Consider the following 57,671-nt stretch of genomic DNA (forward strand, 5'->3'; position numbering starts at 1 on the left):
AGGTGGGGCCCTTCTTGTTTGCTTGCGGTGCTCCGGGGCTCAGGCGATCCGCATGGCTCCGGCGGCAGGGGACACCGTGAAGATGTCCGGGGCTGCAAAGCCGGCTCCGGCAAAGGCCTGCACGACGGCGTTCCGCACCTTTTGCTCCTCGCCGGCGGGCGTCAGTGCAATGGCTGCGCCGCCGAACCCGCCACCGGTCATCCGTGCCCCGATGGCGCCGGCAGCCCGGGACGTGTCCACCGCGACGTCCAGCTCCGGGCAGGAAATTTCGAAATCGTCGCGCATGGACGCATGGCTGGCGTCCAGCAGATGCCCGATGGCGGACGGGCCCCTGTCCGCAAGGAGTTCGACGGTCTGCAGCACCCGGTCATTCTCGGTAACCACGTGGCGCACCCGCCGGAATGTCACACTGTCCAGAAGTCCACTGGCCTCCTCCAGGTCGCCCACCTGAACGTCGCGCAGGGCCTTCACGCCCAGCACCTCTGCCCCCAACTCACAGGACGCGCGCCGGGAGGCGTAGCCACCGTCTGCATGTGAGTGCGAGACCTTGGTGTCGATCACCAGCAGGACCAAACCTGCCGGTTCTGTCTCGAAGGGGACAAGGCGGGCGTTCTGGTCGCGGCAGTCCAGGAAGACCGCGTGCCCGTGGGCGCCCCTCAAGGACGCAGACTGGTCCATGATGCCGGTGGGCGCTCCCACAAAGTCGTTCTCCGCCTCTTGGGTTGCCAGGACCATTTCCTGTGCCTGGAGCCCCGCCCCGGTCAGTTCGTTCAGTGCGGTGATGACGGCGCACTCGATGGCATGCGACGACGACAGGCCGGCTCCCAGCGGAACGCTCGAATCGAGCAGCAGGTCGATGCCGGGAACGTCGATGCCGCGCTCGCGCAGTGCCCACATCACGCCTAGCGGGTATTTGGTCCAGCCCTTGGCGGAGCCCGGTTGCAGGTCATCCAGGCTGGCGCTGACAATGCCTGGGTCGCCGTAGGTGGACAGCAGCCGGACCGTGTCATCGGGGCGGACTGCCACTGCCACCCGCGCTGTCCTGTCGATGGCAAACGGCAGGACAAAACCCTCGTTGTAGTCCGTATGCTCACCGATGAGGTTCACCCGGCCGGGTGCCTGCCAGATGCCGTCAGGCCTGCCCCCGTACTCGCGGGTGAAGCGGGCGGCAAGGTCGCTGGTCCCGGCCTGTACAGGCGTGGCCAGGGGCTTGGGCGTGTGGCTCATGGTGACACTCCTTCAGGTGCGGCGGCCAGGACGGCCTGGGACGTGGCCGATGCCGGCACGGACACGGCCCGCAGGCGCTCAGCAACACTTTCCGGGGTGGTGTCATTGATGAAGGCCCCCATGGCTGCCTCCGATCCGGCAAGGTATTTCAGCTTATCGGCCGCGCGCCGGGGGGAGGTCAGCTGCAGGTGGAGGTAGCCGGCGGACCGCTGGGCGGGCTCCAGCGGAGCCTGGTGCCAGGAGGAGATGTACGGCGTGGGGGTGGGGTAGAGCGCATCCACCCGCTTGAGCAGGTCAAGGTAGACATGTGCCAGTTCGTCCTTTTCCTCGCCGCTCAGCGCGGCCAGGTCCGGGACGTGGCGGTGCGGGACCAGGTGGATTTCCAACGGCCACCGGGCGGCGAAGGGAACATAGGCGCTGAAGTTCTCCCCTTCGAGGACCATCCGGTTGCCGTCCTCCCGCTCCTTCCGAAGCAGCGAACCGGTCAAGGTTTCCCTGCCAGCGTTCGCATCGTAGAACTTCCGCGCCGCCGCGCCCAGGACCGCAGCCCGCGGGGTGACATAGGGGTAGGCGTAAATCTGCCCATGGGGGTGGTGCAGGGTGACGCCGATATCGGCCCCGCGGTTTTCGAACGGAAACACCTGCTTGATCCCGGGCAGCGCGCCCAGGGCGGCAGTCCGCTGGGCCCACGCTTCGATCACGGTGCGGGCCCGCGTGGTGCTCAGCCCGCTGAAGGATCCCGTGTGTTCGGGGGTGAAGGACACCACCTCGCAGCGGCCGTAAGCCGGGCCCTTGGTGCCCCATGCAGGATTCTCCGGTACGGGCCCGAGGGCCGGGCCCAGGGACGGGAAGCGGTTCTCGAACACCACCACGTCATAGTCGGCAGCCGGAATCTCTGAGGGATTGCCGGCTGTGGTGGGGCATATGGGGCACTGGTCCGCCGGCGGCAGGTGGGTGCGCGTCTGGCGGTGTGCAGCCACGGCCACCCACTCGTCCGTCAAAGCATCGAAACGCAGTTCTCCCGGCTCACCCCTCGGCGGCAGGCCACGCTGGTCCGCGGTCAGGTGCGCTTCCCGGGAAACTGTAGTGCCGGCGTCGTCGAAGTAGATCAGCTCCCGGCCGTCGGAGAGTCTGGTGCTGGTGATCCCTGTCATGGTTAAGAGGATCTCATGACCGCTCAAAAAAGAATAGTTAACAACAAAACATAACAAGTGGTGCTGGAACGGCGTCCTCCGCCGGGGTACCGTAAGCGCATGACTTTGCCTTCCCGCCACGACACCCCCGCCCCTTCCGGTACCCGCGCCTATGCCACCGGCCGGCAGTACGAACTGCGGCGCGGCGATGCGCTTGCGGTGGTTACCGAGCTGGCCGCGGGCCTGCGCTCCTTCAGCAGGGGAGGGGTGCTCCTCACGGAGACGTACGGCGACGACCAGATTCCGCCCGGGGGAGCAGGCATTACCCTGGCGCCGTGGGCAAACAGGATTGAGGACGGCGTCTGGTTCCTTGACGGGAAGAAACAGCAGCTGGACATCACGGAGGTCTCCCGGAACAACGCCAGCCATGGCCTGCTTCGCAACTCCTCTTATTCGCTGGTGGACGAGTCGGAGTATTCGGTGACCCTGGAGGCAACGATCTTCCCGCAGCACGGCTACCCCTTCCTGCTGCGCCACCGGGTCCAGTACCTCCTGACCGAAGAGCTCGGGCTGGTGGTCCGGCAAACGCTGGCCAGTGATGCAAAGTCGCCTGCGCCCTTCGTGTTGGGCGCCCACCCGTACCTGCGGCTTGGCGACACCCCGGTTGAGGACCTCGTGCTCACGGTCAAGGCTGACACCCAGCTGGTAGCCGACGAGCGCCAGATCCCTCGAAGCTCCACGCCTGTGGAGGGGCCCACAGATTTCCGGGCCGGCGCATCCTTCGCCTCGCTCAGCGTTGATGTGGCCCTAACTGGCCTGGCCTTCGAGGAAGGAATGGCGCGGCATGTCCTGGCGGCGTCCGACGGCAGGAAGGTAACCCTGTGGCAGGACCAATCCTGCCAGTACGTGCACGTCTACGTCAGCACGATCTACCCCGGCCGCACCAGGGCGGTGGCGCTGGAACCCATGACCGGCCCCGCGAACGCCTTCAATTCCGGTGACGGCCTCCGCTGGCTGGCGCCCGGCGAAACCTTCACCATCGAGTGGGGCATCGACTACAGCGCCGGAGCGGAGGGCTAGCGGTTTCCCATTAGCGCAGGGCTGCGGAAGTATTAGGCTATGAAGCCAACCGGGGATGCCGTCCCGCCCAACAGCCCTGCCCGCCTGCAGCAGCAGCCTCCTCCAGGACCCACCCTGCGGGTGCTTGCAGACCGCGAACTGGACAGGGATATTCCCTACGGCATCCGCATCGCGGCCTCCTGGGCCTGGCGCCTGGGGCTCATCCTCCTGGTGGCTGGAGCGCTGGTGTGGCTGCTCAGCCGCATCAGCTTCCTGATCATCCCCGTCATGGTGGCAGCACTCCTTGCCGGCCTCCTCAGTCCCGTGGTCGGCTGGCTCCAGCGATACCGGGTGCCGGCCGGACTTGCGGTGGCAGTCACGGTCCTGGGCTTCATCGGGCTCATCGCCGGCGCCCTGGCACTGGTGGGCCGGCAGCTGTTCACCGGATTCAGTGAACTCTGGTCGGAGGCCCTAACCGGGGTTAAGCAGATCCAGGACTGGCTCGCCGAGGGCCCGCTCCACCTGACGGCGGACCAGATGGACCAATACCTGCAGGATGTCACGGCGGCCCTGCAGGACAACACCAGCAGCATCGTCAGCGGCGCACTGTCCTTCGGCAGCACCGCCGGCCATTTTGCTGCCGGCCTGATCCTGGCGCTGTTCATCTTGATCTTTTTCCTGCTCGAAGGAGACCGGATCTGGGCGTTCCTGGTGCGGCTGCTCCCCAGGAAAGCGCGCGCCGCCACCTTTGGCGCCGGGCGCAAGGGCTGGGCCTCCATGGTCAACTACGCACGCGTCCAGATGTTCGTGGCGTTCGTGGACGCGGTGGGCATCGGAGCCGGTGCAGCAATCATCGGTGTTCCTCTTGCCCTTCCCCTGGCCGTGCTGGTTTTTATTGGCTCCTTCATTCCGATCGTGGGCGCCCTGGTGACCGGCGCCATCGCCGTGCTGCTGGCGCTCGTGGCCAACGGCCCGGTCAACGCCCTGATCATGCTGGGCATCGTCCTGCTGGTCCAGCAGCTGGAAAGCCATATCCTGCAGCCGCTCGTCATGGGCAAGGCCGTGGCGCTGCACCCGGTGGCTGTCATTCTCTCCGTCGCCGCCGGTTCCTACCTCGCCGGCATCCCCGGTGCACTGTTCTCGGTACCCATCCTCGCCGTCGTAAACTCCTCCGTTCGCTACATCGCGGCCAGAACGTGGGAACATGAACAAGTGCCGGAAACGCCTTTGGCGGCCGGTGTTCCTGCGGACAACACCATCAAGGACGTTGGCCCTTTGGCGCTGCGCCGCGGCAGGGACGCCGCACCCGGCACCACAGCAGAACATCCCGATGCCCCCAACTCCCGGGAGACAGGCAGCGGGGACGAACCAAGAGGAGAATAGTCCGTGAACATCCTTGAAACCCTTCCCGTCACACTGGACGATGTCCTGGAGGCGCAGAAGCTGCTGGACGGGATTATTGCGCGCACTCCTGTTGAATCGTCCCGGGCACTGGGGGCCATGGTGGGCGGGGACGTCTACTTCAAGTGCGAGAACCTTCAGCGGGCAGGGTCATTCAAGGTCCGCGGTGCCTACGTCCGGATGGCCCGGCTGTCCCCGGAGGAGAAAAAGCGCGGCGTCGTGGCGGCGTCGGCCGGCAACCATGCGCAGGGCGTCGCCGTGGCCGCGAAGAGCCTGGGCATCAAGGCCCGCATCTACATGCCGCTGGGCGTGGCGCTGCCCAAGCTGGCAGCCACCCGCAGCCATGGCGCCGAAGTTATCCTGCACGGCCACAACGTGGACGAAGCGCTCGCCGAAGCCCAGCGGTACAGCAACGAAACGGGCACCGTTTTCGTCCACCCGTTCGACAACGTTGACGTCGTTGCCGGCCAGGGCACCCTGGGCCTGGAGATCCTGGAACAGGTCCCCAACGTGGACACGATTTTGATGGGCGTCGGCGGGGGAGGGCTCCTGGCGGGCGTCGCCGTCGCCATCAAGGCCCGCGCAAGGGAGCTGGGGCGGGACATCCGGATTATCGGTGTCCAGGCGGAGAACGCCGCCGCCTACCCGCCGTCCCTCGCGGCAGACGCCCTGGTGCCATTGAAAAAGGTGTCCACCATGGCAGACGGCATTGCCGTCGGACGGCCCGGGCAACTGCCTTTCAGCATCATCCGCGAACTCGTGGATGACGTGGTCACCGTCAGCGAGGATTCACTGGCCCGTGCACTGATCTTCCTGCTGGAACGGGCCAAGATGGTGGTGGAACCAGCCGGTGCCGTGGGCGTGGCTGCACTGATGGACGGCAAGATCGAGAACCCGGGAACCACAGCTGTTGTACTCTCCGGCGGAAACATCGACCCCATGCTGATGCTCAAGGTCATCCAGCGCGGGCTCTCGGCGGCGGGACGCTACATGACGGTCCGGATGATGCTCGACGACCGGCCGGGTTCGCTGGCCACCATCGCCAGGATTATCGCGGAAAACGACGCCAACGTCACCGGCCTTGACCACACACGCGTGGGCGGCTCCATCAGCATGGGGGACGTCTCCATCACCGTGAACCTGGAAACCAAGGGCCACCAGCACGGTGAACAGGTGCTCAGCGCACTCCGCGCCGAAGGCTTCCAGCCGATCGTGGTGCACTAGGACCGCCATGGACCGGATGACGGGAGACGGCGGCATCAGGCAGCGCCAGACCACCGCCGCGAGGGCCAAAGGAGGACTGCTGGTCCTTGGCCTGTTCGTGGTCCTGCTGTTCATCATCGAGCTGGTCAACATGGGGATGCTCCGCTCGCTCAACAGGACGTTCGGGCTCCGGCCGCGGAGCGCCGACGGGCTGCTGGACATCTTTACCTTTCCCCTCCTGCACGCGAACCTGAACCATCTCCTGTCCAACAGCCTGCCACTCATCATCTTCGGCTTCCTGGTGTTCCTGTCAGGCCTCCGCGTCTTCCTGACCGCCCTGGCGTTCAGTTGGCTGGGTTCCGGGCTCGTGGTATGGCTGATCGGCGACGGGGGCATCACCGTAGGGTCCTCCGGCCTGGTGTTCGGGCTGTTCTCGTTCCTCCTGGTGCGCGGGTTCATCAACCGCAGCTGGCGCCAGATCCTCCTGGCGGTGGTCCTGTTCATGGGTTACGGCAGCATCCTGCTGGGAATCCTGCCCATCGTTGCAGGCTACGTCTCGTGGCAGGCCCATCTGGGCGGGGCTGCGGGGGGAGTGCTGGCGGCGCTGCTGCTGCGGCCCCGGGAAGGGCAGCCAAGGCGGGTTTCGTAGAGCTGGAAAGGCAAAAAGGAGCGCCGGCCATCCCAACTGGGACGGCCGGCGCTCCTTGCGTTGGTGGAGGCTATCCGGTGTAAGGCTTGGCGGAGAGGATTTCCACCTTGATGTCCTTGCCGTTCGGCGCCACGTAGCTCAGGGTCTCGCCTTCCTTGTGGCCAAGGATGGCGGCGCCAAGCGGGGACTTTTCGCTGAAGACGTCAAGATCGGAATCGCCGGCGATCTCGCGCGAGCCGAGCAGGAACGTCTCCTCGTCGCCGGCGATCCGGGCCACAACAATCATGCCGGGCTCGACGATGCCGTCGTCTGCCGGGGCCTCGCCCACGTGGGCGTCGCGGAGCAGGACCGTCAGCTGGCGGATGCGGGCCTCAATCTTGCCCTGCTCCTCCTTGGCGGCGTGGTAGCCGCCGTTCTCCTTGAGGTCACCCTCCTGCCGGGCTGCATCAATCTTCTGGACAATCTCCGCCCGGCCGGGGCCGGAAAGGTGGTCCAGCTCTGCCTTCAGGCGGTCAAAAGCTTCCCGGGTAAGCCAGGCTGCAGCTGCGCTGTTGGTGGTAGACACGGACTTCTCCTCTAATGGTCCTACATGCAAAAGACCCCGCCACAGTGGCCACTTGTGGAACAGCAACCAGCTCAGCGGGGTGAAGGTATTGGTTCATTGTAGTCAATCCTGTGGACTTAACCCAACATGGAAGCGGCGCGCGTCACACTTACTGCCCGGCTTCGTCGGCCTTCCAGCAGTTATCCACCACGCCGGACACTGACAGTGACTCGGTCCGAAGGGCCACGCGCTGCGAAACCGTCCTGCCGCCGTCGGCCGTTCCTTCCGACGCCTCCGGCGGAATGTCCACCACCTTCCAGCCCACCACCGCGTACTTGGAGTCGAGCGCCTTCACGGCGCACTTGACTGCGGTGCCCGGCTCGCGGGTCACCTGGAAGTCCACCTCCGCCAGTGTGGCGTCCGGGGTGCTGTATCCCACGTCCTTAAACGAAATATCCGAAAGGGAGTTGGACGTGGAAACCCAGGCCAGGAAACCGATCCCGCCGGCCAGTGCTGCCCCTGCGATGATGCGCTTGGTCCGGGGCGGCAGCACGCGCTTTTTAGCACCATAACGATTGGCTAGGCTAGTGTCTGCGGGCGCGGATCGGGCCGGCTGGTCCGGGGAAGTCACCAGACCAGTTTAGTGCCCTTTCCGCCGGTGCCGGTCCTGCCGTGCAGGCGCCCCGCTGCGCCCGTCCACACAACCGCCACACCCAGATGAATGAGGAGCCGTCCCTTCATGACAGCGTCCAGCAACTCCCCGGAACCGCTGCGGCTGCTCGCAGTCCACGCACACCCGGACGATGAATCGAGCAAGGGCGCTGCAACCATGGCCAAGTACGCTGCCGCAGGGGTGGATGTCCTCGTGGCCACGTGCACGGATGGTTCCCGCGGTGACATCCAGAACCCCGCGGTGGAAGGCGAACCGCATCCCAAGCGGGATATGGCAGGGGCGCGGCGCCTCGAAATGGAACGCGCCGCCAAGATCCTGGGCATCAGGCAGCGCTGGCTCGGCTTTGTTGACTCCGGCCTTCCGGAAGGGGACCCGCTGCCGCCGCTGCCTGCCGGCGCCTTCGCCACGCTGCCCCTGCACCGTGCCGCCGCGCCCCTGGTGAGGCTGGTGCGCCGTTTCAAACCGCACGTAATCCTCAGCTATGACGAGAACGGCGGGTACCCCCATCCGGACCACATCATGGCGCACCGGGTGGCGGTGGAAGCCTTTGATGCCGCCGGGGATCCGGAGCGGTACCCCGGGACGGGGGAGCCCTGGGAGCCGAGCAAGCTGTACTACGACCGCGCCTTCAGCCCCGAACGTTTCCGGGCGCTGCATTTCGCGCTCGAGGAAGCGGGCCTGCAGTCCCCGTACGCCGAGCGGCTCGCCGCCTGGCTGGAGTCCGACGCTGAGGGCCACACCCCACCGCCGGCTCGCCATCCCACCACTACCCAAGTGGACTGCGGTGACTTCTTCGAGGTGCGCGACGACGCCCTCCGTGCGCACCGGACGCAGGTGGATCCGCTGGGCTTCTTCTTTGCGGTCTCGGCGGAGATGCAGCGGCGTGCCTGGCCGTGGGAGGACTACTCCCTCATCCGGTCCCGGGTTCCCTCGGAGCTTCCGGAGAAGGACCTGTTCGCAGGGCTAAGATAGTCGGGCGGGCAATTTCTATGCCGCGTAGAAGTTAGCCCCGGCCACTGTAGCCGCGCCGCCTGCCGCCACCCGTTCCACAGAAGGTATAACCGTGCATCATCTGCTCCTCAGCCTGGCAACCACCCCTACGCCGCTGCCTACTCCCACCCTCCGGGAGGGCATCTCCGAGGACCAGGTGACGCCGGGCCTCCTGGGCTTCATCATGACCGCCTTCTTTGTGGTGGCAACCGCGCTCCTCATTGTGGACATGGTGCGGCGCATCCGGCGGGTCCGCTACCGGGCGCAGGTGGAGGAAGAGCGGCTGGCTGCCGCTGCCGCAGCGGACGTGGAGGCGGCGGACGTCCAGGACGGCCTCAGCGCTCCGGGGGCTGGCGGGGCCGACGGCGACGGCAACGGGATCGCCCCCGGCCCGTCCCGGCCCCGGGACTGATTCTCCAGGATCTCTTAGCGGGGCGTCTTAGCTCAGCACCGCTATGGCGATGGCTGCGAAGTGCGCTGCGAAGGCAAAAACGGTCAAGGCGTGGAACAGTTCGTGGAAGCCAAAGTGGTGGTAGCTGAAGTTCGGTTTCTTCAGCGCGTAGAACACTGCTCCCGTGATGTAGAGGACGCCGCCCGCGCAGATCAGCAGCGCCGCCGGGACACTGGCCTGGAAGAACTGCGGGAGGTAAAACACCGAGCCGCATCCCAGCGCGATATAGAGGGGAACGTACAGCCAGCGCGGCGCGTCCGTCCACAGCAGCCGGAACAGGACGCCCAGGATGGCGCAGGACCAGATGACCCACAGCAGCAGGACCGCCTGCGGCCGGGCCAGGAGGGTCCAGGCCAGCGGGATGTAGGTGCCCGCTATGACCAGCATGATGTTGGTGTGGTCCAGCCGCTTCAGGACCAGTTTCACGCCGGGGGACCAGTTGCCGCGGTGGTAGACGGCGCTGATGCCGAACAGCAGCACGCCGGTGGCCGCATACACGGCAGAGGTGATCTTCCGGTCCGCGGTGGGGGCGATTACCACCAGCACGATTCCCGCAGCCAGGGCAAGGGGCGCCGTGACGGCGTGGATCCATCCCCGCCACTTCGGCTTGATCATCAGGAGCTCTGCCAGGCGGACGGCGGCTTCGTCCACGGGGCTGGCCGGGCTATCTTCCGGCAGGTTTACGTCCCTCGGCTGCGGGGCGCGCCGGGCCTCGGAGGAGTCGCTGTTCATCCTCCAAGAATAACTTACTGTCCGGTAAGTTACTGGTGAGTAGTACGACGGCGGCGGCTGGCCAGGTGCCCGCGGACCCTCCCGTCCTGCCCGTACCGCCGCGGGCGGTAGCCTAGGATGTGCAAGTACGTACAGCGAGGAAGTCAGGGGAGTGGACGCGTGGAGTTGCCCGGGTTCCTTTACGGCTTCTACGAGCGCCGGCTCCTGAAAGACCTGCCCCGTGACCGGATTCCCCGCCACATCGGAGTCATGGTGGACGGCAACCGGCGCTGGGCCAAACAGTTCAACGCCCCCACCAGCCAGGGCCACCAGGCAGGCGCAGACAAGATCCACGAGTTCCTCGGCTGGTGCCAGGAGCTCGGCGTCAAGGTAGTCACCCTCTACATGCTGTCCACGGACAACATGAACCGGTCCAGCGAGGAACTGGATCTCTTGATGGGCATCATCGCCAACACGATGGACCGGCTGGACGAGGACGCCAACATCTCCGTCCATGCCATGGGCGCACCCGAACTGCTGCCCGACTACCTGGCCGAACGGCTCAACAAGCTCACGGCAAGGACGCCGGTCCGGGAGAAGATCCACGTGAACGTCGCGGTGGGCTACGGCGGACGGCGCGAGATCGTGGACGCCGTCCGCGAACTGCTCCACGACGCCGTCGCCAAAGGCGCCGACATCTCGCAGCTCGCGGACGAGCTCTGCGTGGATGACATCTCGCGCTTTCTCTACACCCGCGGCCAGCCCGACCCCGACCTTGTCATCCGGACCTCCGGCGAACAGAGGCTGTCCGGCTTCCTCATGTGGCAAAGCGCCTACAGCGAGTTCTACTTTTGTGAAGCCCTCTGGCCCGCCTTCCGCAAGGTCGACTTCCTGCGCGCCCTCCGCGACTACGCCGGCAGGCAGCGGCGCTTCGGCGCCTGATATCCCCGGTTCATCACGAGTTCACGCCCGCGCAACAGGAATCGCCGCGTAATGGTTGCGGAAATGGCCGGGGGTGGATTTACGTTATAACCATCAGCAGGCAAACCGCCGGCTGATCGGGGAGGCCAGTACATGGAGCGATACATCGCACCGGTTGTATGGGAGGCCGGACCCGGCCTCGTGGCCGAGCCGCCTCACCAATAACAATTCCGGGCTTGCCCGGGGCTGGAGTCGATGTGGCTACTTCTGAACAACTGCCCGAGGTCCTTTCCGACCAGGGAGGGAAAGCTACCTCTCGCGCCACGCGAGCCACCATGAAAACCGGCGCAGCAACGGATGCTGCGGCCGGTTTTGCCGTCTCCGCAAGGGAATCGCTCATCCATACGTTCGTGATCGACACGTCCGTCCTGTTGTCCGATCCACGCGCGCTGCTCCGCTTCGCCGAGCACGAGGTCATCGTCCCGGTGGTGGTCATTACCGAACTGGAGAAGAAGCGCCACGATCCTGAACTCGGCTATTTCGCCCGCAAGGCGCTCCGGCTGCTTGACGACCTCCGGGTCAAGCACGGCGGGCTCAACCAGCCGATTCCCATCGGAGACGACGGCGGCACGCTCATGGTAGAGCTGAACCACATCTCCGCAGAGGTGCTGCCGCTGGGATTCCGCAGCGGCGACAACGACAGCCGTATCCTGGCCGTGGCAATGAACCTAACCAACGAAGGCCGGGACGTCACCGTGGTGTCGAAGGACCTGCCCATGCGCGTCAAGGCGTCCGCAATGGGGCTCAACGCGGATGAGTACCGCAACGAGCTGGTCAAGGATTCCGGCTGGACGGGCGTTGCCGAGGTTGAAGCCAACGAACAGGAAATCTCGACCCTGTACGGCCACGAGCCGGTCTTCATCCCTGCCGCCGCGGAGATGCCGGTGAACACCGGACTCGTCCTGCTCTCCACCCGCGGATCCGCACTGGGCCGGGTGGGCCCGGACAAGCAGGTCCGCCTGGTGAAGGGCGACCGGGACGTCTTCGGCCTGCACGGGCGTTCCGCAGAGCAGCGCCTGGCCATCGACATGCTGATGGATCCCGCCGTCGGCATCGTGTCGATTGGCGGCCGGGCCGGCACCGGAAAGTCCGCGCTCGCCCTCTGCGCGGGCCTGGAAGCGGTCTTGGAGCGCCGCGAGCACCGCAAGGTGATCGTCTTCCGTCCGCTCTACGCCGTGGGCGGCCAGGAACTCGGCTACCTGCCGGGTTCGGAGTCCGAGAAGATGAACCCCTGGGCGCAGGCGGTGTTCGACACCCTCGGCGCCCTGGTCAGCCAGGAGGTGGTGGAGGAAGTCATGGACCGCGGCATGCTCGAGGTCATGCCCCTCACCCACATCCGCGGACGCTCCCTGCACGACGCCTTCGTAATTGTCGATGAAGCCCAGTCCCTCGAAAAGAACGTATTGCTCACCGTCATGAGCCGCATAGGCCAGAACTCCAAGATCGTCCTGACCCATGACGTCGCCCAGCGCGACAACCTCCGCGTCGGACGCCACGACGGGATCGCCGCCGTCGTCGAAACCCTGAAAGGTCACCCGCTCTTCGGCCACGTCACCCTGACCCGCTCGGAAAGGTCCCCGATCGCGGCACTGGTGACGGAGCTCCTCGAAGGCTAGGTCACCTGTGGGAGGGGCCGTGGTCCGGTTCGCCGGGCCACGGCCCTTCTCCGTCGCTTAGACACCTCCCGCCGCACCGCTCCGGTCGCTGGGCGACCTGCACGGCGCTTTGGTCGGCGATGCGCTCCTACGAGAAGGACCGCCGCCCGGCTTGTGGTCAGGTCACCTTCAGGAACCTTGCTACAGGCTCGTGGCCTTCGACTTTCAGTTCCCAGTCGGGGCGTTTGAAGGTGTCCTGGGTGAGGCGGACGTGCTGGACCGTTTCGGCTTTGCCGCCCCAGGCCTGGCGGGTGATTCCGTTGAGCTCGTACCCCAGGGAGCGTGAGACGCCCAGGGAGGCGGTGTTCCAGATGGCCGCTTCCGAGGTGGCAATCTCTGCGCTGAGCCAGTCGAAGGCGTAAAGCGCGACGGCGGCCCGCATCTCCTTGCCGAGCCCCTGGCCTTGCGCGGACTGCTTGAGCCAGGAACCGGTGCTGACCATCCGCAACGTGCTGAAGTCCTTTGCTCCCAGGTCCTGGCAGCCGATGAATTCGTCCTCGTGCCAGATGCCCAGCAAAAGGGTCCACGACTCTGGTGTGCATTCGGCCCGGCAGCGCCAGTGCCACTGCGCCATCCTACGGCCGAGATCATTTTCGGGAGATTCCGCCCAGGCGGTGCTGAACGGATTCCTGCCAGGCTCGTGGATGCCGCTGCGGGCGGCTGCCACTGCTGCCGGGATGTCCTGGTCAAGGACAGGGCGGAGCTCCAATCGCGGAGTTCTCAGGGTCAGGCCGAAGATCGGCCAAACGTCACTTAGGGTCGTCATCAGCGAAGCGTAGCCGATGAAACCGGCAAGGCGCTGTCACATCAGGCCGGGATGTCCCAGCTGATGTGCCTGCGCACGTCCGTCAGGTTCATGGACTCGGCCAGGAACAGGTCATCAAGCATGTACTCATCCACGCCGAGGATCCGGAGCCAGTGGCCATAGTGGTCCGTGCCCGGTTCCAGGGACTGGCTTGCGACGCATACGCCCGTTCCCAGGTCCAGGCGGACAAGGCTACGGCCGGCCAGGCATATCGGCGCCGCGGGATCAGCTGGATGGTAGGCGGCTGTGGGTGTCACCACTGCCTCGACTGCAGGCCTGGCCTCGTGGGTCACCGCCCGGACGGCCTCTACGAGGACTGCGTTGCTGCCCGGGAACTCAAGGGGAACCGGCGAGTTGCCGGCCAGTTCGACGGGGTCCAGTGCCGCAGAAAAGCGGCCGTTGCCGAACCCCGGCTCACCGTAGGCTGCTTCGGGCCGGCGTTTCACGTAGCCCGATTCGTCGTAAACGGGAGTAACGAGTTGTGGCGGCAGCAGCCAGGATTTGCGGGTGGAACTGACGTAGAGGCCGTCCCGTGAGTCGTTAATCCCCGTGGTGCTGTGCAGGACGAGTCCGTCCCGGCTCTCCAGCCGGAGCGCACCCGGGCGGCGCAGCCAGGCACGGACCATGGAAGCAGCCGGCGAAGGAGCGTCAACGAAAGGCTCATCCCAGTATTCGAAGCGCAGCGACTGCCACTTCCAGGGCGAAGAGCGGCACAGGTTGCGGAACGTGGCCACAGGATCCGCGGGCGGACCGCTGTTCGGATCCGGACGGTGCCGGGAATCCCATGTCGCCATATCCACAGTTTACGCGGGCAGGATAGGGCGGACCGGGTAATTCAAGTAGCATCCGAGAGTGATCGGACGACTCGGCGACCTGTGGCAGCACATCCCCGTGGCCTTCTGGCTGGTGCTCGCAGCGTGCCTGTACTTCGCGGTGATGGCGGTTCGGCTGACGGTCATTGATGTCCGGCACCATTTGCTGCCCAACCGGATCGTTTTCCCGTCCTATGCCGTGGCCGGGGTGCTGCTGCTGGCTGCGGCGCTCGCCGGTTCAGCCGCGCCTGATGAGGAAGCTTTGAGGGCGGGGCTGCTGGGGGTTCCCGCCCTGCGGGTGGTGGCCGGCGCCGTCGTCCTGTGGCTTTTCTACTTCGTGCTCCGCTTTGCCTACCCGCCGGGAATGGGGTTTGGCGACGTAAAGCTGGCGGGGGTGCTTGGCATGTACCTCGGGTATCTTGGCTGGAGCCACCTCTTCGCCGGAACGTTCCTGGCGTTCCTGCTGGGCGGCCTATGGTCTATCGCCCTCCTGGCAGCCCGCAGGGGGACGCTGAAGTCGTCGATTCCCTTCGGCCCGTTCATGCTCGCGGGAACTGCCGCCGCCATGCTGCTGCCGGCCTGACGCTGCGGCCGGAGCGGCACACACCGAGCCCTTAATGACGGGATAAAGCAAGGACGCCGCAACCCCCAAGACTGCGGCGTCCCTGCGCCTAAGGACGGGCCTGCGCGGCCGCGAGCAGCTCTGCTGGCGGCGGAAATGTTCTGCATCAGCAGGTCCCGGTAGCTGCGTGTGTTGCTGTCGGAAAAGTAGGCAATGCTGCTTTTGCGGGCGATGGTGCTGAGCAGCACCACGGCCATCTGCACAACGGGATGGTCAGGTTCCACGCCTTCGCGGCGCGCAACGTCACGGGTGAACTGGGCTTTCCGCTGCTCCGTGACCCCGATGATCCGGAGGATGAGCTGGGGTTCCTTTTTGACAACGGCGATCAGCTGGCGGGTTTCCTCTTCCGAGGCGGTCATGCCTTCGGCGAGGCGCAGGAAGAGCCTGACCAGATCCCGGAACAGGGCGGGGGAGATGTCACCGGCGGGGGAGTCCGCTCCGCCGGCAGCCAATTCATCTATCACGTCCGCGGGAACGTCGTCGTCCGCGTGCCCGATGATGGCGTGCAAATAGTCCGCGGGCCTCTTGGGCTGAAAGTACGACGACGGCCGGTACCTTTCGTGCGAAAGGGTACCGGCCGTCGTCGTACTTTGTGGAAGGGCTGCTACGCCTTGTGGGCGGGCGACGTCATGGTGGTGACGTCCAGGGCCTTGTCCAGGTCTGCCTCGGAGACCTTGCCTTCGCCGTCGCCGACGAAGCCGAGCTTCTCGGTTGCCTGGCGGATGGTCAGGCCCTCCTGCACGGCCGTCTTGGCGATCTTGGCTGCGTTCTCGTAGCCGATGTACTTGTTAAGCGGTGTGACGATGGACGGCGAGGCCTCGGCCAGGAAACGGGCGCGCTCCACGTTGGCGGTGATGCCGTCGATCATCTTGTCCGCCATGACGCGGCTGGTGTTGGCCAGCAGGCGGATGGACTCAAGCAGGTTGGCGGCCATGACCGGGATTCCGACGTTGAGCTCGAAGGCCCCGTTGGTGCCGGACCACGCGATGGCGGTGTCATTGCCGATGACCTGCGCGGCCACCATGATGGAGGCTTCGCAGATGACCGGGTTGACCTTGCCGGGCATGATCGAGGAGCCGGGCTGCAAATCCGGGATGGCGATTTCGCCCAGGCCGGTGTTGGGGCCCGAACCCATCCAGCGCAGATCGTTGTTGATCTTCATGAAGGAGATGGCGATGTTGCGCAGCTGGCTGGAGGCCTCGATCAGGCCGTCGCGGTTGGCCTGGGCCTCGAAGTGGTCGCGGGCCTCGGTGAGGGGCAGTCCGGTGTCGGTGGCCAGCAGTTCGATGACGCGCTCGGGGAAGCCGGCGGGGGTGTTGATGCCGGTGCCCACGGCGGTGCCGCCCAGCGGCACTTCGGCGACGCGGGGGAGTGCGGCGTTGATGCGCTCGATGCCGTAGCGCACCTGTGCCGCGTAGCCGCCGAACTCCTGGCCCAGGGTCACCGGGGTGGCGTCCATGAGGTGGGTGCGGCCGGACTTGACGACGTCCTTGAACTCACCGGCCTTGCGCTCCAGTGACTCGGCCAGGTAACCGAGGGCCGGGATGAGGTCGTTGATCAGCGCGGAGGTGGCGGCGACGTGCACGGACGTGGGGAAGACGTCGTTTGAGGACTGCGAGGCGTTGACGTGGTCGTTGGGGTGGACCACCTTGTCGCTGCCGGCGGCCTTCAGGGCGCGGGTTGCCAGTTCGGCGAGGACCTCGTTGGTGTTCATGTTCGAGGAGGTGCCGGAGCCGGTCTGGAAAACGTCGATGGGGAAGTCGCCGTCGTACTTGCCGGAGGCCACCTCGTCGGCTGCGTCTGCAATCGCCTTGGCCAGCTCGCCGTCGAGCACGCCCAGTTCAGCGTTGGCCTGGGCTGCGGCCTTCTTGACCCGGGCGAGTGCCTCGATGTGGGTGCGTTCCAGGGTCTTGCCGGAGATGGGGAAGTTCTCCACTGCCCGCTGCGTCTGTGCGCGGTACAGTGCGTTCACGGGGACGCGGACTTCGCCCATCGTGTCATGTTCAATGCGGAACTCTTCAGTGGAAGTCATGGGGCTAGCTTAGGGCGCCCGGGCGTCCCATCGAAAACCGTGAAGAGGGCGTTGCGGGGCCCTTGGCGGGCCCCGCAGGCATGGGTGCTAGAGCTCGCCGATTCCCGAAACAAGGTTGGCGCGGCCTTCGGCGAGGCTGTAGGACAGGCCGATGACGGCGGTGCGGCCGCCCTCGATTGCGTCCGAAATCACACGCGAGCTGTCGACGAGCCGCTGCGAGGTCTGCTTGACGTGCTCCACCACCATGTCGTTGACCTCGGTCTCGTCGTTCCGCAGGGACGTGAGGACGGACGGCGTGATGCGCTCAACGAGGTCCCGGATGAAGCCTGCCGGCATCTGCCCCGTCTCGACGGCGGCCTTGGTGGCGGCCACGGCCCCGCAGCTGTCGTGCCCGAGGATCACGATGAGGGGTACGCCCAGAACGCCGACGCTGTACTCCAGGGAACCCAGGACGGCATCATCGATGACCTGGCCGGCGGTACGCACCACAAAGACGTCGCCTAGCCCGACGTCGAAGATGATTTCGGCCGCAAGGCGGGAGTCGGAACAGCCGAAGATCACGGCGAAGGGATGCTGGTTTTCCACCAGCGAGGAACGGCGCGACGCGTCCTGGTTGGGATGCGACGTTTCGCCGCTGACGAAGCGTTCGTTTCCTTCGCGCAGCCGGCGCCAGGCAAGTGCAGGAGTCAGGTAAGTAGCCACGCGACTACGTTACGGTGCCGCCGTGGCAGATGGGGAAACTGTGACGGCGGGGTTGCTTTCCATAAAGGTAACGACGGCTGCAGCCAGTGTGGCGAATTCGTCCAGCTGGGCGGCGCCGGACAGGATGACGGTGGTTTCCCGATAGTCGAGAACCAGCGACTTTTCGCCTTTACCGGTGTCCCGGATTTCCCACTCCTGGCCCCCGGCGTTCCGTGAACCGGTGATTGGCGCGTTGTCTGTCTGCTGCAGCAGCCACGTCGGATTGGCCTTATCGGTTTGCACCAGGGCGATGAACGAGTTCTTGGGCGTGAGGAAGCCCACCTCCCATGTGGGCACGCCGCTGGCGGTTCCTGCTTCCCATCGCGCGTAGTTGGGACGGAAGGCGCCGCCGGTGTCCGGGGCGGCAGGTGTGAATCCCGCGACGCCGGCTGCGTTGCGCGCCGTGCCTGCCACATCGATGTCCGGACGGTACCCGTCGCTCTTGGGAAGCGGGTTCATCAGGACAATGGGCAGGAAGGCAGCGATGCTGAGCACCAGCGCGATGATCATGCCGATCACCGAGGCGTTGGCGCGCTTGGCCGCAGCGGCCGGAATGACAGGCTTTACGGGCGTTGCGCCACCTTGCCCGCCCGTGGCCTGCGTACCGCCGGATCCGGCGGGTTCGGAGCTGGGGGACGTTTTTTCCTGCATGTCATTCACCCCTCTATAGTCGCCCATGCCGGCGGGCAACTTCCATTCGGCCGCTTCCGCCGCTTGGGCCATGGAGGTGGCCCGCGTCCTTGTCCATATTGCGGCCTGGCGTCATGCGCGGTCCCGCGGACGGTGCCGCGACTATGATCGGAAGCAGAGGAATCACCGTCGGGCCGTTCCGGCAGGCGGATTCAATGATCGCCACTCGAAGAAGAGGTTCACGTGTCACCAGCGTCCATGACCCAGAAGTACTCCACCATCTCACCGTCCCTGGCGGTGGGCAACGACGAACCGGACCGCAACCTTGCCCTCGAACTTGTCCGCGTCACCGAGGCGGCGGCAATTGCCGGCGGCCACTGGGTGGGCTTCGGCGACAAGAACACGGCCGACGGTGCAGCCGTGGATGCCATGCGCTCGTTCCTGCAGACCGTCCACTTCAATGGCGTCGTGGTCATCGGTGAAGGCGAAAAGGACGAAGCGCCGATGCTGTTCAACGGCGAACGCGTCGGAGACGGCACCGGCCCCGAGGTCGACGTCGCGGTAGACCCCATCGACGGCACCCGGCTGACCGCCCTCGGCATCAACAACGCCCTGGCTGTGCTGGCCGTGGCCGAACGCGGCTCGATGTTCGACCCCTCCGCCGTCTTCTACATGGAGAAACTCGTCACCGGCCCGGAAGCCGCGGACATGGTTGACCTGCGCCTGCCGGTGAAGCAAAACCTGCACCTCATCGCCAAGGCCAAGGGCGTCAAGGTCAACCAGCTCAACGTCATGATCCTGGACCGCGACCGCCACCGCCCGCTGGTGGAGGAAATCCGCGAGGCCGGCGCCCGTACCAAATTCATCATGGACGGTGACGTTGCCGGTGCCATCGCCGCCGCACGTTCCGGTACCGGCGTGGATGCGCTGATGGGCATCGGTGGCACGCCTGAAGGCATCGTTGCCGCCTGCGCCATCAAATCCCTGGGCGGCGTAATCCAGGGCCGCCTCTGGCCCACCAGCGACGAAGAGAAGCAGAAGGCCCTCGACGCCGGCCACGACCTCGAGCGCGTCCTGTCCACCAACGACCTCGTCTCCAGCGACAACTGCTACTTCGCTGCCACCGGCATCACCGACGGCGACCTGCTGAAGGGCGTCCGCTACTCCAAGGACAAGGTCCTCACCCAGTCCATCGTGATGCGCTCCAAGTCCGGCACCATCCGTTTCGTGGACGGCGAACACCAGGCCAGCAAGTGGGAAGGCTACGCCCGCAAGAGCTGACCGGCGGCCAGAGCCAGGAAAGTCCCGGAGCGCCGCGCTCCGGGACTTTCGGCGTTAAGGCCTTGGTATAGGGTTTAATTCATGATTCCAGCTGTTGTGCCCTGTACTGACCGTGCCCTGTGGGATGAACAAGTCGACCGGTTCCAGGGACATCCACAACAGCTCTGGGGCTGGGGCGAGACCAAGGCGCAGCACGGGTGGTCAGTGGACCGGGTGTTGCTGGACGACGGCGGCACCACCATCGGGTGCGCACAGTTGCTGATCCGGCGCCTGCCGTTCCCGTTCCGAGCACTGGTTTACATTCCGAGGGGACCGGTGTGCTCTATCGAGCACACCGGGGCTGTCCTGAACAGCCTCGCCGATTACGCAGTGTCCCGCCACCGCGGCGTTGCCCTCAGCATCGAACCCGACTGGGACCGGGACTCCGCCTACGCCGGTGCTGTGGCCGAAGCCGGCTTCCGCGAAACCAGCAACACCGTTCTCATCCCGCGGACCCTGATCCTGGACCTCACCAGGACTGATGACGAGCTGATGGCTGAGATGTCCAAGTCGACGCGCGCCAATATCCGCAAGGCGATACGAAGCGAAATCGAGTTCCGCAAAATCAAGAACGAATCCGAGCTTGACCAGGTGCTCGGCATCTACCATGAGACCGCGGAACGGGCCGGGTTCGGCATCCACGAGGACCAGTACTACCGGGACATCTTCCGGAACCTGGGGGACAGTTCACCCATTATCGGAGCCTTCGACGGCGAGCAGCTGCTTGCGTTTACCTGGCTTGCCCGCAGCGGCTCAACGGCGTTTGAGCTCTACGGCGGCGTCTCCGCGGAGGGCAATAAGCGGCGGGTGAACTACGGCGTCAAGTGGGCGGCCCTGCAGGCGATGCGCGAGGACGGTTGCGTCCGGTACGACTTCAACGGGCTGCTTAATGACGGCATCTCGGATTTTAAGAAGCAGTTCGCCAAGCACGAGGACATGCTCCTGGGTACCTGGGAGAAGCCGCTGTCACCCTTCTACCCGGCATACTCACAGGCCATGCCGCTGGCGCGGAAAGGACTGCAGGCTGCGCGGCGGACGGCCAAGGCGCTGGCCGGCCGCGCCCGCACCCTGCTCCGCGCAGCTAGAGGCCGGTAGTCACCGCGAACGCCAGCGCGCGCTCCGTGCGGCCCGCCACCGGGTGGACGTTCACGGGCGCTTCGGCGGCAGCGAGGAATGCGCTGCCGCCGCGGGCAAGCTGCAGGTCGCCTTTGGGCGAGTCGAGGTACACCTCGCCGGCTACCACAATCACCACGGCAGCGCCGGACTGTGCCAGCGGGACCGGTCCGTCCCCCGGACCGAGTTCAATGCGCTGGAGCTGGAACTCCTCGAACGGCGGGCGGTACAGCTCCTGGTCCATGACGGTGGGCTCGGCAGGAAGCATGGGGACGGCTACGGGCCGAAAGTCGATAGTGCGCAAGAGCTCCGGAACATCGACGAATTTGGGTGTCAGGCCGCCGCGCAGGACGTTGTCCGAGGAGGCCATCACCTCGACGCCCAGCCCGTGAAGGTAGGCGTGTACGTTCCCCGCAGGCAGGTAGACGGCTTCGCCCGGCTGCAGCGAAATCCGGTTAAGCAGCAGGGAAATCAGCACGCCGGGATCGCCCGGGTATTTTTCGTTCAGGCTGACAACGGTCCGCAGCTCTGCCTCATACGGTGCTACCGGCCCGCCGGCAAGAAGCGCCGCCACCACCTGGGCAGTGGCATCGGCGATGTCCTGGCCGCCCGTGATCAGGCGTTCGAAGGCCTTCCGCAGTCCGGCGCCCTCATCGTTGTCGGCCAGGTCCTCCAGAAGCGCCGGAAGGATGGCGGGGACAGGCCCTTCCACTGCGTCGAAGGCCGCGGCGACCTGCAGCAGGATGTTCCGGGTGTCCGCGGCCGGCCGGAAACCGCACAAAGCCTCGAAGGGCGTCAGCGCGAAAATCATTTCCGGCTTGTGGTTGTCATCCCGGTAGGTGCGGTGGGGCGCGTCCGGGGCCACGCCTTGTGCGTTCTCGCGGGCGAAGCCGGCCCTGGCTTGCTCCAGGCTGGGATGGACCTGAAGGGACAGCGGCTGGGCGGCTGCCAGGATCTTCGCCAGGAAGGGCAGCCGAGGGCCAAACCGGGCCACCGACTCCGCACCCAGGAAATGCTCCGGATCCCGGGCAATGAGGTCGTCCAGCGACGTCTCACTGCCGTCTTCGGGCACACGGGCCACGGACGGTGAATCGGGGTGCGCTCCAATCCACAACTCCGCTTCCGGACCACCGGATTCAGGCCTTCCGAGCAGGGTCGCGATGGCCGTCGTCGAACCCCAGGCATAGTCCCGAAGGACGTTCTCAATCTCGTACAAAGCCGGTTCCGTTTCTTTCGTCTAATTGCGGGGTTACAGCGCTGCGCACTGGCCGTTGGTGGCAACGAGCTGGCGGATCGCCTCTTCGTTTCCTTCGAGCTTCAGCTGGGTCAGCAGTTCTGCCGTGATCGGCTCGCCGTCGGGCGTGGTGGTCACGGGTGTGAAATCCGGCGGCGTGGTCTGCCGGATTGTGCTGCCGCCCGCGGGCAAAACGGCCGGGGACACCGCTGCGGCCCGGAGATGCCCGGTGCCGGCATCCGGGGCGGCCAGGACGTCGTCGGGAAATCCTGCTGACTCGCCGCCCCCGGAGGCGGAAGCAATCAACTCATCCACGCGCTCGTGGATCTGGTCGAAGTCCGGGGTTGTGGAGAACGCCGCGTCGAAGTCCGGCGGCCCGATGGTGAGCCGCTTGGCTTCCGTGCCTTTTGCCTTGATGGCAAGGTCAACAAAGCTGCCCAGCTGGGTGGAGGAAATGTTGGATTCCACCACCTTGGTTCCCGCGTTGGCGATGTCCTCGAACCTGGCCAGCAAGGTGGCAGGATCCAGCTGCTTCAACATGGCCTGCTGTACGCACTGCTGGCGCTGGATCCTGGAGTAGTCGTCCACGTACTCGCGGGACCGGCCGTACCACAGCGCCTGGTTGCCGTCGAGTGTCTGCTCGCCCGCCGGGATCCAGCCGAGGGGCATGCCGTGGGTCTGGCTGAAGTCGTCAAAATAGCCGCTCATGGGTACCCAGCCGCCGGCCTTGATCCTGATCCCGCCCATGGCGTCGATGAGCGAAGCGAAACCCTGCATGTCCACGAGGACATAGGCCTGGATGTCCAGGCCGAGCGTTCCGGAGACCGCCTCCATTGTTGCCTGCGCGCCCGGATCGGCAACTCCGGGGTAGAGGTCCGCGTACTCATTGGTGACTTCCGTATTGATCGCGTTGATCAGGCATTCGTCGCCGCAGTTGTAGCCGTCCGGGTAGATGGACCGCATGGGGGAGTCCTCGCTGAACTGAGCGTTCTGCAGGTTGCGGGGGACGGAGATGATCGCGGTCTGCCCGGTTTCGGCGTCCACGCTCAGCACGGACAGGCTGTCCGGCCGGCGTCCGGTGCGGTCTTCACCGGCGTCGCCGCCCATCATCAGGAAGTTGTAGCGCCCGTCCACAGGATCGATGGCGGGCCCCGACGAGAAGATGCTGCCGATGGCATTGCGGCTGACGTTGAGCAGGTAGGCGGCATAGCCGAGCGAGCCGCTGCCCAGCACCAGTGCCAGCACCAGGGTGACCACGACGGCGGGACGCGTTGGCGGCGTCAGCAGCACCGGGCGGATGAGGCGGAGGGTGTTGATGAAGAGGATCGCCCAGCCTGCGGCCAGGGCCACCAGAACGACCACTATCGCCAGGGACGCGAAAGGGTTAGTGACGATGCCCAAAAGCAGCGTCCGGTTGATGACCAGCAGAAGGATGGCCACCAGCAGGACAGTCCAGGCAGACAGCGTGACCCGCAATGCTGCCCGGCCGAGCCTGCGGTTTCCCGCCACCAGCTGTGCGCTTCCCGGCACCAGCAAGGTCAGCAGGATGAGGAGGAAGGCCCGCTTTTTCCTCACGGGGTGTGAGGCGCTGACCGGGTACCTGACCGGGTCCGTCAGCACTGTGTCGGAGGAGGATTGCGGAACTTTGCTGCTGGACATGCCCGCGGTCCTAACGGCTGCCCCGCAGGGAGCTGTTGCCTTCCGCGAAGACTTCGCTGACCTTTTGCCGGAGGCTTTCCCCCTTGCGGCTCGCCACCGCGTTGAGGTCGGCGGCGAAATCCAAAAGATCGGTGCGCAGGGAAGCGGCGAATTCATCGGTTCCGGCTGCGAGCATGCGGACGGCGAGCAGCCCTGCATTGCGGGCACCTGCGATGGACACGGTGGCTACGGGGACACCGGCAGGCATTTGGACGATCGACAGCAGGGAGTCCATGCCGTCCAGGGTCTTGAGCGGGACCGGTACGCCGATCACCGGCAGGGGGGTGACGCTGGCAAGCATGCCAGGCAGGTGCGCGGCACCTCCGGCGCCGGCGATGATCACCCGCAGTCCGCGCTCGTGGGCGGTCTGCCCGTACTTGATCATCTCGGTGGGCATGCGGTGCGCGGACACCACGTCAGCTTCGAACGGGATCCCGAATTCCGCCAGTGCGTCGGCGGCAGCCTCCATGACCGGCCAGTCGGAATCAGAGCCCATGACGAGCCCCACCAGGGGACCCGAGGTGGAGCCGGCGGCAGGGGTTGCTGGGGCGCTCATGCGTTCTCCTCAAAGGTCTGCGGCACATCCTCCGCCGGCGGCCGCCCATCGCGGATGATGCCCGCAACCATGGTGGCGCGGCGGCGGACCGACTCCACGTCAGCGGTGGACGTGCCCACCAGGTTTACGTGGCCGATTTTTCGGCCGGGCCGCACGGACTTGCCGTAGCAGTGCACCTTGGCCGCGGGTTCGCTGGCGAGCGCCAGCGGGAAGGCCGAATACAGGTCCTGGTTGTCTCCGCCCAGGAAATTCTTCATGACCGTCACCGGGGCCAGGGCGTCGGTTGCGCCGAGCGGCAGGTTCAGGACTGCGCGCAGGTGCTGCTCAAACTGGCTGGTCACTGCGCCGTCCTGCGTCCAGTGGCCTGTGTTGTGGGGGCGCATTGCCAGTTCATTGACCAGGAAGCCGGCCCCGACTCCCGGGGTTTCGAAGAGCTCAACGGCAAGGACACCGGTCACGCCGAGTTCGGCGGCTATCCGGAGTGCGGCATCCTCGGCAGCGGCGGCAACCTCCACGGGGATGTCCTGCGCCGGAGCGATCACTTCATCGCACACGCCGTCCACCTGGATGGTGTGGACCACCGGCCAGGCCCGGGCTTCGCCATCCGGGGTCCTGGCCACGAGCGCCGACAGTTCGCGGCTGAAATTGACCTTTGCTTCCGCCAGGAGGGGGCTCATGGCGGCAAACCAGTCTCCAGTTCCAGCCGCTTCCTCGGCTGAGTTGACGATCCGGACGCCCTTGCCGTCATACCCGCCACGCGGCGTCTTCAGGACAACCGGCCACCCGGTTTCGTCGCCGAAACGCACCAGGTCCGCCACCCCGTCCACAGAAGCCCAGGCCGGGTTGGGAAGCTCGAGCCGGTCGATTGCGGCCCGCATCACCAGCTTGTCCTGGGCGTGTACCAGGGCCTCGGGCCCGGGCTGGACATTGACGCCCGCCTGCTGAAGGGCACGGAGGTGGTCCGTGGGCACATGTTCGTGGTCGAACGTCATAACGTCCAGGCCCTCGGAGAACTCAAGCAGGGTTTCGAGGTCCTTGTAGTCGCCCACGGGCGAGGAAGAGACTGCAGAAACCGCGGAGACATCGCCGCTCTCAGCCAGGACACGTAGTTCAAAGCCAAGTGCAGTTGCTGCCGGGGCCATCATTCGCGCAAGCTGGCCGCCGCCAACCACACCTATTACTGGAAAAGTCACATCAGCCAGCCTACCCAAGACCACCGGCTATCCCGGCTTCCACCGCATGAGAGTCCCGATTTCGAGGTTACGCGGAGGCCGGGGACGGGATTAGGGAGGCTGCCCTGGAGGTTTGGAGGCTAAAATAAGCCTTTGGCCACGTGGGCCCTTAGTAGAGACGGCCATGGAGGGTCATGTTGAGCGCACTTGCAGATCGTATCCGGGGACTGGCGTCGCTGTTCTGGCGGGAAGTGGCCAAATTCGGAGCTGTCGGCGGTGTGGCGTTCGTCATCGACAACGGCATGACGTACTACCTGATGCACGGCCCCATGTCGGACAGCGAGGCCAAGGCCCGCTTCGTCGGCGCGTCGGTGGCTACCATCTTTTCCTGGATCGCCAACCGGCTCTGGACCTTCCGGCACCGCCGCCAGGACAACGTCCTGCGGGAGTTCCTGATGTTCATCCTCATCAACGGCATCGGAATCGGGATCTCTACCGGATTCACCGCAATTGCCAAGTACGGGCTGGGTATTACGGACAAGAACATGCTGTTCTTCGCCGGCGTGTTCGGCATCCTGGTGGCCACGGTGGTCCGCTTCTTTGCCTACCGGTTCCTGGTGTTCAACAAGGAGCTGGACCAGGAACCGGAGTTCTCGCATGACCACGAGCTCATCGAAATCCATCACCACCAGAAGGAACCGGTCTCCAGACTCGAGCGCGAGCCCTCGCCGGACGGTCCCGTCCAGTCCTAGCGGATGCTAGTTGCCGTGGATGCGTTCCGCGGCCAGCAGCTTGTCGGTCAGTTCCACGTCGGCGTGGGTGAGAACCACTGATCCGCCCTGGTGCCATGCTCCCAGTGCGTTTGCCAAGGCGGATTCCAGCCCGTCCGCGGCCGGGATGTGCAGCCGCACGCCTTCCTCATGCCTGATGGCGAATGTGCTCAGGAGGTCCTTCTGCAGGTACTCCTTCCCGTCCGCGCCGGAAAAGGCGCGTGCAGAGGGGGCGGGCTCAGCGTGCGGCATAAAGACGTCCCCGTGCAGGCGCACCTCCGCCGCATAGTCGAGGCAGCCGGCCGGAAGGTCGCCGGGCCAGCGCATGGCCAGCGCCGGGAGCGCAACGGCGATGACGGCATCGTTCTGTTCGCCGGCTGACGCAGGGTCCGCGGTGACAAGGAAGTCCGCACTGCCGCCGTCGAGAATCGTCTCCAGGCCGAGCTGCCAGGCGGAAAGGGCCCACACCACGGCTTTCCAATGGGTCGGCAGGTCCAGCCGCAGGCGCATTCCGGGAACCGCGTCCAGTTCGTCCTGGAGCAGGTTGCTGGTCTTGGCTACCCAGTTGTCCAGGACGCGTCCCGAGAGTTCCACGCGCTCTGCCTCAGGTCCGTACCAGGTCAGCCGTGGAGCGGTGGAGTTCCCTGAGCGGAGGGAAGCCATGAGGTCAAGTACCGGAGTTGTCATGGCACCATCCTGCCACTGCCGCCGCGGGAGGACGCCGGCGGATTTTTCTCGGCGCTTATGGTGAGTGATCTTTATCACTCGCGAAGGTAAGCCTGCTTGCTATTGACGCAGATTCGCGGTATTTTCGCGAAAAGACGCCATTTTTTCGGTCGTTTCCCGCCTGCGCCTGCCACGGTGGGCAGTGGCCCGCTTAACGTTGGGAAAATTCCGGGCGTGGCGTGCCGGAAGTTGGCGGGGGCACTGATTATTATTCCGGCAGCGGCTTGACTCGCCCCTAGTTACACACGTGTAATTAGGTATCTAAAGCGACTGCGTAAATACCGGCACACAACCGAGTGCCGCATATCCGGGCAGGGGCTGCAACATCAGGAGGGTCGCCGTGGGGCATGCAGAGCGTATCCAGGAAGATGACGTCGTAGCCGGTCAGGCGACGGAAAAGTACCGTGCGCGGGGGGTACCGGGTGATTGGTTCGTAGATCCCGCCGACCCTGATGCTGCGGAACGGTACAAGCGGGATGCCGGCGGCTTCCTCGAGGACCAGGCAACTGCGTTCCTTGCCGCCCATGAGGCCCTCCTGGATGGCGGGGATCCTGACGACGAGCTGGACCCTCCCATGGAGCTGCCGGCTCCAGGGTCCGTCCAGCCGGTGTGGATCGGCCTGCCGTTGCAGCAGGACTTCGACGACGAGGGCGAGCTCGGGTGGCAGACTGACGCCCTGTGCGCCCAGACCGATCCCGAGGCGTTCTTTCCGGAAAAAGGTGGCTCCACCCGGGATGCCAAGAAGGTTTGCGGTGCCTGCAATGTGCGGTCGCAGTGTCTGGAATACGCCCTCGCCAATGACGAACGGTTCGGCATCTGGGGCGGCCTGTCTGAGCGTGAGCGCCGGCGGTTGAGGAAGCGAGCAATCTAATTCACCAGGATGTGCACGTCACTGCTGTTGTGGTTGCCCACAACGGCAGTGCGTATCTCCCCAGGACGTTGTCTGCTTTGGCGGACCAGACCCGGTCCGTGGACCGTGCCATTGGTGTTGACACAGGGTCCCGTGATGGTTCCCGCGCCTGCCTTGAGGATGCCCTCGGAGCTGCCAACGTCGTCCGCCATGACCGGGGCAAAGGCGGTATGGGGGCCGCGGTGTCCACAGGACTTGCCGCCTTGGCCCCGTGGCGTGGTCCTGCAGCTGGAGGCAAGCAGGAGTGGATCTGGCTGCTTCACGACGACGCCGCCCCGGCTCCTGAAGCACTCGCCGAACTGCTCGGTGCCGTGGAGCGTGCGCCCTCGGTGACTGTCGCCGGCTGCAAGCAACTGGACTGGCATGCCGGGCGCAACCTGATTGACGTCGGTCTTTCCACCAGCCGGTGGGCGGAACGGCTCACCCTCATCGACGCCGACGAACTCGACCAAGGGCAGTACGACGGCCGCAGCGACACGTTCGCTGTTAATTCGGCAGGCATGCTGGTCCGCCGTGACGTGTGGGAGCAGCTGGGCGGATTTGACCCGGCCCTCCCCGGCAGTGGCGACGACGTCGACTTCTGCTGGCGCAACCGCCTTGCCGGCCACCGGGTGGTGGTGGTCCCGGCCGCCCGGATGTTCCACGTCGCGCACCGGCCCCATGCCTTGGGCAACCCCGCGGCAGCCCGGAAAGCGCAGGTCCATCTCCGGCTGAAGCATGCACCGTTGTGGATGGTGCCCGTGCACGCATTCGGCGCCCTGCTGGGCAGTCTCTTCAGGCTGGTCCTCAGCATCGCGCTCAAGGATCCGGGCCACGGCATCTCCCAGTTCCTGGCCACCCTGGCGGCCCTCGGCAGGCCGGGAGCAGTCCTGCGAGCCCGCCGCGCCGCACGAAAGACCCGGCGCATCAGGCGGTCCGTGATCCGGAAGCTTCAGACGCCCCGGAGGGAGGTCTGGAGCCACCGGCGTTCACTGATGGAAGCCATCGGTTCGGACACAAACCCCGCCGATGACCTTGAGCAGGACCCGCTGGCGCATCAGCCGAGCGGTGACGCCCCGGACGACTTCGCTGCCCTGGCTACCACCCGGCGCGGCTGGGTAGGCAACGGCGCCCTGGCCGCGGTCATCATCGCTTCCATTGCCTCCCTCCTGGGGCTGGCAGGACTTTTCCGCGCGGATGCGGTGGCCGGCGGGGCACTGTTGCCGGTTTCCTCCAGTCCCGGAGAGATTTGGCACCATGCATCCAGCTGGTGGATCAACCTTGGTGCCGGACTTCCGGGAGCGGGCGACCCCTTCGACTACATCCTCTGGCTCCTCGGCGTCCTCGGCGGCGGCGACGCCAACCCGGCGATGGCCTGGCTGTTCCTCCTGAGCACCCCCTTATCGGCACTCACCGCGTGGTTCGCCGCGGGAGGGGTCACGGTGCGCCGCAGGCTGCGGCTTGCGGCGGCATTCATCTGGGCCGCCGCCCCGACCCTGCAGGTGGCCCTGAACCAGGGCCGCGCCGGGGCCCTGATTGCGCACGTCATGATCCCGCTGCTCGTCCTGGCGCTGCTGCGTGCCACCGGTTCGGCCGTTGGCCATGGCCGCTTCACCCTTCCGGCCCCTGGCGACCGCCGCGCTGAACGCCCCCCTGTCAGGCCGGGCATCAACGGCACCCCGTCCTGGACGGCAGCCGCTGCAGCGGGCCTGGCACTGGCCGCCGTTGCCGCGTCGGCGCCGTCGCTCCTTCTTCCTGGCACCGCAGTAATCGTGCTGTGCGGAGTCCTCCTGGGCCGCCGCGGCCGTACCGTATGGTGGGCCCTTCTGCCCCCTGCTGCCCTTTTCATACCGTTCGGACTCTCGGTGCTGGACAAGCCGAGGGCCCTGCTCGCGGACCCGGGCCTTCCGCTGGGCTTTGAAGCTGCGCCGCTGTGGCAGCAAGTCCTGGGCCAGCCCCTGGCCTTCGGTCCGGACAAGGGCCTGGACGGGATCCCGTACTTCCAGGACGCACATTTCCCCTGGGCCCTCCTCCTGGCACTCCTTGTTGGCCTGCCCATCCTCGTCCTTGCCGTGGCGGGACTCTTCAGCCAGGGACACCGCGCCCATGTGGCCAGGTTCCTGTGGGCGGGTGGCTTCATCGCCTTTGCAGCCGGCTGGCTCGCGTCCCATATAGCGGTGGGAATGAACGGTGACACCCTGGTCACCCCCTTCACCGGACCTGCCGTTTCCGCCACCGCCTTCGCCATCCTCGGGGCCGGACTCCTCGGTGCAGAGCAACTCCTCAGCATGGCGGACAGGGCCGTGTCCGGCACCGCTAAAGAGCGCACCGCTGCACGGTCCGCCGCGGCGATCGGGATGGTGCTCCTGCTTATCGGCCCGGTGGCTGCCATGGCTGCCTGGTCCGCGCGGAATGTACTGCGTCCGGAAACTGCTTCCACCGCCAGCCCTGCTTCCGCCCCGGCGGCTCCCGAGGCATCGACGTCCGGGGATCCGGGGCTGGGTACCCCGCGGCTGGTGGAGGCCGCCGGCCCCCGTATCCTTCCGGCAACAGCCATCGACCGGGGAACCGGGCCGGAGCAAACGCGCACGCTCCTGATCAGCACGCAGGAGGACGGGACGTACGACGCCTCACTGGTACGGGGGGCAGGCACCACCCTGGACAGTCTCTCCGCAGTGGCGGCTGCCAGGAATATCCTGGGCGGCCCCGGCGCAGAGTCTGTTCGGGAAGACGACGACGTGACCGCCTCCATCCGCCGGGTGGTGGCTACGTTGGTGGCGGGGCAGGGAGTGGATCCGCGCAGCGACCTCGAACAGTTGGGCGTCGGATTCGTGGTTCTTCGCTCGGCCGATACAGCAGCGCAGCTCACCGCCAACAGGATGGATGCGGTGCCCGGCCTGGTTGCGGTGGGGCAGACCGATGTCGGCTGGCTCTGGCGGATCACGCCCTTGAACCAGCCGGTGCTGCAGGCCGCCGATGTAGCCCACCGGGTACGCATCATCGACCCGGAAGGCGCCACGCTTTCGCTCCTGCCGTCCGGCTACACCGACGTTGACGCCGCTGTTCCAGCAGGACAGGAGGGCCGCCTGGTGGTTCTCGCCGAACGGGCCGATGCCGGCTGGTCTGCCTGGCTGGACGGCCGGAAGCTGACTTCCACAACCTCCGGCTGGGCCCAGGCGTTCACACTGCCGGCCGCGGGAGGCCAGCTGACGGTGCGCTACGACAACCCTTGGGCCGTCTGGGCCGGCATCGGCCAGGCCACAATCTTCGGGCTGACGGTCATGCTGGCCATTCCAATGCCCGCAAGCCGGCCGCGGACCGGACTTTCGCGCGACGAGGGCTCCCTTCGTAAGGAACAACAGAATGCATGAGCGCACCCTGCCCACCCAATCGCCAGACGGCACCGGCAGCCCGGCCGGCACAACCACGCGAGGGAGCAGTGCACTGCCCGCCGGCAAGCGCCGCGCCGGAACGCTGGCCGGACTGGCCGGTGCCGCGGTACTGCTGGCAGGAGCGGGAGCGGTTGTGGCGGCGGGTGCCCTGCTTCCTGCGCCGGAGTCAAGCCGGACGCTGCCGGCAGCCGCAGTAGCCGTGCCCGCAGGCGAAAGCCTCGGAGTATGCCCCGGGCCCGCCCGGCTGCTGGAGGGCACCGAAGCCGGGACAGACCCCCAGTTCAGCCCGGAATCGGACACGGCAGCCAGTTCAGTGACGGCTGCCGTCCTCGGCGCCTCAGGGATATTGCCTGCGAGCCGGCTGTCGCAGCTGGACGGGACCACCGCGGTTGAGATAGCGAAGGACCCCGGCCAGCCTCCTGCGGAGGGAGCCCGGCAGGAGCTGCTGGCAGGAGTCGTGGCCAACCGCCCCGTGGACCAGGCCACCGTTCTCAGCGCCGATGCTGTGGCAAACCAGCAAGCCACCGCCGGCGGCGCAATGAAGTACACGGCCACCGATGGCGACCTCCAGGGGACTGCTGCCGCAAACTGCCTGCAGCCTTCCAATGACCAGTGGCTGACAGGGGCAAGTACCACGGTCGGCCGGACCTCTGTGCTGGTCCTCACCAACGCTTCCACTACTCCGGCCACAGTCAGCCTTGAGCTGTTCGGCATCGGAGGCCAGATCCAGGCGCCCGGCAGCCGGGGCCTGCTGGTGGCCCCGGGGACCACGCGCTCGGTGGTACTCGGCGGCCTGGCTCCGGGTGAGGCCCGGCTGAGTGTCCACGTTCGAAGCGCCGGCGGCCCCGTGGCGGCCACCATCCAGCAAAGCGTCCTGCGCGGACTCACGCCAGGCGGCGTCGACTTCATCGCCGCCGGGGCAGCGCCCGCGGTGCGCCAGGTCATGACCGGAGTGGACATCCAGGATCCTGCGGGCGTCTCGGCCCTCACGGGCAGGAATGGCTACCAGGACGCCGGCCCTGCATTGCAGATCACCGTCCCGGGTCCCTCGGACGCCGTCGTTGAAGTGAAGCTGTACGGACGCGACGGCGAAAAGACCCTGCCCTCAGGCGGTGTGGTGACCGCCAAGGCCGGTTCCGTCACTGAAGTTTCCCTTGCCGGGGTCCCTGCCGGGCATTACACCGTTTCCGCGGCGTCAGACGTCTCATTCGTTGCGTCCACCCGCGTCACCCGCGGACTTGAGGAAGGCCGGCCATCCGACGTCGCATGGGCTGCGTCCGGGTTCCGCCTCGGCAGCCAGCATGTCGTGCCTGTGCCGCAGGGCGGCCTGCGCCAGCTGGTCTTGGGCGCCCTGGACACCCGCGCCACCATCACCTATTCGGCCATCACCGCGGACGGCAAGGTGCGGGCGCCATCGACGGCGGACATCGCCGGCGGCACGACAGCCTCCATCGCCGTGCCGGACAAGGCGGACGATGCTGATGTGGTGGGCTACGTTGTGTCGGCGGCGGGTGACGCGGCCTACGGGGCCGTGCTGGTGCAGCAGGACGGGCGGAACGACGTGTCAGCCCTGGCGTTCCAGCCTGCTGCGGCCGGCCAGGAGACCGTCCCGGTGTCCATCAACTACTAGTAGCGGCGCCGGTACACGGGATCGAGTGTCTCCGGGGCGACGCCCAGCATCTCGGCGGTGTGCTCCACCACGACGTCGTGCACCAAATCCTGCAGTTCCTCAATCCCAGGGCATGCCTGCTCCACCACGCGCCGGTACACCGTGATCATCGGCCCCTCCGCATCCGTGGCCGGGATATAGGCACCCAGGGGCGCCGGAGCAGACGTGGCCGCCAGCTGTTCCAGGTCCGGGGGGATTTCGTCGACGCCGAACCTGACGCCGTCGAGGGTTTTGCCCCAAATATCGTGCAGGCGCTGGGCGGAATCCAGGACCATGTCATCGAAGCGGTCCGCGCGCGTCCGGTATCCGGGATGCGTGGGCAGCATTACCTCACCCCGAAGCCCCCGGCCGTGGCGGTTCCGGCGGCGCTGCATAAAGCTCCTGCCGCCGGACTCCCCGTGCGGTTCCATGCGGGCGTCCGGGTCAGCCAACCGGACCGTAAAACCTGATTTCTGGTTCGATGACTGCATACATCGACTGTAGACCCGGGACCTGATTTACGCGATAGATTCGTCCTGCAGCGAAGACGCGTCCTGTCCGGGACGCCAATGCGCGGATACGGCTGCCTGCCGGGGTAGTCTGTGATGTCGTGGGAGCTATCCGTCAGTGTTCAAGATCTGCCTGCCGCCAGTCGGCGGTGGCCACCCTGACGTACGTCTACGCGGACTCCACGGCGGTCCTGGGTCCGCTGGCCACCTACGCCGAGCCCCATTGCTACGATCTCTGCGAGCAGCACGCCGGTTCCCTCACCGTTCCCCGCGGTTGGGAAGTCCTGCGGCTGGCCATGCCGTCCACGCCACAGCAGCCTGGCCCGGATGACCTGCTGGCCCTCGCAAATGCGGTTCGGGACGCGGCGGCTCTCCCCGCGGAGGCACAACAGCCCGCTGCCCAGCGGGGTCCGCATTCCGCGCTTGAAGCCCCGGCCGGCACGGAGGGTGTCCGGCGGGGGCACCTGCGCGTCCTTCGGGAGCCGTCCTAGGCCTGTGTGGCGGTAGGCTGGTAGCTGCACATCAGTCCGCTACCGGCGCGAGCGCGCCCGCCAGGGAGCAAAACCACATGCGAAAGATCAGTCCTGAACTGCTGTCCGTCCTGCGCTGCCCCGTGACGGCTTCACCCCTGGTGCAGGACGGCGAGGAGCTCGTGGCAACGGCCCCCGGGGCTTCAGGCAGCAGGCCGCGCTACGCAATCGAGGACGGCATTCCCCTTCTCCTGCCTCCGGAACTGCTGGCGGCAGCTACTTCGGCCGGCTCCGGCCAGCACGATTCAGCCGCGGACGCCGGCCCGGCTGTCTGACGCGCATCCACAGCAACTCCGCCCACCGCGGCCCCCAGCAGGACCGGACACAACAAAGGACCACCCATGACGTTTGATTACAAGGTTGCCGACATCTCCCTGGCGGAAGCAGGGCGCCACCAGATCCGCCTTGCCGAGCATGAAATGCCCGGCCTGATGTCGTTGCGCGAGGAATTCGGCCCCAGCCAGCCGCTGAAAGGCGCGCGGATCGCCGGGTCGCTGCACATGACGGTGCAGACAGCTGTCCTGATCGAAACACTGACCGCTCTCGGCGCTGAAGTGCGGTGGGCCTCCTGCAATATCTTCTCCACGCAGGACGAGGCCGCGGCCGCCGTCGTGGTGGGCAACGGCACGCCGGAAGATCCGCAGGGCGTCCCGGTCTTCGCCTGGAAGGGCGAAAGCCTCGAAGAATACTGGTGGACCGCCGAGCAGATCCTGACGTGGCCAGGGGCGGACACCAACCCTGAGCTGGGCCCCAACATGATCCTGGACGACGGCGGGGACGCCACCATGCTGGTGCACAAGGGCGTCGAATTCGAGGCAATCGGCAACGTGCCCTCCGCCGGCCCCACGGACTCCGAGGAATACGGGATCTTCCTTGAGGTCATCCGCCGCTCCCTCGCTGCCGACCCGCAGAAGTGGACCCGGACCGCGTCCGCCATCAAGGGTGTTACCGAGGAAACCACCACCGGTGTGCACCGCCTCTACCAGCTGGCCGAACAGGGCAATCTGCTGTTCCCGGCCATCAACGTCAACGACTCCGTCACCAAGAGCAAATTCGACAACAAGTACGGCATCCGGCACTCCCTGCCGGACGGGATCAACCGTGCAACGGATGTGCTCATGGGCGGCAAGGTCGCCGTCGTCTGCGGCTACGGCGACGTCGGCAAGGGCGCCGCGGAGGCGCTGCGCGGCCAGGGCTCGCGGGTGATCGTCACCGAGATCGATCCGATTTGTGCCCTGCAGGCCGCCATGGACGGCTACCAGGTGGCCCGGCTCGAATCCGTCCTCGCCCAGGGCGACATCTTCATCACCACCACGGGCAACAAGGACGTCATCATGGCCGAGCACATGGCGGGCATGAAGAACAAGGCCATCGTCGGCAACATCGGGCATTTCGACAACGAGATCGACATGGCAGGCCTGGCCAAGGTTCCCGGCATCCGGAAGGTCGAGATCAAGCCGCAGGTCCACGAGTGGGTGTTTGACGCCGGTACCGGCACCGAGCGCTCCATCATCGTCCTGTCTGAGGGGCGCCTGCTGAACCTGGGCAACGCCACCGGCCACCCCTCCTTCGTGATGAGCAACTCCTTCGCCAACCAGACCATCGCGCAGATCGAGCTGTGGACCAAGCAGAACCAGCCCGAAGGACAGCGCGATTACGAGAACCAGGTGTACGTGCTGCCCAAGGTCCTGGACGAGAAGGTTGCCCGCCTGCACCTCGACGCGCTGGGCGTGGAGCTGACGGAGCTGACCAAGGACCAGGCGGAGTACCTGGACATTGATGTTGCCGGCCCCTACAAGCCCGAGCACTATCGTTACTAAGAAGTAAAGTACCCGGGTGCGGGCGCACCCGGGTTGTTACTTCCTGCCCCTAGGATCGGAATATGGAGCCCGAAGTCCAGACCCGCCGCACGCGGAGCCTCAAAAAGATTGTGATCGTTGCCGTGGTGTGCGTCCTGGCAGCAGCCGGGGGCATGTTCGCCGCCGTCGCGCCCGGACTCGCCGGCAGTGCGCTGGAATCCGAAGCGGGCTCAGCGGTCCGGACCTCTCCGGGCCTCGCCGCGCCCGTCATTGCTCCCGTAAAGTCGGACGCACAGCCGGCGGACGGCGCCAAGCAGGTCAACCCCGCAGCCCCTGTCTCCCTTAGGGTGAGCAACGGGACCATCGAACGCGTCACGCTCACCAGTACCGCCGGCGAAACGGTCGAAGGAAGCATCGACGCTGCGGGCACCGGCTGGACGGCCTCCGCACCGCTGAAATTCAACACAGATTACAGCTACACCTACGTGGTGAAGGACGGTGCCGGCAGGGAATCCAGCACAACGTCATCCTTCAGCACCGTGTCCAGCTCCCATGAAGCCGATGCTGCCATCTACCCGCTGGACGGCATGAAGGTGGGCGTCGGGCAGCCGCTCCAGATCATCTTCAGCGAACCGGTGCTCAACCGCGATGCCGTGGAGAAGGCCATCAGGATCACCAGCAGCGCCGGCCAAGTGGGCGCCTTCCACTGGCACAGCGACCGCATGGTCCGGTACCGTGCGGAGAACTTCTGGGCCGCAAACTCAACCATCTCCATGGATATGCAGCTCTTCGGTGTGGACCTGGGCAACGGACAGATCGCGAACTTCAACAAGAAAATGAGCGTGTCCATCGGTGACAAAAAAGTGGCCGTCGCGGACGCCGCAGCGCACACCTTCACGCTGAGCATCAACGACCAGCCGGTCAAGACACTTCCGGTCAGCATGGGGGACAAGCGCTTCCCGTCTGCCCGTGGCTACGGGGTCCTGATGGAAAAGAAGCGCTACGACCACTTCCGGGCCTCAAGCATCGGCCTGAAGCCGGACGACCCCGCCTACTACGGCGACGTGGACGTGGAATACACCATAAGGCTCACCCTCAGCGGCGCCTACATCCACCAGGCCCTGGAGTCCGCCTACCCCTTCATCGGAAACACGAACGTTTCACACGGCTGCATCGGCTTCGCTCCCGACGGCGCTGCCTGGGTCTTCGACAACATGGGCACCGGCGACGTGGTTCAAATCATCAATACCGAGGGGGACTACGCCGCGCATGACGACGGTTTCGGGGACTGGAACATCCCCTGGAGCGAGTACGACAACTGACGTCAGCCGGTGAAAGGCAGGCGCTGCAGCCGTTCCCCCACGGCGGTGTTGCGCCGGCGCTGCTGCGACAACCGGGAAAGCTCGCGGTTCCGGCGTTCGGCAACGACGGCGGCAAGAAAGTCATCGGGGCTTGTCCCCGGGGGCGGGGGAGGGGCCACGTGGGCGGAAAGCTCCGTGGCGATGGAGACTGCCATCCCTGCCCGTGACTGCGGCGCCATCCTGCCCGCCTGGCGAAGGAACTGGGAGGCCCGCCGCGCTGTGGCATCCGGGATCCGTCCGATATCCGCCGCCGCCGCCCAGGCCTGCAGCCGGGGCGGAACGAAAACCGGAACGGCCGGTTCCACGGGTACCCGGCTGCGGATGGCGTAGGTTCCGGCCAACAGGTCGCCAAGGCGGCGGGACTTGGAATTGAAGAGGGCTACGGCCAGGGCCAGCCCCCCGAGAGTCAGGTAGATCTCGAGGAAACCGGTGAGGCCGCGGATCAACGCGTGCCGGAAGCGGATGGCGCCGCCGTCGTCCCGGACAACCCGCAGGCCGGTGGCAAGTTTGCCGAGGGACAGGCCGCGGCTCAGGGTTTCCACCGCGACCGGGAGGATCACCAGGCAGAAAACCACACTGGACAGGACCAGCGCGCGCATGGCCGCCTCATCAACGTCTTCCCCGGCCGCGGACAGGCCGACCAGGACCGCCACCAGCAGCACCATGTGGAAGAGGACGTCAAGGATCAGGCCGAGCGCGCGGGCGGCGAATGATGCAGGACGCAGCTCCAGGACCACAGCCTCGCCGGTAACGATCGAACTCACAGCATGTACCCGTTCCTCGCGTTCGATGGGACGGTCAAAGTCTAGTGCCGTGGCATTAGGCTGGTCCCGTGGACATGGACGCCTTCGCCGCGGTGAACGCGGACAAGTGGTCGAGATTGCACGAGCTGTCCGGCAAGGGCAGGCTCACCGGAGCCGAAGCGGACGAGCTGCTGGCCCTGTACCAGTCCACCTCCTCGCACCTGTCCCTCATCCGGTCCATTGCCCCGGAAAGCGGGCTCTCGGCGTCGCTCTCGGCAACACTGGCACAGGCACGGACGAGGTTTACCGGCGCACGCACCAACCCGATGGCTGACCTCGCCAGGTTCTTTGTGGCGGCGCTTCCGGCGGCCTTCTACCGGCTCACCTGGCTCACGCTCGCCTGCGGAGCTGCCTTCATTGTGGTGGGATCCGCTTATGCCCTCTGGATTGGCACGTCGCCCGAAGCGCTTCGGGCAGTGGGTTCCGAGGCTGCACTTCGGCAGTATGTCGAGGAGGATTTCATCGATTACTACTCGGAAAACCCCGCCGCATCTTTCGCCGGTGCGGTGTGGACCAACAACGCCTGGATCAGCGCGCAGGCCGTGGCGCTCGGCATCACCGGGATATGGGTGCCGATGATCCTGTTCAGCAACGCGCAGGGCGTGGGAGTAGCTGCCGGGGTCTTCGCCGCCGCCGGCAAGCAGGACGTCTTCTTCAGCTACATCCTGCCGCACGGCCTGATGGAACTGACGGCGGTTTTCGTTGCCTGCGCTGCCGGCCTTCGCATCTTCTGGGCCATGGTATCGCCGGGGCCGCGCACAAGGGGCCGCGCGGTTGCCGAGGAAGGAAGGTCACTCATCACCGTGGCGCTCGGTCTGGTCCTGGTGCTGTTTGCCTCCGGACTGGTTGAGGGATTCGTCACGCCCAGCCCGCTGCCGGTATGGGCCAAGATCACCATCGGCGCGGCCGTGCTTGCCTTGTATTGGGCGTACGTGCTCGTTTGGGGGAGGCGGGCGTACCAGGCTGGGGAACGCGGTGACCTGCGCCGTGAGGACGCGGGCTACACGGAAATCGCTGCCTGAATCGTTGTAATCGCGCCGGGGTGGTTCCTCGCTCCGCCCAGGCCCCGGACGGTAGGCTCGACAACAGATAAAGCGTGCCGGCCCAGGCCGGTGCGGCGTGCAAACCCGACGGAAGTGACGCTGCTGTGAAAGACGAAACACCGGCCCGTGCCAAGAGCGCGGAGCCGCAGCCGGAGCCTTTCCTCGATACCTCCGGCGACTCCGACGAACCCGCCTTTTCCTGGATGGCTCCTGCCGGCAGGGACACCGCCGGCTCTAGGGCCGGAGATACTCCCGGAGCCGCCAGGCCGTCCGGGTCGTCCTCCATCGACGGCAGCGGTGACGCCGGCATTGCGCCCGGAAGCACGCAGGCTGAAACCCGCGCGGACCGGAAGGCAGCCGAAGCCGCTGCCGCGCCGCCGTCGGACGCTGATGACAGGCCGGGCAACGGCAGTTCATCCGTCTTCAACGAGCCGCTCCACACGTCGGCGCTGCATGTACGCCCGCCGGAGGAAGAGGTGGAGCGACGCAACGCCGAGCGTGAGAACGCCGCCAACGCCAAGCCTGTAGCTCCCCGGGTCATGCAGGTCCTGCTGGCCGTGTGCTTTCCGGTAGTCCTCCTGGTTTTGGCCGTGCGTGTGGTCACCAGCCCGCTGTTCCTCTGGGTGGAGTACAACCGCCCCGGCTTCCCGGGCGACGGGTACGGCTTCAGCACGGATGACCGCATGACGTACGGCTCCTACGCCGTGGACTACCTCAGCAACTGGGCAGGGCCGCGCTACCTCGGCGACCTGGTGCACCGCGGCGGTGACAAGCTGTTCAAGGACGGCGAGGTCAGCCACATGGCGGACGTCAAACTGGTGATACTGTCCACCTTCGGCGCCGGCGCGCTGCTCCTGCTCCTGTGCCTCATCGCGGTCCTCTACCTGCGCAAGCGCAGCACGGGCGGCGTCCGGCGCGGACTGTTCGCCGGGTCCATCATCACCCTGGTCATCATCCTCGGACTCGGCACCCTCGCGTTCCTGGGCTGGCAGCAGTTCTTCACCGAGTTCCACCGCATCTTCTTTGCAGACGGGTCCTGGACATTCAGCCTGGACGACACACTGATCCGGCTGTTCCCGGGCCAGTTCTGGATCGATGCCGGCATCGCCATCGCAGGCCTGGTCCTGCTGACGGCACTGGTGACACTGGTCCTCACCTGGCCCACGCGCCGCCGGCGCGGCCTGCCGCGCAGGGAGGCCGCGGCGGATCAGGCGTAAAGCCGGGCGATTTCGGCCTGGAAGTCCTGCACGACGGCGGCCCGCTTCAGTTTGAGCGAGGGCGTCAGGTGGCCTGACTCAACCGTAAATTCCGTGTCCAGTATGGCGAAGGACCGGATGGACTCGGCCCTGGACACCAGCTGGTTGGCCTGGTCCACCGCGTCCTGTACTGCCTTGACTACCGAGGGCTCGGACGTGGCCTCGCGAAGGGGGAGCGGGGGCAGCCCCCGTTCGGAGCGCCAGTTGCCGAGCCCCTCGGGGTCAAGCGTCACCAGCGCCGAGACAAACGGTTTGCCGTCGCCGACCACTACGGCATGCCCTACCAGCTGATGGGACCTGATGATGTCCTCCAAGGGGCCGGGGGCCACGTTCTTTCCGCCGGCGGTGACCAGCAGGTCCTTCTTCCGCCCGGTGACCGTGAGGAAGCCGTCCGCGTCCAGCGTGCCGTAGTCCCCGGTCCGGAAGAAGCCGTCCACAAACGCTTCGGCGTTGGCCGCGGCGTTGCCGTGGTAGCCCTTGAACACACCGATGCCCTTGACCAGGATTTCCCCGTCCCCGGCCACCCGGATGGTGGTGCCGGGGATGGGAATGCCTACGGACCCAACGCGCGTATGCGAGGGCGTGTTGACGGTGCAGTGCGCCGTGGTTTCGGTCAGGCCGTAACCTTCCAGGACCGGGATCCCTGCGCCGCGGAAGAAATGCGCGTCCTCACGCGACAGCGGGCTGGCACCGGACACCGTATATCCCACCTGCCCTCCCAGTGCCTGGCGGAGCCGCGGATAGAGCAGCTTGTCGAAGAATCCATGCCGGATCCGCAACAGCAACCCGGGACCGGTACCTTGGCCGCGGCTTTCCCTGTCCTGTTCCCGGGAGAAGGCGGCTGCGGCTGCCGAGGCTGCCTTGAACAGCCGGGACTTGCCCGCCAGGGCCGCCTTGTGGGCCGCGGTTGCGCGGACTTTCTCGAAAATCGGGGGGACCACCAGCAGGAAGGTGGGCTTGAACGTGCCCAGGTCCTCCAGGAGCTGGGCGGCGCCGGGGGTATGGCCCAAGGTGGCTCCGGCGGCCAGGCACACCACCTGCACGGCCCGGGCCAGGACGTGCGCCAGCGGCAGGAACATCAGTGTGCGCGCCTGGTCCCGGAGCAGGAGCTCCGGGAGGAACACCACGATGTTCTTGGCCACGAGGGCGAAGTTGCCGTGGGTGATTTCGCAGCCCTTGGGGTTTCCCGTGGTACCCGAGGTGTACACCAGCGATGCCACGTCATCGAGCCCGGCCCTGCTGCGGTGCCGTTCCAGCTCTGCGTCGCTGACCCCTGCCCCGGCGGCGGCGAGGCTGGCGAGGTTGGGGGCGTCGCCGTCGTGCTCCATCCTTACCACGTTCACCAGGCGGTCGCGAAGCGGCGGCGAGCCGGCAACCACCCCCGCCACCAGCTCCGCCGTGGGGCGGTCCTGGACAAAGACGCGCCGGGCGGCGGAGTCCCTGAGGATCCACTCCACCTGCCGTGCGGAGGACGTCTCGTAAATGGGGACGGTGACACCGCCGGCGAACCAGATGGCGAAGTCCACCAGGGTCCATTCGTAGGAGGTGGCGGACATAACGGCCACGGTATCAGCCGGTTCCAGCCCGCCGGCGATCAGTCCCTTGGCCAGGGCGCTCACATCCTGCAGGAACTTCGCCGCCGGAACATCCACCCAGCCGTTGGGCCCCTTGCGCCGGTAGAGGGCATGCGCCGGGTTGGCGCCGTGTTGCTCCAGCAGGAGATCGGTGACGTTGCAGCCTGCGTCCAGCTCCACCAGCAGTTCCGTGCTTGCTTCTCTCACAGAAGGTCTCCGTTCCGCTGCCGGGCCGCGGCGGCGGCGTCCATCGGGGGTCTCATGCAATCCTGCCCTAGATCCAGGACGGCATCCACATACGTATCCGCCAGGCGTCGTAGGGAATAATCTCCGCAGCCCATATGGGGTAGAAGAAGGAGGACAACACCACCGCTGCCGCTACAAACAGGACCACCAGGTACAGGCCGGAGCGCCGGCGCCAGGGCGGGTCGGCGGCGCGGCCAAGGACCAGCCCCAGGCAGTACACCAGCGCCAGGACAAGGAATGGCTCGAAGGACACTGCGTAGAAGTAGAACATGGTCCGTTCCGGATAGAGGAACCACGGCAGGTAGCCTGCGCCCACGCCGGCGAGTATGGCTCCGGCCCTCCAGTCACGCCGGCCCGCCCACCAGAACAGCAGGATGACCAGGGATACGGCTGCCCCCCACCAGATCATGGGGTTTCCGACGGACAAGACGGCGGACGTGCACTTGGCCACATCACAGCCGGAGGTGCCCTGCTCCGGGGATTCGTAGAAGAACGACGTCGGCCTGCCGAGTACCAGCCAGCTCCAGGCGCTTGCCTCGTAGGGGTGTTCGGAGCCCAGGCCCTGGTGGAACGTATAGGCCTCCCGGTGGTAGTGTGCGAGCGACCTGACGGAGTCCGGCAGCCATCCCCATTCCGCGGACGGGTTGCTTTCCGCCCAGCGCCGGAAGTAGGCGTCATCCGAGCGGAACCAGCCGGTCCAGCTTGCCGCATAGGCGGCCGCTGCCACCGGGACGATGCTCAGGAACGCCGGGATTCCGTCCTTGACGACGCCGCCGCTGATCCAGCCGCGGACTCCCGCCACCCGCCTGGCGCTGAGGTCCCAGAAGACGGTGAGGAGGCCGAACGCGGCAAGGAAAAACAGTCCGGACCATTTGGTTCCGACGGCGAGCCCCAAACAAACACCCGCAACCACCCGCCACCAGCGGATGCCCAGCCACGGTCCGGTCAGCAGGGTGGTGGCGGGGATGCGCCCGCCGTTCCCGGCGGCGGCGCGGGCCAGACGGGCGGAAAGCCGGCGCCGGCCGTCGTCGCGGTCCAGGAGCAGGGCGCCGAAGGCGGCCAGGATCCAGAACATCAGGAAGATGTCCAGCAGGGAGGTCCGGGACATCACCAGATGGTGCCCGTCCACCGCCAGGAGCAAACCTGCGGCCCCGGCCAACGGCAGGGACCGGAACAGTTTCAGTGCTATCAGGGACAGGAGCAGGATGGAGAGCGTTCCGGTCAGGGCCGCGGAGAACCGCCAGCCAAAGGAGTTGTCAGCCCCGAATATCCCCATGCCGGCGGCAATCATCCATTTGCCCACCGGTGGGTGGACCACGTATTCGGGCGAGGTGAGCAGGATCTCCGGGTTGCCGGCGTTGAAGGAATCGTTCGCCTTGTCCGGCCAGTTGCGTTCGTAGCCGCTGATCAGGTATGAGTATGCATCCTTGACGTAGTACGTCTCGTCAAAGACGAGTTTGTGGGGGTAGTCCAGCCGGACGAACCTGAGGATTCCGCCGGCCACTGCCGCCAGGACCGGGACCAGCAGCAGCCAGAGCCGCAGCGACGGCGGGTACTCGCGCCAGGACTGGACCGTGCCCAGGAGCCGGGCCTGCAATGCTTCAACGGTGAACGCTTCCGCCGGGCGGCTGATCCAGGGCCGCGCCGGGGGACTGGACCGTTGCATCCCGTCCCCGCTGCTGTCCGCGGCCTCCGCGGTTTTGCCGGTTGTGGCGGGAGCGGGTTGTCCGGCTCCGGGCGGCCGCGTGGAGGTCTGCGTCACGAGCCCCATGCTACCTTTTGCGGCTGGCAGTCCCCGCAGCAGTAGGCTGGTTGCGTGGACCCTCACCCCAGCACCCTCCCTGACACCGGCCCCGCAGCAGCGGGACGCATAGTCTTGGCCGCCACCCCAATTGGAAACACGGGTGACGCTTCGGCCAGGCTCGTGGAACTGCTGGGTACTGCGGACATCGTGGCTGCGGAGGACACCCGCCGCCTGCACCGGCTGGTGCAGAGCCTGGGTGTGACGGTGGCCGGCCGGGTGATCAGTTACCACGAGCACAATGAGGCGGCCAAGACTGCGGAACTGCTGGAGCAGGTCCGAGCGGGCAGCACCCTGGTCATGGTTACCGACGCCGGCATGCCCTCTGTCTCCGACCCTGGCTTCCGGCTCGTGGAGGGGGCCGTTGCGGCCGGCCTCACGGTGACGGCGGTGCCGGGACCGTCCGCGGTGCTCACGGCCCTGGCGCTGTCCGGATTGCCCACCGACCGTTTCTGCTTCGAGGGGTTCCTTCCCCGGAAGGCGGGCGAACGGGCATCACGGTTGGCGGACCTTGCCGGTGAACGCCGGACCATGGTGTTTTTTGAGGCGCCGCACCGCCTTGAGCCCATGCTGCGCGCGCTGAAGGAACGTTTCGGTCCCGGCCGTCCCGTTGCCGTCTGCCGGGAATTGACCAAGACATACGAAGAAGTCCTCCGCGGTTCCCTCGGTGAGCTGCTGCAGTGGGCGGAAAGCTCGGAAGTCCGCGGGGAAATCGTCGTTGTGGTGGGAGGCGCTCCGGAGCAGGCGGCCGGCAGCCCCGAAGACCACGTGGCGGCTGTGAATGAACTCGTCTCGCAGGGTGTCCGGCTCAAGGAAGCCGTGGCCGCGGTGGCGGATGACGTGCGGGTGAGCAAAAGGGAGCTTTATTCCGCTGTCCTGGCAGCCCGCTGAACGTCCGCGGACTTTCCCCGTTCTGCTGTGCAGCTGCACAGCAAAGCGCACTTCAGGCAGTGCGCAGGGGCGTAGACCCCGGGTGACGGCGGCAGTAGTGTGGCACTAAATCAGCCCCTGATGAGCCTGGTCACTCCGGCCGCCGCAAGGGCTGCCACCAACCCTACTGACGAGGGAGTCATCGTGACTGTCACTGCACAGCCGGCGGTAAGCGCCGACCGCGAAAGCCAGCTTCTGGCCTCCGTCCCCACCGGACTGCTGATCAACGGCGAGTGGCGGGACGCCGCTTCGGGCAAGACCTTCAACGTCGAGGACCCGGCAACCGGGAAGGTGCTGCTGAGCATCGCCGACGCCGGTGCCGAGGACGGTGCCGCGGCGCTGGACGCTGCAGCGGCCGCGCAGGAGTCCTGGGCGAAGGTTCCGCCGCGCGATCGCGGCGAGATCCTGCGCCGCGCGTTCGAGCTTGTGACTGAGCGCGCCGAGGACTTCGCACTCCTGATGACCATGGAAATGGGCAAGCCGCTCGCCGAAGCGCGCGGCGAGGTCACTTACGGCGCGGAATTCCTGCGCTGGTTCTCCGAGGAAGCGGTCCGTGCGTTCGGCCGCTACTCCGTCTCCCCCGACGGCAAGTCCCGGCTGCTGGTGACCAAAAAGCCCGTGGGCCCGTGCCTGCTGATCACTCCCTGGAACTTCCCGCTGGCGATGGCCACCCGGAAGATCGCCCCCGCCGTCGCTGCCGGCTGCACCATGGTGCTGAAGTCCGCGAACCTGACACCGCTGACCTCCCAGCTGTTCGCCGCCGTCATGCAGGAAGCCGGGCTGCCTGCCGGTGTCCTGAACCTCATCCCGACCTCCACCGCCGGTGCCACCACGGGACCGCTGATCAAGGACTCCCGGTTGCGGAAGCTCTCCTTCACCGGCTCCACGGAGGTGGGCCGCCGGCTGCTGGCTGACGCCTCCAACACCGTGCTGCGGACCTCGATGGAGCTCGGCGGCAACGCCCCGTTCGTTGTGTTCGAGGACGCCGACCTGGACGCCGCCGTTGCCGGAGCCATGCTGGCGAAGCTGCGGAACATGGGCGAGGCCTGCACCGCGGCCAACCGGTTCATCGTGCACGAGTCCGTCGCCGGCGAGTTCGCGGAGAAGTTCGCCGCGAAGATGAAGGAGATGACCACCGCCCGGGGTACCGAGCCCGAGTCCAAGGTGGGCCCGCTGATCGATGCCAAGAGCCGGGACAAGGTCCACGAACTGGTCTCCGACGCCGTGGCCTCCGGTGCGAAGGCAGTCCTGGGCGGCGGACCCGTGGAGGGTCCGGGCTACTTCTACCAGCCCACCATCCTCTCCGGTGTCACCGAAGGCACCCGGATCCTGTCCGAGGAAATCTTTGGCCCCGTCGCTCCGATCGTCACGTTCTCCAGCGAGGATGACGCAGTGCGCCTGGCCAACAACACGGAATACGGGCTGGTGGCCTACGTCTTCACGAAGGACCTCAACCGCGGCATCCGGATGGGTGAGCGGCTCGAGACCGGCATGCTCGGCCTGAACGCCGGCGTCATCTCCAACGCCGCCGCACCGTTCGGCGGCGTCAAGCAGTCAGGCCTCGGCCGTGAAGGCGGCCTCGAAGGCATCGAGGAATACCTCTACACCCAGTACATCGGCATCGCCGACCCCTACGCGGGACAGTAACAGGCAAGGTCCAGCACCCGGCTGCTGACGGCCGCCATTCGCTCCCTACCGCGAACGCACGCGGAAGGAGTGGGTGGCGGCCTTCGCCGTCGCAGCCAGGACGTGTGCTCCGGCCCTGGCCGGCGCTGCACCGAACCGCCCGAGCCGGCCCATAACTGACGGCGGAAGCCATGCGGCGCGGAGCCGCTGCAGGAACGTGGCATGTCCCCGCAGTGCGAGCTCAAGGGCGGCGAGGCGGCCGGCAGCGCCCGCGTACGTCGGATCCGCCCCCGGCCGCCCGGCGTCGTACGCCTCCTGGCCCGCGGCCGGCAGGGACGGCCGGCCGTACCGGTGCCGTTCAAAGGCGGTGGTCAGCACTCCCACGGCCTGGTCCGCGGCCGCATCCGTTCCACCGGGGTCTCCCAAGTGTCTGCGAAGCCGGCTCGAGTACGCCCGGGGTGTCTCGCTGGGGGCAGGGGCCACGCCGTAGTCCCTGCCCAGGTCCAGCAACTCGCTCCAGGCCAGGGGAACGGCCTCGCCGGAATCCCGGGGCCGCAGCCTGCGGGCGCGAAGGCCGGTGCGGACGAGGTGCGGTGAAGCGGCCAGGAGGGCCGCGCCCAGGACCCCGCCGACGGTGATCAGAACCGGCAGGAGTTGGACGCCTTCCTTGGTGCTGCCTGCGGTGCCCGGGCCCGGAAGCGGTGCGGCGCTGGGCGCAGGTGCCGGCGCGGGAGTGGACTCGGGGATGAGGTCGTCGTTGTTTTCCACCGCGCCCGGGGCGGCCGGTGCAAAGGACTCGGCCGCGTAGTCGGGAACCACGCCCCGGGAGGGTGTCGGTTCGAAGGGCACCCAGCCCAAGCCCTGGAAATACAGCTCAGGCCAGGCGTGGGCGTCGCGGGCGTCAACCTCGTACTCGGGCAGTGCGCCTTGCCCGGCCATTGTCACCGTGGCCCCCGTCAGCCTCCCGGGAGCGTATCCCACGGCGATCCGGCTGGGAATGCCTTCGAGCCTCGCCATAACAGCCATGGCTGATGCGTAGTGGATGCAGTAGCCGCTCTTCTGCTCCAGGAAGTCGGCCAGGACCGAGAGCCCGTTGCCGTCGTAGCCGCCCTGGACCGGTGACTGCAAGGAATAGGTGAACTGCGCCGAGCGGAGGTACCGCTGGATGGCAATTGCCTTGTCATAGGGCGTAGCCGCGGCACCGGCCACTGTGCCGGCCGTGGTCCTGACAATTTCGGGGACGTTGCCCGGGATCCTGGTGAAGTCATCCGGGATGTCCCTTACTGCCGCCGGGGACTGAGCCAGCACGTCGGCTGACAGGGTGGGCACCGAAGACGTCACCACATACTCCTGCCGCCGGGATGTGGTCTCGGTTCCCTTGATACTCAACGTGGCCGGATCCCACGTCCAGCGTCCCTCCAGACCGCGGACGGATTCGGGGGCGTAGGGGGCCGGCAGGTACGGGCTGTTGAAGGTGCCGGTATCGATCGCGGTGATCTGCTGCACCTGGTCGCTCTCTGGTACCGCATAGCCCGGGTCGATCTGCCCCACGAGCGGCAGCCGCGAGGCGTTGCGGTCATCCGGGCCCCAGGATTCACCGTCGAAGTTGTCCACCGTGACGGACCTCAGGTACAGCGGCGTAGCCGCATTTGTGGCGTAGGTGATCCGTCCGCTTCCGTCCGGTGTCCGCAGGCTGTTCCCGAGGGTGATCATTGGGTTGAGTCCATTGGACGTGCCCCACGGGTTAAGCCGGGAGCCCTGCGGGAAGGTGCCCTGGTTGAACCCGGGGACGGCAAGTGGCACCAGCAGGGTCGCCACCAGGGCGGCGGCTCCCGTAAGCACGGCCCGCCGCAACTGCCCGGGACTGCGCGCCGAATCGGCCTGGGTCCGCGCGTCCGGGGTGAACCATTGGCTGACGGCGAGAATCATCAGGTATCCGGCGACAGCAGTGGCGAAGCCCCAAAAGCCTGCGCTTTGCGGTTTGATCATGGCCGGCACAACCAGGATGGCCAGCAGCCCCACGCCGGTGGCGGCCGGCATCCCAAGGGGTACGGCGAGTGCGTCCACCAGGATGACTGCAAGGCCCAGGGCGGCGCAGATCACCATGACGATTCCCACGTTGGGTGCCACGGGCGCTGTTTCCGCGAGGACGGTTTCACTGGCCCGCCGAATCAGCCGGTTCAGTTCGGTGAGGGTGGCGCCGCTCGGGATAAACCCGAGGAAGCTGGAGCCGCGGAAAAACGTGAGCGTCAGGATGGCGCCAAGGGACAGGAAGCCGCCGGCCGTCACCAGCAGGGGCTGGGCGCGCAGTGCCCGCAGCGCAGCCAGGGTGAAACTGACCACCAGCACGGTGGTGAGCGCCGGCCAGTACCAGCCCCAGCCCCGCAGCACGCCGTTCAGGGAGAGGGCGGCTCCGCAGACGCCGGCCGCGATTGCAGCAGCCATCGCCCAGGGAAACGCGCCAACGCGTGACCTGGCCGCGGACGCGTTCCCGCCCGGGGGTGACTGTTGCCCGGTTGTGGACGGCCGGGCCGGTGCCATAGTCACTGGGCCACCCCCGCTCCGCGCCGTACCTCTGCCGCAGGGGGCGGCAACTCTACATCCTGGTCGAACTGCCCCCAGGCAGCGGTCAGCGCTACCGATGGCGGCACGGCAACTGCACGCCAGCCGCCTTGGCGCAGTGCCTCGAGGACAGCGTCGGCCTCTGCCGGTTTGTCGGTCACGAGGATCGCGAAGGCATTCGTGCCGTAGCCGGCGGCGGGCGCCATGGACACGGCCTCCTCCGGAGAGATTTTGCCGAGCACGGCGATGAGGGGACCGCGCATGCGGTGCGCGGACAGCTTGTCCATCAATTGGTCGTCGAAGGCCGGCAGGCCCGGGTCCTGCCCGGCCAGTTTCCGCGGTCCGAACAGTTCCGGCATCGAGAGGTCCCTCCCGGGCCCGTCCAGCGGCCGGCCGTCCCGCCGCTGGTGGTGCCCGGTGAGCTGGATGGCGGCGAGGCTTTCGGCGATCGACTGGAGGCCGGCGGCACCGCTGAACTCCTCCGACTCAGGCTCCGGCGCCGAGGGCGAGTGGAGGAAGGCCGGTTCCCCGCGCGGATCCAGCAGCCGCAGGCCGTAGTTGCGCTCGGCCAGATGGGCGCTGATGGACACGGCTGCCACCACCGCCCATTCAAAAGTTGCGCTGGTGGCCATGGCGTGACCGTCGTGCCCGGCCAGGCCGGCTGCTGCTGCCGGTCCGCCGGAAAAGGCATGGGCGCGGTGGTCCAGGATGATGGTCGCTTGCGGGGTAGTGACGGATTCCTCCTGCCGGACCATGAGGGCGCCATGCCGCGCGGTGGCTGCCCAGTGGACCCGGCGCATGGGATCACCGTGGCGGTACTCCCTGGTCATGACATCGTCATCGCTCGGGTTGGCCCGGATGCGGGTGGCGGTTACGCCGTCGTTGCCCCGGGCTCCGGCGAGGCCCGTCAGGGGAAGGACGACGGCGGCCGGCGTCACAGTGAGGACGTCCCCGTCATCGATCGCCTGGCGGTGCAGCGACAGCCCGAACGGATCCGTGAATTCGGCCGTCACCGGGCCGATCCGGTACTGTCCGCGCTGGTCCGACCGCAGGTGGTATTCGTAGCGGCTGGTTCCGCCGGTTGCCGAGCGGGAGGGGAACCGGAAAACCGGGGATTCACCAAAACGTGATGGCAGGCGTTCTTCCATGGTTGCCCGGCCGCCCGCGGTTCCCGTCCGCGCCACGGCAAGCCGGACAGTGGTGGGGGAGGAGGTTTCGACGGGGGACGGGTTGAACTCCCGGTAGACCCGGAACCTCGGCTTGACCAGGCGGATGCCGGCCAGCGATACCAGTGGGAGCACCAGCAGGAGGACACTGAGCGTCAGGAGGTCCCGCCGCCCCATGATGTGGGCGGCGGCCAGGGCGGCGGCACCAGCGCCGAGCATTCCCCATCCGCGCTGCGTGAAAATATGCCGCGGCAGCCTGTTCAACAGTGCCATGGCTTCGCCTAGCGGTTCCTGCCCAGGCCGGCAACGGCGGACACAGGGTTGGAACCGGCAGGCTCCTGCGGAACGGGAAGCCTTGACAGGATGCCCCTGAGCACGCTGTGTGGCGTCTCACCCGCACCGGCAGCTTTCCGGTCCAAAATGATCCGGTGCGCCAGGACGGCCTCGGCCACCTGCATGACGTCGTCCGGCAGGACGAAATCGCGGCCGTCGAGGGCGGCAGTTGCCTTGGCGGCACGGAGCAGCTGGAGCATGGAACGGGGGCTGGCGCCCAGCCGAAGCAGCGTGCTTTCCCGGGTTGCCCGGCCTACTGACACGGTATATTCCTTGACGGCCTGCGAGACGTAAACCCGTTGGACGGTGGCAATCATGGCCGCCACTTCAGCAGTGGTGACCACCGCTTTCACCCTGGCCAGCGGCGACGCGGCCTGGTGGGTTTCGAGCATCTCGATTTCTGCGTCCTTGTCCGGATAACCCATGGAGATCCGCGCCATGAAGCGGTCCCGCTGCGCCTCGGGCAGCGGGTAGGTTCCCTCCATCTCAATCGGGTTCTGCGTGGCGACAACCATAAACGGTTCGTCCAGCTGGTAGGAGTTGCCGTCCACGGTGACCTGGTGTTCCTCCATGCACTCAAGGAGCGCGGATTGGGTCTTGGCGGAGGCGCGGTTGATTTCGTCGCCGATGACGATGTTCGCAAAGACCGCGCCGGGTCGGAATTCAAACAGCCGGGAGGACTGGTTGAAGATGGACACACCGGTCACATCGGAGGGCAGGAGGTCGGGGGTGAACTGGATGCGGTTGACCGAACAGTCGATGGTGCGGGCCAGCGTCTTGGCCAGGAGTGTCTTGCCCACGCCCGGAACGTCCTCCAGCAGCAGGTGGCCTTGTGCCAGCAGCACTGTCAGGGCCAGCTTGGCGGCGTCCGATTTGCCATCGATAACCGTATTGATGGTTGTCAGGATCCGCTGGCTTGCCTCGTAGAACGGGCCCGGGTCCATCGGCGCCGCCTGGCGGTGGCCGTTCAAGTGGCTCACAGGCTCGGCGACACCCGCGATATTGGCGGTGGCAGCGCTTCCATCGTTGGCAATTCGTCGGTGGGATTCCATCGGCAACCTTTCAGCCCGGGTTTCACCTGGACGGGACAGCAAGCCTGCCATCGCCCCTCGGTGGGCGTTCGCATCTGTCCGTACCAGACTACTAACACAACTGGCGCGGCAGACAGAGAGTTCCGGCAAAAATGGGGACCCCCAACCCCGTTAGGCTGGATGGATGTGCAATCCGCTGACCCCCGACGCCTACCGCACCATCCACGCCGGCAGTGACGTTTCGGGCGCAAGCGGCAGGAGGCAGGAGTTTCCTCCCGCCCCGGAACCCCTCCCGGTGCCCGTGGTGGACAACCACACCCACCTCGATTACCCGGATGGAAAGGCGCCTGTAGGGCTTAAGGCGGCGCTTGATGCTGCAGCCGCCGTCGGCGTCCAGGGCGCGGTACAGGTGGGCTGCGACCTCGCGTCCTCACGGTTCACCGTCCAGGCGGTGGAGCAGGACGAACGGCTGCTCGGAGCTGTTGCCTTGCACCCCAACGATGCCCCGCGTTATGCGGCCAGGGGCGAACTGGAGGATGCCCTCGGCGAGATTGAGCGGCTGGCCGGGCATCCGAGGATCCGGGCCATCGGTGAAACCGGGCTGGACTTTTTCCGCACAAAGGGCGAAGGCCTGGCCCACCAAAAATACTCCTTCCGGCGCCACATCGATATCGCCAAGCGTTTGGATCTGACCCTGCAGATCCACGACCGGGACGCGCACAGCGAGGTCGTGCAGGTCCTCCGGGAGGAGGGTGCTCCCGAACGTGTTGTTTTTCACTGCTTTTCCGGTGACGAAGAGCTCGCGAAGATCTGCAACCGCGAGGGCTGGTGGATGTCCTTCGCCGGAACACTCACTTTTAAGAACGCCTCGAACCTGCGGGCAGCGCTGGCTGTTGCCGACCCCGGCCTGGTCCTGGTGGAAACCGACGCCCCGTTCCTGACCCCGCACCCTTACCGGGGCCGCCCGAATGCAAGCTACATGGTGCCCTACACGGTGCGGGCGATGGCCGAATTGACAAGCACGGACCTCGGCCGGCTGTGTGCCGGAATCAGCGAAAATACGGTGCGCGCGTACGGATCCTGGGCCGCCTGACGTATCCATATGGTGACCATCGAGGGATACCTGGTATGCAAAATTCTTGGTCGCTTTATAACGCTACGGTTACAGTGGTCAACTGTTAGCCGGGGTCGGGGAAGGCCATCGGGTAATTCACTTCCATAAGCAGCACGACGCGCCGGTTCTTTATCCCGGCCTGACCGTTGCGCGGAGTGTGGCGGCGCAACGGTGCCCGGACTGCCTGGATCAAGGCCGTGCCGGATATTCAAGTGCGCAATCCCCGTGCCCGGATGGACCGACAGTTACGGGCAATCGTGGTCAAGTTCTTCACAACGGACGGCAAGTTCAGCTTCATCAAGGTTGGCGCCCAGCTGCTGGTGCTGTGCGCGCTGGTAGTGGGGCTGGTTGCCTTCGTCGGCAATAACAAAACTGTCACGCTCAACGTTGACGGGAAGGTAACGTCCGTGCAGACGTTCGGCGGAACTGTCGGCCAGGTGGTCAAGAGCGCCAACCTGGAGCTCAAGCCTTCGGACAAAGTATCACCCGCTTTGGACGCTTCTGTCCGGAACGGCACCGTCATCAACGTCAACCAGGCCAAAGAGGTCCAGGTCAGCCTGGACGGGGCCGAGAAGACAGTCAACACCACCGCCCGGGACGTTGCCGGCCTGGTGACCGAGCTTGGGGTTGCCAGCGCTTCCTCGTTGTCCGTGCCCCGCGACGCCCAGCTCGCCGTCACAGGCTCGTTTGTGTCCATCTCCACCCCCAAAACCGTCAGCATTGTGGCCGACGGCAAGGTGAACACCGCCACCACCACTGCAGCCACCGTAGGCAAGGTCCTTGAGGATGCCGGGTTGACCCTGGGGGCCAATGACCGCACCTCCCAGCCAGCCAACGCCCACGTGGTGAACAACATGGTGATCAAGGTTTCGCGCGTTGACAACGCCCAGACCGCGGTGACCACAGAGGTTGTCCCCTTCGAAACCGTGACCACCGAAAGCGCCGAGCTGTTGAAGGGCGAACGGGAAGTTACCCAGGAGGGTTCCGCCGGCAAGCTGGAAAAGACGTTCAAGCTCGTCCTGGTGGACGGCCGCGAAGCGTCCCGCACCCTCGTCTCCGAGACCGTCGCCGTGCAGCCGGTCGCGAAAAAGGTGACTGTGGGCACCAAACCGAAGCCTGTGGCCCAGGCCGCTGCCCCAGCCGGCAACAACACCGGTGCTGCTGCCCCTGCCATGATGAACGAAGCCATGTGGGACAAGATCGCCCAGTGCGAGTCCGGCGGAAACTGGAGCATCAACACGGGTAACGGATACTACGGCGGACTTCAGTTCGACATCCGGACGTGGATCGGTGCCGGCGGCGGAGCCTATGCCCCGAACGCCAGCCTTGCCACCAAAGCCCAGCAGATCGACATCGCCAACAGGGTCTACGCGCAGCGCGGCCTGCAGCCCTGGGGCTGCGGCTGGGCAGCCAGCAGGTGACCAGCCCGCACTCGTGCAAGCGGCCGGGCCCGGATCATCCGGGCCCGGCCGCGGCTGTATAGGATACCTAGGTGACTGAACCCATCCCCGCCGTGCCCGCACCGCTACTTGGTGCCTCCGACATCCGCCGGCTGGCAGAGGAGATCGGTGTCAGGCCCACTAAAACGCTGGGCCAGAACTTCGTCATCGACGGCAACACCATCCGCAGGATCGTGGCTGCTGCTAGCGTGGGGCCGGAGGAGACGGTGCTGGAGGTCGGTCCCGGGCTCGGCTCCCTGACGCTGGGGCTGCTGGACGCTGCTGCCTCTGTGGTCGCCGTCGAAATCGATCCGGTGCTCGCCGCGAAACTTCCGCACACAGTGCAGGAGTGGCGGCCCGCAGCCGTGGGCAATTTCCACCTGGTCCACGCCGACGCCATGAAGGTCACGGAACTTCCGGTCCAGCCCACCGCACTCGTGGCCAACCTGCCCTACAACGTGGCGGTCCCCGTGGTGCTGCACCTGCTGGAGCATTTTCCGGGCCTGCAGCACGGGCTCGTGATGGTCCAGGATGAGGTGGCGGACCGCCTTGCCGCCGGCCCCGGTTCCAAGACGTATGGTGTCCCGTCCGTCAAGGCGGCCTGGTACAGCCACATGCGCAAGGCCGGTGTGATCGGCATGAACGTTTTTTGGCCCGCACCCAAAATCCACTCCGGGCTGGTGGCCTTCACCCGCCGCGAACCGCCGGCCACTGCGGCAACGAGGAAACAGGTTTTCGCCGTTGTCGATGCAGCTTTCGCGCAGCGGCGCAAGACCCTGCGCGCTGCCCTGGCCGGCTGGGCCGGGGGAGCGCAGGAGGCCGAACGCTGCCTGGTGGCGGCCGGCGTCGACCCCGCTGCCCGCGGCGAGGTCATCGACATCGCCGCGTTCGCGAGGATTGCCGAAGCCAGGGAGACCGGGGCGTGACGGCGCGGCCGGGCCGCTTCACCGCCCGGACCGTCCGGGTCAAGGCTCCGGGCAAGGTCAACGTGTCGCTCGACGTCGGGCCGCTGCGTCCCGACGGCTACCACTCCGTGGCCAGTGTCTACCTCGCGGTCTCCCTCTATGAGGAGGTGGCGGCAACCAGCACCGAAACACCCGGTATCACCATCAGCCTCAGCCCGGACAGCACGGTGGACCTGGACTCGGTGGACATCCCGCTCGACGGCAACAACCTGGCCCACAAGGCTGCGGCCATCATGGCGGACGTTTCGGAGCACTCAACGGGGGTGCACCTGGAAATCACCAAGCGGGTCCCCGTGGCCGGCGGAATGGGCGGCGGATCGGCCGACGCGGCGGCCACTCTCCTTGCCTGCGACGCACTGTGGAACAGCGGCCTTTCCCGCGAAGAGCTGGCCCACCTCGCCGCTGAACTGGGCGCCGACGTCCCCTTCTCGCTGCTGGGCGGCACCGCCGTGGGCCTGGGCCTTGGCGACAAGCTGTCCCCGGCGCTGGTGAAGGCGCAGACGCACTGGGTGCTGGTCACGGCCGACTATGGGCTCTCCACCCCGGAGGTGTACCGGACGCTGGACCGGTTGAGGGAAGCCGAGGGAGTCGAAGCCGATGAGCCGACCGGCGTCGATCCGGAAATTCTGACGGCGCTCCGCAGCGGGGATGCCGAAGCGCTAAGCCGCGTCCTGGTCAACGACCTGCAGCGCGCAGCCATCAAACTGTCACCGTCACTCAGGGATACGCTGGGCATCGGTGAGGCGCACGGCGCCATAGCCGGCATCGTGTCCGGATCCGGCCCCACGGTTGCCCTGCTTGCTGATGACTCCGTGGCGGCGGAAGGCCTGGCGGAGGAGCTGAGGCGCCGCGGGCTGTCCGCGCTCGCCGTCCACGGTCCCGTTCCCGGCGCCCGCATCATGTCCGACACCCTGATCTAGCACCTTTTCCACCCGAACAGCAGAAAGCAGTTCCCTTTGGCACACCTTCTTGGCGGCGAGAACCTCACGGTTTCCTACGCAACCCGCACCGTCCTGGACGGCGTCACCCTGGGTCTTGAGGAGGGGGACCGGATTGGCATGGTAGGCCGCAACGGCGACGGCAAGTCCACCCTGATGAGGTTGCTGGCTTTGCGGTTGACGCCGGATGCGGGCCGGGTCACCAAGCGCGGTGACGTCAACATCGGCTACCTGGACCAGAGCGACGTGCTCGACGGCGACCTGACCGTGGGTGCCGCGATCGTGGGTGACCGGGCGGATTACGAGTGGGCACGCAACCCGCGCATCCGCGAGATCATGGGCGGCCTGGTGTCCGACGTCGACTGGCACGCCAACGTCCACTCCCTCTCGGGCGGGCAAAAGCGGCGGGTTGCCCTCGCCAAGCTGCTGATCGAGGACCACGACGTCATCATGCTGGACGAGCCCACCAACCATCTTGACGTCGAGGGCGTCGCCTGGCTGGCGCGGCACCTGAAAACCCGCTGGCGGGCCAACCAGGGCGCATTCCTGGTGGTAACCCACGACCGCTGGTTCCTCGATGAAGTCTGCACCAAGACCTGGGAAGTGCACGACGGGATCATCGACCCGTTCGAGGGCGGGTACGCCGCGTACGTCCTGGCCCGCGCCGAGCGGGACCGGATGGCCGCCGTCGTCGAGGGAAAGCGGCAGCAACTGGTCAAGAAGGAGCTCGCCTGGCTGCGCCGCGGCGCGCCGGCGCGGACGTCCAAGCCGAAGTTCCGCATCGAGGCAGCCAACGCCCTCATCACCGACGTGCCGGCACCACGGGACTCCATGGCACTGAGCAAAATGGCCACGGCCCGCCTGGGCAAGGACGTGCTTGACCTTGAGCACGTCTCACTGAACTTCGAGGGCGACGACGGCCGAAGGCTTTTCGACAACATCACCCTACGCCTCGCCCCGGGGGAGCGCCTGGGCATCGTGGGCGTCAACGGCGCCGGCAAGACGACACTCCTCAAGCTGCTGAACGGCGAGATCACCCCCGACGCCGGCAGGCTGAAGCGCGGCAAGACGGTGGTCACTGCGGTGCTCACACAGGAAGTCAAGGAACTCGACGACGTCGCGGACCTGCGGGTGATCGAGGTTATCGAGCGGGAAAAGCGTTCCTTCAACGTGGGCGGCAGGGAGTTCACCGCCGGCCAGCTGGTGGAGCAGCTGGGGTTCACCAACCAGAAGCAGTGGACACCCGTTAAGGACCTCTCCGGCGGTGAGCGCCGACGGCTGCAGCTCCTCCGGCTGCTGGTGGGCGAACCGAACGTGCTGATGCTCGACGAACCCACCAACGACCTCGACACCGACACCCTCGCCGCCGTGGAGGACGTGCTGGACGGCTGGCCGGGCACCCTTGTGGTGGTCAGCCACGACCGCTACCTCCTGGAACGCGTCACGGACCACCAGATGGCCCTGCTTGGCGACGGCAAGCTCCGCGGCCTGCCCGGTGGCGTGGACCAGTACCTCGAACTCCGCGAAGCAGCCCTGGCCGGCTCCACCGTAGCCGGCGGCGGCAACCCCGCCGCCGCCAGCCCCGCCGTTGCTGCGGCGCCGGACGGCCCTTCGGAGGCGGAAAAGCGCGAAGCCCGCAAGGCCCTCAACAGGATCGAGCGCCAGCTCAGCAAGCTCGAGCAGCAGGAGAAGAAGATCCACGACCAGATGCTCAAAAGCACCGAGGCCGCGGATTACGACACCCTCGCTGAACAGAACAAGCAGCTCAAGGAACTCGCGGACGAAAAGGAAGCCCTCGAACTGGAGTG

The 57,671-nt window shown here is 66.5% G+C and carries 50 protein-coding genes (1 of these 50 running past the window's edge); 28 read left to right on the forward strand and 22 right to left on the reverse strand.

Annotated features, from left to right (window positions below; translation table 11 throughout):
* Positions 1 to 39: 39 nt before the first annotated feature.
* Together galK and galT are read right to left on the reverse strand one after the other, a co-directional pair.
* Positions 40 to 1,227 carry a galactokinase gene (gene galK / locus FDW83_RS04890; protein WP_138136485.1) on the reverse strand — a complete coding sequence of 396 codons (1,188 nt, stop codon included), beginning with the start codon at positions 1,225 to 1,227 and terminating at the stop codon, positions 40 to 42.
* Positions 1,224 to 2,381 (reverse strand): galactose-1-phosphate uridylyltransferase, encoded by a 1,158-nt coding sequence (gene galT / locus FDW83_RS04895; RefSeq protein ID WP_138136486.1) that lies wholly within the window; start codon positions 2,379 to 2,381, stop codon positions 1,224 to 1,226. Before galT ends, galK begins: the two co-directional genes overlap by 4 nt.
* Positions 2,382 to 2,480: 99 nt before the next feature.
* On the opposite strand from galT, the gene FDW83_RS04900 reads away from it, so the two are divergent.
* Genes FDW83_RS04900 through FDW83_RS04915 form a run of 4 tightly spaced genes read left to right on the forward strand, consistent with a single transcriptional unit; the run spans position 2,481 to position 6,672 of the window.
* Positions 2,481 to 3,440, forward strand: a complete 960-nt coding sequence (locus FDW83_RS04900) for an aldose 1-epimerase family protein (protein ID WP_138136487.1) — start codon at positions 2,481 to 2,483, stop codon at positions 3,438 to 3,440.
* 39 nt (positions 3,441 to 3,479) lie between these two features.
* Complete coding sequence (locus tag FDW83_RS04905) at positions 3,480 to 4,802, forward strand: AI-2E family transporter (protein WP_138136488.1); 1,323 nt, start codon at positions 3,480 to 3,482, stop codon at positions 4,800 to 4,802.
* A 3-nt stretch (positions 4,803 to 4,805) separates the two neighbouring features.
* Entirely contained in the window at positions 4,806 to 6,044 is a 1,239-nt protein-coding gene (ilvA, locus tag FDW83_RS04910; protein ID WP_138136489.1) for a threonine ammonia-lyase, read from the forward strand.
* A gap of 7 nt (positions 6,045 to 6,051) precedes the next feature.
* Positions 6,052 to 6,672 carry a rhomboid family intramembrane serine protease gene (locus FDW83_RS04915; protein ID WP_138136490.1) on the forward strand — a complete coding sequence of 207 codons (621 nt, stop codon included), beginning with the start codon at positions 6,052 to 6,054 and terminating at the stop codon, positions 6,670 to 6,672.
* 70 nt (positions 6,673 to 6,742) lie between these two features.
* On the opposite strand, the gene greA is transcribed toward FDW83_RS04915, so the two are convergent.
* Together greA and FDW83_RS04925 are read right to left on the reverse strand one after the other, a co-directional pair.
* Positions 6,743 to 7,237 carry a transcription elongation factor GreA gene (gene greA / locus FDW83_RS04920; RefSeq protein ID WP_138136491.1) on the reverse strand — a complete coding sequence of 165 codons (495 nt, stop codon included), beginning with the start codon at positions 7,235 to 7,237 and terminating at the stop codon, positions 6,743 to 6,745.
* A 148-nt stretch (positions 7,238 to 7,385) separates the two neighbouring features.
* Entirely contained in the window at positions 7,386 to 7,847 is a 462-nt protein-coding gene (locus FDW83_RS04925; protein WP_138136492.1) for a DUF4307 domain-containing protein, read from the reverse strand.
* A 108-nt stretch (positions 7,848 to 7,955) separates the two neighbouring features.
* Here FDW83_RS04925 and mca point away from each other — a divergent pair, with 108 nt between their 5' ends.
* Together mca and FDW83_RS04935 are read left to right on the forward strand one after the other, a co-directional pair.
* Positions 7,956 to 8,861 (forward strand): mycothiol conjugate amidase Mca, encoded by a 906-nt coding sequence (gene mca / locus FDW83_RS04930; RefSeq protein WP_138136493.1) that lies wholly within the window; start codon positions 7,956 to 7,958, stop codon positions 8,859 to 8,861.
* A 91-nt stretch (positions 8,862 to 8,952) separates the two neighbouring features.
* Positions 8,953 to 9,291: a hypothetical protein gene (locus tag FDW83_RS04935; protein ID WP_138136494.1), complete on the forward strand. Its 339-nt coding sequence runs from the start codon at positions 8,953 to 8,955 to the stop codon at positions 9,289 to 9,291.
* A gap of 27 nt (positions 9,292 to 9,318) precedes the next feature.
* On the opposite strand, the gene FDW83_RS04940 is transcribed toward FDW83_RS04935, so the two are convergent.
* The gene (locus FDW83_RS04940; protein ID WP_171027454.1) at positions 9,319 to 10,062 is read right to left on the reverse strand and encodes a hemolysin III family protein; all 744 of its coding nucleotides are present in this window, start codon (positions 10,060 to 10,062) and stop codon (positions 9,319 to 9,321) included.
* Positions 10,063 to 10,221: 159 nt separating this feature from the next.
* Here FDW83_RS04940 and FDW83_RS04945 point away from each other — a divergent pair, with 159 nt between their 5' ends.
* Both FDW83_RS04945 and FDW83_RS04950 read left to right on the forward strand, forming a co-directional pair.
* Positions 10,222 to 10,983: an isoprenyl transferase gene (locus FDW83_RS04945; RefSeq protein ID WP_138136495.1), complete on the forward strand. Its 762-nt coding sequence runs from the start codon at positions 10,222 to 10,224 to the stop codon at positions 10,981 to 10,983.
* Positions 10,984 to 11,219: 236 nt separating this feature from the next.
* Positions 11,220 to 12,638 carry a PhoH family protein gene (locus tag FDW83_RS04950; protein WP_138136496.1) on the forward strand — a complete coding sequence of 473 codons (1,419 nt, stop codon included), beginning with the start codon at positions 11,220 to 11,222 and terminating at the stop codon, positions 12,636 to 12,638.
* Positions 12,639 to 12,795: 157 nt separating this feature from the next.
* Here FDW83_RS04950 and FDW83_RS04955 read toward each other — a convergent pair whose 3' ends face one another.
* Positions 12,796 to 13,443, reverse strand: a complete 648-nt coding sequence (locus FDW83_RS04955) for a GNAT family N-acetyltransferase (protein ID WP_138136497.1) — start codon at positions 13,441 to 13,443, stop codon at positions 12,796 to 12,798.
* Between the two features lie 41 nt (positions 13,444 to 13,484).
* Positions 13,485 to 14,276, reverse strand: coding sequence for a hypothetical protein (locus tag FDW83_RS04960; protein WP_171027456.1), 792 nt, complete (start codon positions 14,274 to 14,276; stop codon positions 13,485 to 13,487).
* Positions 14,277 to 14,334: 58 nt separating this feature from the next.
* On the opposite strand from FDW83_RS04960, the gene FDW83_RS04965 reads away from it, so the two are divergent.
* On the forward strand, positions 14,335 to 14,877 hold the full coding sequence (locus FDW83_RS04965) for an A24 family peptidase (RefSeq protein ID WP_138136498.1): 543 nt from the start codon (positions 14,335 to 14,337) through the stop codon (positions 14,875 to 14,877).
* A 643-nt stretch (positions 14,878 to 15,520) separates the two neighbouring features.
* Here FDW83_RS04965 and FDW83_RS04975 read toward each other — a convergent pair.
* The 3 genes from FDW83_RS04975 to FDW83_RS04985 all read right to left on the reverse strand — a co-directional run bounded on the left by FDW83_RS04975 (position 15,521) and on the right by FDW83_RS04985 (position 18,340).
* Positions 15,521 to 16,948 carry a class II fumarate hydratase gene (locus FDW83_RS04975; RefSeq protein WP_138136499.1) on the reverse strand — a complete coding sequence of 476 codons (1,428 nt, stop codon included), beginning with the start codon at positions 16,946 to 16,948 and terminating at the stop codon, positions 15,521 to 15,523.
* An 87-nt stretch (positions 16,949 to 17,035) separates the two neighbouring features.
* Entirely contained in the window at positions 17,036 to 17,650 is a 615-nt protein-coding gene (locus FDW83_RS04980) for a carbonic anhydrase (RefSeq protein WP_138136500.1), read from the reverse strand.
* Positions 17,651 to 17,659: 9 nt separating this feature from the next.
* Complete coding sequence (locus tag FDW83_RS04985; protein ID WP_240720856.1) at positions 17,660 to 18,340, reverse strand: DUF4245 domain-containing protein; 681 nt, start codon at positions 18,338 to 18,340, stop codon at positions 17,660 to 17,662.
* Positions 18,341 to 18,577: 237 nt separating this feature from the next.
* On the opposite strand from FDW83_RS04985, the gene glpX reads away from it, so the two are divergent.
* Together glpX and FDW83_RS04995 are read left to right on the forward strand one after the other, a co-directional pair.
* Positions 18,578 to 19,600, forward strand: coding sequence for a class II fructose-bisphosphatase (gene glpX, locus FDW83_RS04990; RefSeq protein WP_171027457.1), 1,023 nt, complete (start codon positions 18,578 to 18,580; stop codon positions 19,598 to 19,600).
* 81 nt (positions 19,601 to 19,681) lie between these two features.
* Complete coding sequence (locus FDW83_RS04995; protein WP_138136502.1) at positions 19,682 to 20,734, forward strand: peptidoglycan bridge formation glycyltransferase FemA/FemB family protein; 1,053 nt, start codon at positions 19,682 to 19,684, stop codon at positions 20,732 to 20,734.
* Here FDW83_RS04995 and manA read toward each other — a convergent pair.
* Genes manA through FDW83_RS05015 form a run of 4 tightly spaced genes read right to left on the reverse strand, consistent with a single transcriptional unit; the run spans position 20,721 to position 25,433 of the window.
* Positions 20,721 to 21,968 (reverse strand): mannose-6-phosphate isomerase, class I, encoded by a 1,248-nt coding sequence (manA, locus tag FDW83_RS05000; RefSeq protein ID WP_138136503.1) that lies wholly within the window; start codon positions 21,966 to 21,968, stop codon positions 20,721 to 20,723. The genes FDW83_RS04995 and manA overlap by 14 nt on opposite strands.
* A gap of 33 nt (positions 21,969 to 22,001) precedes the next feature.
* Complete coding sequence (locus tag FDW83_RS05005) at positions 22,002 to 23,645, reverse strand: LCP family protein (protein ID WP_138136504.1); 1,644 nt, start codon at positions 23,643 to 23,645, stop codon at positions 22,002 to 22,004.
* 10 nt (positions 23,646 to 23,655) lie between these two features.
* A complete protein-coding gene (purE, locus tag FDW83_RS05010) occupies positions 23,656 to 24,240 on the reverse strand; it encodes a 5-(carboxyamino)imidazole ribonucleotide mutase (RefSeq protein ID WP_138136505.1) in 585 nt (194 codons plus the stop codon).
* Entirely contained in the window at positions 24,237 to 25,433 is a 1,197-nt protein-coding gene (locus FDW83_RS05015; RefSeq protein WP_138136506.1) for a 5-(carboxyamino)imidazole ribonucleotide synthase, read from the reverse strand. Before FDW83_RS05015 ends, purE begins: the two co-directional genes overlap by 4 nt.
* Positions 25,434 to 25,606: 173 nt before the next feature.
* On the opposite strand from FDW83_RS05015, the gene FDW83_RS05020 reads away from it, so the two are divergent.
* Positions 25,607 to 26,164, forward strand: a complete 558-nt coding sequence (locus FDW83_RS05020) for a GtrA family protein (RefSeq protein WP_138136507.1) — start codon at positions 25,607 to 25,609, stop codon at positions 26,162 to 26,164.
* Between the two features lie 6 nt (positions 26,165 to 26,170).
* On the opposite strand, the gene FDW83_RS05025 is transcribed toward FDW83_RS05020, so the two are convergent.
* Positions 26,171 to 26,869, reverse strand: a complete 699-nt coding sequence (locus tag FDW83_RS05025) for a TIGR03089 family protein (protein WP_138136508.1) — start codon at positions 26,867 to 26,869, stop codon at positions 26,171 to 26,173.
* A 379-nt stretch (positions 26,870 to 27,248) separates the two neighbouring features.
* Between FDW83_RS05025 and FDW83_RS05030 the strand changes: the two genes are divergently transcribed.
* Genes FDW83_RS05030 through FDW83_RS05040 form a run of 3 tightly spaced genes read left to right on the forward strand, consistent with a single transcriptional unit; the run spans position 27,249 to position 32,819 of the window.
* The gene (locus tag FDW83_RS05030; protein WP_138136509.1) at positions 27,249 to 27,779 is read left to right on the forward strand and encodes a WhiB family transcriptional regulator; all 531 of its coding nucleotides are present in this window, start codon (positions 27,249 to 27,251) and stop codon (positions 27,777 to 27,779) included.
* A 29-nt stretch (positions 27,780 to 27,808) separates the two neighbouring features.
* Positions 27,809 to 31,168, forward strand: a complete 3,360-nt coding sequence (locus FDW83_RS05035; RefSeq protein WP_171027466.1) for a glycosyltransferase family 2 protein — start codon at positions 27,809 to 27,811, stop codon at positions 31,166 to 31,168.
* Positions 31,161 to 32,819: a DUF5719 family protein gene (locus FDW83_RS05040; protein WP_138136511.1), complete on the forward strand. Its 1,659-nt coding sequence runs from the start codon at positions 31,161 to 31,163 to the stop codon at positions 32,817 to 32,819. Before FDW83_RS05035 ends, FDW83_RS05040 begins: the two co-directional genes overlap by 8 nt.
* Here FDW83_RS05040 and FDW83_RS05045 read toward each other — a convergent pair.
* Entirely contained in the window at positions 32,816 to 33,328 is a 513-nt protein-coding gene (locus tag FDW83_RS05045; protein ID WP_138136512.1) for a metallopeptidase family protein, read from the reverse strand. The two genes, FDW83_RS05040 and FDW83_RS05045, sit on opposite strands and share 4 nt — an antisense overlap.
* Before the next feature lie 119 nt (positions 33,329 to 33,447).
* Here FDW83_RS05045 and FDW83_RS05050 point away from each other — a divergent pair, with 119 nt between their 5' ends.
* The 4 genes from FDW83_RS05050 (at position 33,448) to FDW83_RS05065 (ending at position 36,997) form a co-directional block, all read left to right on the forward strand.
* A complete protein-coding gene (locus tag FDW83_RS05050; protein WP_138136513.1) occupies positions 33,448 to 33,837 on the forward strand; it encodes a DUF3499 domain-containing protein in 390 nt (129 codons plus the stop codon).
* Between the two features lie 77 nt (positions 33,838 to 33,914).
* Positions 33,915 to 34,151, forward strand: a complete 237-nt coding sequence (locus tag FDW83_RS05055; protein ID WP_138136514.1) for a Trm112 family protein — start codon at positions 33,915 to 33,917, stop codon at positions 34,149 to 34,151.
* A gap of 66 nt (positions 34,152 to 34,217) precedes the next feature.
* Positions 34,218 to 35,696, forward strand: a complete 1,479-nt coding sequence (ahcY, locus tag FDW83_RS05060; protein WP_138136515.1) for an adenosylhomocysteinase — start codon at positions 34,218 to 34,220, stop codon at positions 35,694 to 35,696.
* 62 nt (positions 35,697 to 35,758) lie between these two features.
* Positions 35,759 to 36,997, forward strand: coding sequence for an Ig-like domain-containing protein (locus FDW83_RS05065; RefSeq protein WP_138136516.1), 1,239 nt, complete (start codon positions 35,759 to 35,761; stop codon positions 36,995 to 36,997).
* 2 nt (positions 36,998 to 36,999) lie between these two features.
* Here the strand turns inward: FDW83_RS05065 and FDW83_RS05070 are convergent, their stop codons facing one another.
* Entirely contained in the window at positions 37,000 to 37,800 is an 801-nt protein-coding gene (locus FDW83_RS05070) for an RDD family protein (RefSeq protein WP_138136517.1), read from the reverse strand.
* Positions 37,801 to 37,868: 68 nt separating this feature from the next.
* On the opposite strand from FDW83_RS05070, the gene FDW83_RS05075 reads away from it, so the two are divergent.
* Both FDW83_RS05075 and FDW83_RS05080 read left to right on the forward strand, forming a co-directional pair.
* Positions 37,869 to 38,861, forward strand: coding sequence for a stage II sporulation protein M (locus tag FDW83_RS05075; RefSeq protein ID WP_205754654.1), 993 nt, complete (start codon positions 37,869 to 37,871; stop codon positions 38,859 to 38,861).
* 125 nt (positions 38,862 to 38,986) lie between these two features.
* A complete protein-coding gene (locus FDW83_RS05080; protein WP_138136518.1) occupies positions 38,987 to 40,099 on the forward strand; it encodes a TIGR01906 family membrane protein in 1,113 nt (370 codons plus the stop codon).
* Here the strand turns inward: FDW83_RS05080 and FDW83_RS05085 are convergent.
* Together FDW83_RS05085 and FDW83_RS05090 are read right to left on the reverse strand one after the other, a co-directional pair.
* Positions 40,090 to 41,919, reverse strand: a complete 1,830-nt coding sequence (locus tag FDW83_RS05085) for a long-chain fatty acid--CoA ligase (RefSeq protein WP_138136519.1) — start codon at positions 41,917 to 41,919, stop codon at positions 40,090 to 40,092. The two genes, FDW83_RS05080 and FDW83_RS05085, sit on opposite strands and share 10 nt — an antisense overlap.
* Positions 41,920 to 41,986: 67 nt before the next feature.
* Positions 41,987 to 43,729 (reverse strand): dolichyl-phosphate-mannose--protein mannosyltransferase, encoded by a 1,743-nt coding sequence (locus FDW83_RS05090; protein WP_138136520.1) that lies wholly within the window; start codon positions 43,727 to 43,729, stop codon positions 41,987 to 41,989.
* Between the two features lie 45 nt (positions 43,730 to 43,774).
* On the opposite strand from FDW83_RS05090, the gene rsmI reads away from it, so the two are divergent.
* Together rsmI and FDW83_RS05100 are read left to right on the forward strand one after the other, a co-directional pair.
* Positions 43,775 to 44,650, forward strand: coding sequence for a 16S rRNA (cytidine(1402)-2'-O)-methyltransferase (rsmI, locus tag FDW83_RS05095; RefSeq protein WP_138136521.1), 876 nt, complete (start codon positions 43,775 to 43,777; stop codon positions 44,648 to 44,650).
* A 183-nt stretch (positions 44,651 to 44,833) separates the two neighbouring features.
* Positions 44,834 to 46,336, forward strand: a complete 1,503-nt coding sequence (locus FDW83_RS05100; RefSeq protein WP_138136752.1) for an NAD-dependent succinate-semialdehyde dehydrogenase — start codon at positions 44,834 to 44,836, stop codon at positions 46,334 to 46,336.
* Between the two features lie 45 nt (positions 46,337 to 46,381).
* On the opposite strand, the gene FDW83_RS05105 is transcribed toward FDW83_RS05100, so the two are convergent.
* From FDW83_RS05105 to FDW83_RS05115, 3 genes are read right to left on the reverse strand one after another with little or no spacing between them, the layout of a single operon-like run.
* Entirely contained in the window at positions 46,382 to 48,862 is a 2,481-nt protein-coding gene (locus FDW83_RS05105; RefSeq protein ID WP_138136522.1) for a DUF3488 and transglutaminase-like domain-containing protein, read from the reverse strand.
* Entirely contained in the window at positions 48,859 to 50,316 is a 1,458-nt protein-coding gene (locus FDW83_RS05110; protein ID WP_138136523.1) for a DUF58 domain-containing protein, read from the reverse strand. Before FDW83_RS05110 ends, FDW83_RS05105 begins: the two co-directional genes overlap by 4 nt.
* Positions 50,317 to 50,324: 8 nt before the next feature.
* The gene (locus FDW83_RS05115) at positions 50,325 to 51,428 is read right to left on the reverse strand and encodes a MoxR family ATPase (protein ID WP_138136524.1); all 1,104 of its coding nucleotides are present in this window, start codon (positions 51,426 to 51,428) and stop codon (positions 50,325 to 50,327) included.
* 163 nt (positions 51,429 to 51,591) lie between these two features.
* Between FDW83_RS05115 and FDW83_RS05120 the strand changes: the two genes are divergently transcribed.
* The 5 genes from FDW83_RS05120 to FDW83_RS05140 all read left to right on the forward strand — a co-directional run.
* Complete coding sequence (locus FDW83_RS05120) at positions 51,592 to 52,500, forward strand: TatD family hydrolase (RefSeq protein WP_138136525.1); 909 nt, start codon at positions 51,592 to 51,594, stop codon at positions 52,498 to 52,500.
* A gap of 254 nt (positions 52,501 to 52,754) precedes the next feature.
* Positions 52,755 to 53,942: a resuscitation-promoting factor gene (locus tag FDW83_RS05125; protein ID WP_240720857.1), complete on the forward strand. Its 1,188-nt coding sequence runs from the start codon at positions 52,755 to 52,757 to the stop codon at positions 53,940 to 53,942.
* A 71-nt stretch (positions 53,943 to 54,013) separates the two neighbouring features.
* A complete protein-coding gene (gene rsmA, locus FDW83_RS05130) occupies positions 54,014 to 54,886 on the forward strand; it encodes a 16S rRNA (adenine(1518)-N(6)/adenine(1519)-N(6))-dimethyltransferase RsmA (protein WP_138136526.1) in 873 nt (290 codons plus the stop codon).
* The gene (locus tag FDW83_RS05135) at positions 54,883 to 55,845 is read left to right on the forward strand and encodes a 4-(cytidine 5'-diphospho)-2-C-methyl-D-erythritol kinase (RefSeq protein WP_138136527.1); all 963 of its coding nucleotides are present in this window, start codon (positions 54,883 to 54,885) and stop codon (positions 55,843 to 55,845) included. Before rsmA ends, FDW83_RS05135 begins: the two co-directional genes overlap by 4 nt.
* A gap of 36 nt (positions 55,846 to 55,881) precedes the next feature.
* A protein-coding gene (locus FDW83_RS05140) for an ABC-F family ATP-binding cassette domain-containing protein (protein ID WP_138136528.1) crosses the window boundary here: on the forward strand, positions 55,882 to 57,671 show its 5' portion. It continues 31 nt past the right edge of the window; only the first 1,790 of its 1,821 coding nucleotides appear in the window; its start codon is at positions 55,882 to 55,884; its stop codon lies beyond the right edge, outside the window.

The sequence above is a fragment of the Pseudarthrobacter sp. NamE2 genome (genome assembly GCF_005796205.1).
GTDB lineage: Bacteria > Actinomycetota > Actinomycetes > Actinomycetales > Micrococcaceae > Arthrobacter.

Coding starts and splice junctions, on each gene's coding strand:
- galK (WP_138136485.1), bottom strand. CDS start 1,227: ATGAGCCACACGCCCAAGCCCCTGGCCACGCCTGTACAGGCCGGGACC.
- galT (WP_138136486.1), bottom strand. CDS start 2,381: ATGACAGGGATCACCAGCACCAGACTCTCCGACGGCCGGGAGCTGATC.
- FDW83_RS04900 (WP_138136487.1), top strand. CDS start 2,481: ATGACTTTGCCTTCCCGCCACGACACCCCCGCCCCTTCCGGTACCCGC.
- FDW83_RS04905 (WP_138136488.1), top strand. CDS start 3,480: ATGAAGCCAACCGGGGATGCCGTCCCGCCCAACAGCCCTGCCCGCCTG.
- FDW83_RS04915 (WP_138136490.1), top strand. CDS start 6,052: ATGGACCGGATGACGGGAGACGGCGGCATCAGGCAGCGCCAGACCACC.
- mca (WP_138136493.1), top strand. CDS start 7,956: ATGACAGCGTCCAGCAACTCCCCGGAACCGCTGCGGCTGCTCGCAGTC.
- FDW83_RS04940 (WP_171027454.1), bottom strand. CDS start 10,062: ATGAACAGCGACTCCTCCGAGGCCCGGCGCGCCCCGCAGCCGAGGGAC.
- FDW83_RS04955 (WP_138136497.1), bottom strand. CDS start 13,443: ATGACGACCCTAAGTGACGTTTGGCCGATCTTCGGCCTGACCCTGAGA.
- FDW83_RS04960 (WP_171027456.1), bottom strand. CDS start 14,276: ATGGCGACATGGGATTCCCGGCACCGTCCGGATCCGAACAGCGGTCCG.
- FDW83_RS04975 (WP_138136499.1), bottom strand. CDS start 16,948: ATGACTTCCACTGAAGAGTTCCGCATTGAACATGACACGATGGGCGAA.
- FDW83_RS04985 (WP_240720856.1), bottom strand. CDS start 18,340: ATGCAGGAAAAAACGTCCCCCAGCTCCGAACCCGCCGGATCCGGCGGT.
- glpX (WP_171027457.1), top strand. CDS start 18,578: ATGACCCAGAAGTACTCCACCATCTCACCGTCCCTGGCGGTGGGCAAC.
- FDW83_RS04995 (WP_138136502.1), top strand. CDS start 19,682: ATGATTCCAGCTGTTGTGCCCTGTACTGACCGTGCCCTGTGGGATGAA.
- FDW83_RS05005 (WP_138136504.1), bottom strand. CDS start 23,645: ATGTCCAGCAGCAAAGTTCCGCAATCCTCCTCCGACACAGTGCTGACG.
- purE (WP_138136505.1), bottom strand. CDS start 24,240: ATGAGCGCCCCAGCAACCCCTGCCGCCGGCTCCACCTCGGGTCCCCTG.
- FDW83_RS05020 (WP_138136507.1), top strand. CDS start 25,607: ATGTTGAGCGCACTTGCAGATCGTATCCGGGGACTGGCGTCGCTGTTC.
- FDW83_RS05025 (WP_138136508.1), bottom strand. CDS start 26,869: ATGACAACTCCGGTACTTGACCTCATGGCTTCCCTCCGCTCAGGGAAC.
- FDW83_RS05040 (WP_138136511.1), top strand. CDS start 31,161: ATGCATGAGCGCACCCTGCCCACCCAATCGCCAGACGGCACCGGCAGC.
- FDW83_RS05045 (WP_138136512.1), bottom strand. CDS start 33,328: ATGCAGTCATCGAACCAGAAATCAGGTTTTACGGTCCGGTTGGCTGAC.
- FDW83_RS05055 (WP_138136514.1), top strand. CDS start 33,915: ATGCGAAAGATCAGTCCTGAACTGCTGTCCGTCCTGCGCTGCCCCGTG.
- ahcY (WP_138136515.1), top strand. CDS start 34,218: ATGACGTTTGATTACAAGGTTGCCGACATCTCCCTGGCGGAAGCAGGG.
- FDW83_RS05065 (WP_138136516.1), top strand. CDS start 35,759: ATGGAGCCCGAAGTCCAGACCCGCCGCACGCGGAGCCTCAAAAAGATT.
- FDW83_RS05090 (WP_138136520.1), bottom strand. CDS start 43,729: ATGGGGCTCGTGACGCAGACCTCCACGCGGCCGCCCGGAGCCGGACAA.
- FDW83_RS05110 (WP_138136523.1), bottom strand. CDS start 50,316: ATGGCACTGTTGAACAGGCTGCCGCGGCATATTTTCACGCAGCGCGGA.
- FDW83_RS05115 (WP_138136524.1), bottom strand. CDS start 51,428: ATGGAATCCCACCGACGAATTGCCAACGATGGAAGCGCTGCCACCGCC.
- FDW83_RS05120 (WP_138136525.1), top strand. CDS start 51,592: ATGTGCAATCCGCTGACCCCCGACGCCTACCGCACCATCCACGCCGGC.
- FDW83_RS05125 (WP_240720857.1), top strand. CDS start 52,755: ATGGACCGACAGTTACGGGCAATCGTGGTCAAGTTCTTCACAACGGAC.